At 59.0% G+C, this 54601-nt stretch carries 50 protein-coding genes, 1 tRNA gene and 2 pseudogenes; 24 read left to right on the forward strand and 29 right to left on the reverse strand.

Annotated features, from left to right (window positions below):
- Positions 1-72 precede the first annotated feature (72 nt).
- Positions 73-2703 (reverse strand): MGH1-like glycoside hydrolase domain-containing protein, encoded by a 2631-nt coding sequence (locus AC1DWM_RS26355; RefSeq protein WP_477796533.1) that lies wholly within the window; start codon positions 2701-2703, stop codon positions 73-75.
- Between the two features lie 260 nt (positions 2704-2963).
- Between AC1DWM_RS26355 and AC1DWM_RS26360 the strand changes: the two genes are divergently transcribed.
- The 3 genes from AC1DWM_RS26360 (at position 2964) to AC1DWM_RS26370 (ending at position 6159) form a co-directional block, all read left to right on the forward strand.
- A complete protein-coding gene (locus tag AC1DWM_RS26360) occupies positions 2964-3827 on the forward strand; it encodes a LysR family transcriptional regulator (RefSeq protein ID WP_477796534.1) in 864 nt (287 codons plus the stop codon).
- 98 nt (positions 3828-3925) lie between these two features.
- Positions 3926-5071, forward strand: a complete 1146-nt coding sequence (locus AC1DWM_RS26365) for a sterol desaturase/SRPBCC family protein (RefSeq protein ID WP_477796535.1) — start codon at positions 3926-3928, stop codon at positions 5069-5071.
- Entirely contained in the window at positions 5068-6159 is a 1092-nt protein-coding gene (locus AC1DWM_RS26370; protein WP_223513121.1) for an SMP-30/gluconolactonase/LRE family protein, read from the forward strand. Before AC1DWM_RS26365 ends, AC1DWM_RS26370 begins: the two co-directional genes overlap by 4 nt.
- 279 nt (positions 6160-6438) lie before the next feature.
- Here the strand turns inward: AC1DWM_RS26370 and AC1DWM_RS26375 are convergent, their stop codons facing one another.
- The 4 genes from AC1DWM_RS26375 to AC1DWM_RS26390 form a co-directional block, all read right to left on the reverse strand.
- The gene (locus AC1DWM_RS26375) at positions 6439-6681 is read right to left on the reverse strand and encodes an HP1242/YdcH family protein (RefSeq protein WP_150781221.1); all 243 of its coding nucleotides are present in this window, start codon (positions 6679-6681) and stop codon (positions 6439-6441) included.
- A gap of 96 nt (positions 6682-6777) precedes the next feature.
- On the reverse strand, positions 6778-6951 hold the full coding sequence (locus tag AC1DWM_RS26380; protein WP_223513918.1) for a hypothetical protein: 174 nt from the start codon (positions 6949-6951) through the stop codon (positions 6778-6780).
- A 184-nt stretch (positions 6952-7135) separates the two neighbouring features.
- Positions 7136-9247 (reverse strand): hybrid sensor histidine kinase/response regulator, encoded by a 2112-nt coding sequence (locus AC1DWM_RS26385; RefSeq protein WP_477796536.1) that lies wholly within the window; start codon positions 9245-9247, stop codon positions 7136-7138.
- Positions 9248-9433: 186 nt separating this feature from the next.
- Positions 9434-10123, reverse strand: coding sequence for a GntR family transcriptional regulator (locus AC1DWM_RS26390; RefSeq protein ID WP_477796537.1), 690 nt, complete (start codon positions 10121-10123; stop codon positions 9434-9436).
- A 139-nt stretch (positions 10124-10262) separates the two neighbouring features.
- On the opposite strand from AC1DWM_RS26390, the gene AC1DWM_RS26395 reads away from it, so the two are divergent.
- The 7 genes from AC1DWM_RS26395 (at position 10263) to AC1DWM_RS26425 (ending at position 17598) form a co-directional block, all read left to right on the forward strand.
- Entirely contained in the window at positions 10263-11348 is a 1086-nt protein-coding gene (locus tag AC1DWM_RS26395) for an ABC transporter ATP-binding protein (protein WP_223513113.1), read from the forward strand.
- A gap of 1 nt (position 11349) precedes the next feature.
- A complete protein-coding gene (locus AC1DWM_RS26400; RefSeq protein WP_223513110.1) occupies positions 11350-12267 on the forward strand; it encodes an ABC transporter permease in 918 nt (305 codons plus the stop codon).
- Complete coding sequence (locus AC1DWM_RS26405) at positions 12264-13052, forward strand: ABC transporter permease (protein WP_223513107.1); 789 nt, start codon at positions 12264-12266, stop codon at positions 13050-13052. Before AC1DWM_RS26400 ends, AC1DWM_RS26405 begins: the two co-directional genes overlap by 4 nt.
- A gap of 17 nt (positions 13053-13069) precedes the next feature.
- Complete coding sequence (locus AC1DWM_RS26410; protein WP_223513104.1) at positions 13070-14122, forward strand: extracellular solute-binding protein; 1053 nt, start codon at positions 13070-13072, stop codon at positions 14120-14122.
- Between the two features lie 120 nt (positions 14123-14242).
- Positions 14243-15439, forward strand: coding sequence for an amidohydrolase family protein (locus AC1DWM_RS26415; RefSeq protein ID WP_477796538.1), 1197 nt, complete (start codon positions 14243-14245; stop codon positions 15437-15439).
- A complete protein-coding gene (locus tag AC1DWM_RS26420) occupies positions 15436-16923 on the forward strand; it encodes an amidohydrolase family protein (RefSeq protein WP_477796539.1) in 1488 nt (495 codons plus the stop codon). Before AC1DWM_RS26415 ends, AC1DWM_RS26420 begins: the two co-directional genes overlap by 4 nt.
- A 12-nt stretch (positions 16924-16935) precedes the next feature.
- Positions 16936-17598: a flavin reductase family protein gene (locus AC1DWM_RS26425; RefSeq protein WP_223513095.1), complete on the forward strand. Its 663-nt coding sequence runs from the start codon at positions 16936-16938 to the stop codon at positions 17596-17598.
- A gap of 152 nt (positions 17599-17750) precedes the next feature.
- On the opposite strand, the gene AC1DWM_RS26430 is transcribed toward AC1DWM_RS26425, so the two are convergent.
- The 5 genes from AC1DWM_RS26430 to AC1DWM_RS26450 all read right to left on the reverse strand — a co-directional run bounded on the left by AC1DWM_RS26430 (position 17751) and on the right by AC1DWM_RS26450 (position 24524).
- Positions 17751-20849: an error-prone DNA polymerase gene (locus tag AC1DWM_RS26430; protein WP_477796540.1), complete on the reverse strand. Its 3099-nt coding sequence runs from the start codon at positions 20847-20849 to the stop codon at positions 17751-17753.
- The gene (locus AC1DWM_RS26435) at positions 20825-22240 is read right to left on the reverse strand and encodes a Y-family DNA polymerase (RefSeq protein ID WP_477796541.1); all 1416 of its coding nucleotides are present in this window, start codon (positions 22238-22240) and stop codon (positions 20825-20827) included. Before AC1DWM_RS26435 ends, AC1DWM_RS26430 begins: the two co-directional genes overlap by 25 nt.
- Positions 22241-22247: 7 nt before the next feature.
- Positions 22248-22865: a translesion DNA synthesis-associated protein ImuA gene (gene imuA, locus AC1DWM_RS26440; protein ID WP_477796542.1), complete on the reverse strand. Its 618-nt coding sequence runs from the start codon at positions 22863-22865 to the stop codon at positions 22248-22250.
- Entirely contained in the window at positions 22865-23482 is a 618-nt protein-coding gene (lexA, locus tag AC1DWM_RS26445; RefSeq protein WP_477796543.1) for a transcriptional repressor LexA, read from the reverse strand. Before lexA ends, imuA begins: the two co-directional genes overlap by 1 nt.
- 109 nt (positions 23483-23591) lie before the next feature.
- Positions 23592-24524 (reverse strand): LysR family transcriptional regulator, encoded by a 933-nt coding sequence (locus tag AC1DWM_RS26450; RefSeq protein WP_477796544.1) that lies wholly within the window; start codon positions 24522-24524, stop codon positions 23592-23594.
- Positions 24525-24627: 103 nt separating this feature from the next.
- Here AC1DWM_RS26450 and AC1DWM_RS26455 point away from each other — a divergent pair, with 103 nt between their 5' ends.
- Complete coding sequence (locus tag AC1DWM_RS26455; RefSeq protein ID WP_223513082.1) at positions 24628-26370, forward strand: amidohydrolase; 1743 nt, start codon at positions 24628-24630, stop codon at positions 26368-26370.
- Positions 26371-26477: 107 nt separating this feature from the next.
- Positions 26478-27215 (forward strand): TorF family putative porin, encoded by a 738-nt coding sequence (locus AC1DWM_RS26460; RefSeq protein WP_477796545.1) that lies wholly within the window; start codon positions 26478-26480, stop codon positions 27213-27215.
- A gap of 124 nt (positions 27216-27339) precedes the next feature.
- Here AC1DWM_RS26460 and AC1DWM_RS26465 read toward each other — a convergent pair whose 3' ends face one another.
- The 10 genes from AC1DWM_RS26465 to AC1DWM_RS26510 all read right to left on the reverse strand — a co-directional run bounded on the left by AC1DWM_RS26465 (position 27340) and on the right by AC1DWM_RS26510 (position 36993).
- Positions 27340-27630: a DUF971 domain-containing protein gene (locus tag AC1DWM_RS26465; RefSeq protein ID WP_223513078.1), complete on the reverse strand. Its 291-nt coding sequence runs from the start codon at positions 27628-27630 to the stop codon at positions 27340-27342.
- The gene (locus AC1DWM_RS26470) at positions 27627-28589 is read right to left on the reverse strand and encodes a HEAT repeat domain-containing protein (RefSeq protein WP_223513076.1); all 963 of its coding nucleotides are present in this window, start codon (positions 28587-28589) and stop codon (positions 27627-27629) included. The genes AC1DWM_RS26465 and AC1DWM_RS26470 overlap by 4 nt, the downstream gene beginning before the upstream one ends.
- Positions 28586-29434: an ABC transporter ATP-binding protein gene (locus AC1DWM_RS26475; protein ID WP_223513075.1), complete on the reverse strand. Its 849-nt coding sequence runs from the start codon at positions 29432-29434 to the stop codon at positions 28586-28588. The genes AC1DWM_RS26470 and AC1DWM_RS26475 overlap by 4 nt, the downstream gene beginning before the upstream one ends.
- Positions 29434-30216, reverse strand: a complete 783-nt coding sequence (locus AC1DWM_RS26480; protein WP_477796546.1) for an ABC transporter permease — start codon at positions 30214-30216, stop codon at positions 29434-29436. The genes AC1DWM_RS26475 and AC1DWM_RS26480 overlap by 1 nt, the downstream gene beginning before the upstream one ends.
- A 133-nt stretch (positions 30217-30349) precedes the next feature.
- Positions 30350-31753 carry an ABC transporter substrate-binding protein gene (locus AC1DWM_RS26485; RefSeq protein WP_223513073.1) on the reverse strand — a complete coding sequence of 468 codons (1404 nt, stop codon included), beginning with the start codon at positions 31751-31753 and terminating at the stop codon, positions 30350-30352.
- 322 nt (positions 31754-32075) lie between these two features.
- A complete protein-coding gene (locus AC1DWM_RS26490; protein WP_007946457.1) occupies positions 32076-32321 on the reverse strand; it encodes a 4Fe-4S dicluster domain-containing protein in 246 nt (81 codons plus the stop codon).
- A 25-nt stretch (positions 32322-32346) separates the two neighbouring features.
- The gene (locus AC1DWM_RS26495) at positions 32347-34092 is read right to left on the reverse strand and encodes a fumarate reductase/succinate dehydrogenase flavoprotein subunit (RefSeq protein WP_477796547.1); all 1746 of its coding nucleotides are present in this window, start codon (positions 34090-34092) and stop codon (positions 32347-32349) included.
- Positions 34089-34841: a GntR family transcriptional regulator gene (locus AC1DWM_RS26500; protein ID WP_477796548.1), complete on the reverse strand. Its 753-nt coding sequence runs from the start codon at positions 34839-34841 to the stop codon at positions 34089-34091. Before AC1DWM_RS26500 ends, AC1DWM_RS26495 begins: the two co-directional genes overlap by 4 nt.
- Positions 34842-35120: 279 nt before the next feature.
- Positions 35121-36089 (reverse strand): Gfo/Idh/MocA family protein, encoded by a 969-nt coding sequence (locus tag AC1DWM_RS26505; RefSeq protein ID WP_477796549.1) that lies wholly within the window; start codon positions 36087-36089, stop codon positions 35121-35123.
- Between the two features lie 16 nt (positions 36090-36105).
- Positions 36106-36993 carry a Dyp-type peroxidase gene (locus AC1DWM_RS26510; protein ID WP_223513059.1) on the reverse strand — a complete coding sequence of 296 codons (888 nt, stop codon included), beginning with the start codon at positions 36991-36993 and terminating at the stop codon, positions 36106-36108.
- A 483-nt stretch (positions 36994-37476) separates the two neighbouring features.
- Here AC1DWM_RS26510 and AC1DWM_RS26515 point away from each other — a divergent pair, with 483 nt between their 5' ends.
- A complete protein-coding gene (locus tag AC1DWM_RS26515; protein WP_477796550.1) occupies positions 37477-39102 on the forward strand; it encodes an NADP-dependent glyceraldehyde-3-phosphate dehydrogenase in 1626 nt (541 codons plus the stop codon).
- A gap of 41 nt (positions 39103-39143) precedes the next feature.
- Positions 39144-40187: an FUSC family protein gene (locus AC1DWM_RS26520; RefSeq protein ID WP_223513869.1), complete on the forward strand. Its 1044-nt coding sequence runs from the start codon at positions 39144-39146 to the stop codon at positions 40185-40187.
- Between the two features lie 3 nt (positions 40188-40190).
- On the opposite strand, the gene AC1DWM_RS26525 is transcribed toward AC1DWM_RS26520, so the two are convergent.
- On the reverse strand, positions 40191-41084 hold the full coding sequence (locus AC1DWM_RS26525) for a DMT family transporter (RefSeq protein ID WP_452626874.1): 894 nt from the start codon (positions 41082-41084) through the stop codon (positions 40191-40193).
- A 135-nt stretch (positions 41085-41219) separates the two neighbouring features.
- Between AC1DWM_RS26525 and AC1DWM_RS26530 the strand changes: the two genes are divergently transcribed.
- Together AC1DWM_RS26530 and AC1DWM_RS26535 are read left to right on the forward strand one after the other, a co-directional pair.
- Positions 41220-41657: an Lrp/AsnC family transcriptional regulator gene (locus tag AC1DWM_RS26530; protein WP_477796551.1), complete on the forward strand. Its 438-nt coding sequence runs from the start codon at positions 41220-41222 to the stop codon at positions 41655-41657.
- 58 nt (positions 41658-41715) lie between these two features.
- Positions 41716-42042, forward strand: a complete 327-nt coding sequence (locus tag AC1DWM_RS26535) for a YceK/YidQ family lipoprotein (RefSeq protein ID WP_477796552.1) — start codon at positions 41716-41718, stop codon at positions 42040-42042.
- 62 nt (positions 42043-42104) lie between these two features.
- Here AC1DWM_RS26535 and AC1DWM_RS26540 read toward each other — a convergent pair whose 3' ends face one another.
- Entirely contained in the window at positions 42105-42776 is a 672-nt protein-coding gene (locus tag AC1DWM_RS26540; protein ID WP_223513046.1) for a Bax inhibitor-1/YccA family protein, read from the reverse strand.
- Between the two features lie 123 nt (positions 42777-42899).
- Between AC1DWM_RS26540 and AC1DWM_RS26545 the strand changes: the two genes are divergently transcribed.
- From AC1DWM_RS26545 to AC1DWM_RS26565, 5 genes are all read left to right on the forward strand, one after another.
- Positions 42900-42987 (forward strand) — tRNA-Ser (locus AC1DWM_RS26545).
- 203 nt (positions 42988-43190) lie between these two features.
- On the forward strand, positions 43191-43400 hold the full coding sequence (locus AC1DWM_RS26550) for a hypothetical protein (protein ID WP_477796553.1): 210 nt from the start codon (positions 43191-43193) through the stop codon (positions 43398-43400).
- Between the two features lie 111 nt (positions 43401-43511).
- Complete coding sequence (locus AC1DWM_RS26555) at positions 43512-44723, forward strand: hypothetical protein (RefSeq protein ID WP_477796554.1); 1212 nt, start codon at positions 43512-43514, stop codon at positions 44721-44723.
- Between the two features lie 683 nt (positions 44724-45406).
- A complete protein-coding gene (locus tag AC1DWM_RS26560) occupies positions 45407-45616 on the forward strand; it encodes a hypothetical protein (RefSeq protein ID WP_477796555.1) in 210 nt (69 codons plus the stop codon).
- 206 nt (positions 45617-45822) lie between these two features.
- Positions 45823-46407, forward strand: coding sequence for a hypothetical protein (locus tag AC1DWM_RS26565; RefSeq protein ID WP_477796556.1), 585 nt, complete (start codon positions 45823-45825; stop codon positions 46405-46407).
- Positions 46408-46959: 552 nt separating this feature from the next.
- Here the strand turns inward: AC1DWM_RS26565 and AC1DWM_RS26570 are convergent.
- A complete protein-coding gene (locus tag AC1DWM_RS26570; protein WP_477796557.1) occupies positions 46960-47271 on the reverse strand; it encodes a TM2 domain-containing protein in 312 nt (103 codons plus the stop codon).
- 444 nt (positions 47272-47715) lie between these two features.
- Between AC1DWM_RS26570 and AC1DWM_RS26575 the strand changes: the two are divergent.
- The 3 genes and pseudogenes from AC1DWM_RS26575 to AC1DWM_RS26585 all read left to right on the forward strand — a co-directional run bounded on the left by AC1DWM_RS26575 (position 47716) and on the right by AC1DWM_RS26585 (position 49563).
- Positions 47716-47921: pseudogene (locus AC1DWM_RS26575) on the forward strand (hypothetical protein).
- Between the two features lie 128 nt (positions 47922-48049).
- Entirely contained in the window at positions 48050-49033 is a 984-nt protein-coding gene (locus AC1DWM_RS26580) for a DUF4238 domain-containing protein (protein ID WP_477796558.1), read from the forward strand.
- Positions 49034-49134: 101 nt separating this feature from the next.
- Entirely contained in the window at positions 49135-49563 is a 429-nt protein-coding gene (locus AC1DWM_RS26585) for a HEPN family nuclease (RefSeq protein WP_477796559.1), read from the forward strand.
- 253 nt (positions 49564-49816) lie between these two features.
- Here AC1DWM_RS26585 and AC1DWM_RS26590 read toward each other — a convergent pair whose 3' ends face one another.
- The 6 genes and pseudogenes from AC1DWM_RS26590 to AC1DWM_RS26615 all read right to left on the reverse strand — a co-directional run.
- A complete protein-coding gene (locus AC1DWM_RS26590; protein WP_477796560.1) occupies positions 49817-50863 on the reverse strand; it encodes a hypothetical protein in 1047 nt (348 codons plus the stop codon).
- 96 nt (positions 50864-50959) lie between these two features.
- Complete coding sequence (locus AC1DWM_RS26595; protein ID WP_477796561.1) at positions 50960-51754, reverse strand: DNA adenine methylase; 795 nt, start codon at positions 51752-51754, stop codon at positions 50960-50962.
- 202 nt (positions 51755-51956) lie between these two features.
- The gene (locus AC1DWM_RS26600; RefSeq protein ID WP_477796562.1) at positions 51957-52991 is read right to left on the reverse strand and encodes a phage late control D family protein; all 1035 of its coding nucleotides are present in this window, start codon (positions 52989-52991) and stop codon (positions 51957-51959) included.
- 52 nt (positions 52992-53043) lie between these two features.
- Positions 53044-53250 (reverse strand): tail protein X, encoded by a 207-nt coding sequence (locus AC1DWM_RS26605; protein ID WP_057716592.1) that lies wholly within the window; start codon positions 53248-53250, stop codon positions 53044-53046.
- A complete protein-coding gene (locus AC1DWM_RS26610) occupies positions 53225-54082 on the reverse strand; it encodes a phage tail protein (RefSeq protein ID WP_477796563.1) in 858 nt (285 codons plus the stop codon). The genes AC1DWM_RS26605 and AC1DWM_RS26610 overlap by 26 nt, the downstream gene beginning before the upstream one ends.
- A 9-nt stretch (positions 54083-54091) precedes the next feature.
- A pseudogene (locus AC1DWM_RS26615) lies at positions 54092-54601 on the reverse strand (phage tail tape measure protein); the annotation flags it as partial.

Below are 54601 nucleotides of genomic sequence, written 5' to 3' on the forward strand. Positions count from 1 at the left end.
CATCAATGTTGAGTGACAGGACGCCTTCGCGAGCAGGCTCGCTCCCACAGGGGGCTCGTGCCGGGCAGAAGATCACGGCTGCAACAACAACGCGATCAGCGCACTCCAACCCGTCTGATGGCTGGCCCCCAGTCCGCGTCCGGTTTCCCCGTGAAAATACTCATGGAACAACACCAGATCGCGACTGGCGGGATCCGCCTGTAACTGCGGATACGCCGCCATTGACGGCCGATTGCCCGTTTCATCGCGAAGGACAAGCCTGGTCAATCGTTGACTCAAGCGGTCGGCGACCTCTTCCAGTGACGCCAGAAACCCCGACCCCGTAGGGTATTCCACCGAAAAGTTCTGATCGTAATAACGATGAAACTCGCGCAGGGATTCGATCAGCATGTAGTTGATCGGCATCCACACCGGCCCGCGCCAGTTGGAATTGCCACCGTACAGGCGTGATTCGGATTCTGCCGGCTCGTAATGGGCACAGAGCCGTTCACCATTGATTTGCAGGCCGAAAGGCTGTTCGGCGAAGGCCTTGGACAATGAGCGAATACCGAACCCGGAGAGAAACTCGCTTTCATCGAGCATGCGTTTGAGCAGGTCCTTGGTGCGCTCGCCACGCAACAATGCCAGTAGCATCCGGTTGCCTTCGCCAGGTTCGGTCCAGCGTGAAACCAGGCTGGCGAGATCCGGGCGGTGACGCATAAAACCGAGCAAACGCTCACGCAACCCGGGTAAACCTTCATGCTCGTGCTGCTCCAGCACCTGCACGGCAAACAGCGGCATCAGGCCGACAATCGAGCGCAAACGCAGCGGTTCGTTCACACCACCGGGTCGGTGCAATACGTCATAGAAAAACTGGTCCTGCTCGTCCCACAGCCCTTCGGCGTCGGAGTCGACCCGATTGATTGCCCCGGCGATGTAGAGGAAATGTTCAAAGAACTTCACCGCTATATCGACGTACACGCTGTTGCGCTTGGCCAACTCCAGCGCGATGCGCATCAAGTCCAGCGCATAAGCGGCGACCCACGCCGTACCGTCGGCCTGGTCCAGCTGATATCCGGGCGGCAATAGCGCCGAACGATCGAACAACGCAATATTATCCAGCCCCAGAAAACCGCCCTGAAACAGGTTGCGGCCTTCGGCATCCTTGCGATTGACCCACCAGGAAAAGTTCAGCAGCAGTTTGTGGAAGATTCGCTCGAGGAAATCCATGTCCCCTGTGCCGGTCAGCGCCTTGTCCTGCTGATACACCCGCCAACAAGCCCAGGCATGAACCGGCGGGTTAGCATCGTCGAAACGCCATTCGTAGGCCGGTAACTGGCCGTTGGGGTGCATGAAGCGGTCTTTGACCAGCAGCAATAATTGATGCTTGGCGAATCCAGGATCGATCAGTGCGAAAGCCACAGCCTGAAAACCCAGATCCCACGAGGCGTACCACGGATACTCCCACGTGTCGGGCATGGAGACGATGTCGAAATTCGCCAGATGTCGCCAATGCGTATTGCGGATGTGCGAACGCCCGGAAGGGGGCGAAGGTTGCGCCGGATCGCCGTCGAGCCACTGATTGACGTCGAAGTAATACAACTGTTTCGACCAGAGCAACCCGGCCAGCGCCTGACGCTGAACATTGCGCGCATCCGGATCGCCGATGCCGGCTTGCAGGGCCGCGTAAAAATCATCGGATTCAGCGCGACGCCGCTCGAATAGTGTTGTGGCATTGACCCGAGCCGCGCCGGTCGGGGCGAAACGCAGGTAGACGCATCGGCTTTGGCCCGCCTCGAACGTCAGGGCGAAATGCGCTGCTACCCGGGTTCCAGTGTCATGGCGGATCGCATCGTTGTTGCCAGCGACCAGAAAATCATTGATGCCGTCCTTGAATGGACCACTCGCCGCCACGCCATTCAGTTTGGGGAAGTTGCTCTCGTTGTTGCAGAACAGCCATTGGCAGTCTTCCTCGCCCCAGGCGCTGGCCTGCCGATCGGCGAGTTGCGGGTGCCGGGCCAGGACCTCATCACCGCTAAGAGTTAGGCTCGGTCGCAGCCCGTCGGCCGCCCAACTCCAGGTGTTACGTGCCCAGAGCTGCGGCAACACGTGCAGCCGTGCTGGCTGATCGGATCGGTTGTGCACGGTGACGCGCATAAAGACGTCATCTGCCGCCTGCTTGGCGTATTCCACCGTCACGTCGAAATAACGGTTGTCTTCAAACACGCCGGTGTCGAGGATTTCATACTCGGTATCGGCCAAGCCACGGCGGGCATTTTCGGCCACCAGGTCCGCGTAGGGAAATTCGGCCTGTGGGTACTTGTAGAGCATGCGCATGTAGGCATGACTGGGCACGCCATCGACGTAGAAATACAGCTCTTTGACGTCCTCGCCGTGATTGCCTTCAGCGTTGTTCAAGCCAAATAGACGCTCTTTGAGAATCGGGTCACGCTCATTCCATAAGCCCAGCCCCAGACACCAGTGCTGAGCCTTGTCGCAAAACCCGGCAAGCCCGTCCTCGCCCCACCGATAGGCCCGACTGCGGGCGTGTTCGTGAGGAAAATAGCGCCATGCATCGCCGTCGGCGCTGTAGTCTTCGCGCACCGTGCCCCATTGACGTTCACTCAAGTAAGGCCCCCATTCGCGCCATGCCTCGGCATCAGCGCCAGCCAGACGCTGGCCTTCAGTGGTATCGAGGATGTTTGCTGCGTGCTTTGCCGTCATGGGTGGGGTCGCAGGGCGGGAGACGTTTGCAGTGTAGTGCGTTGGCACGCTCCCAATCTGAACACCCCCTGTAGCAGCTGGCGAAGCCTGCGTTCGGCTGCGCAGCAGTCGCTAAATCAGGCACCGCGGTGTTTCAGACAGACCGAGATAGCCGGATTCACGACTGCTGCGCAGCCGAACGCAGGCTTCGCCAGCTGCTACATACGCCGGTTCCAGCGGTATCCGTTTACAATGGCCGCACCTTTCGCACCGGCTTGCCCATGGACATCGACCTCGCTCGCACCTTTCTTGAAATTGTCCGCCACGGCAGTCTCGCCGCGGCGGCGGAGAAGCTTCATGTCACCCAGACCGCGATCACCGCGCGTGTGCAGAAGCTTGAAAGCCATCTGGGCAGCACGCTGTTCGTGCGCAACCGTGCCGGCGCGCGTCTGACGCCCAATGGCGAGGCCTTTGTGGTGTACGCCAATCAACTGGTCGAGACCTGGGAAGCGGCACGCCGGGATTTGCCGCTGCCTGAGGGTTACCGTGATGTGCTGCACATCGGTGGCGAGGTCAGCCTGTGCAATCCGTTGATGCTCCGTTGGGCCGGCGAACTGCGCGAGAAGATTCCCAGCCACGCCCTGCGCATGGAAATCCGCGACGGTGAAAACCTCTTGCGGCAATTGGAGCTGGGCGTACTGGATGCAGCGCTGGTCTATCAGCCGCAGTACTGGCCACGCCTGCAAGTCGAGCAGGTGCTGGAAGAAAAACTGGTGCTGGTGCGGTTGGCCAGCAAACCCGACCCATACGTATACATCGACTGGGGCCCGGATTTCCGTCGCCAGCACGATGCGGCTCTGCCGGAAAAAGCCAAAGCCGCTTTGAGCTTCAACCTCGGCCCGCTCGGTTTGCAGTACATCCTGGAAAACGGCGGCAGCGGCTACTTCCGCACACGCGTGGTCCAGAGTTATGTGCAAAGCGGTGTACTGGAACCCGTGCCCAAGGCCCCGGAATTCAATTACCCGACCTACCTGGTGTATTCGCGCGATCGCGACTCGGTCACCCTGCAACGGGCGTTCGATTTGCTGCGTGAGGTGATCCAGTCCGATGACGACTGGTCACAGCGCTGGAATCCGCTGAGCTGAACACACCGGATCATGGCGTTTGTGTCCTCTAGTTGCGCAAGCCTTTGCGGGCAGATCAGCTAATCTGCTGGCTATAACAATAACCAGAGGTGAGCGCAGTGAGGCAGACCATCCAGGCATTCCGCAGCCGCTATCGCGCCGACATTCATCCCCTCTACAACCCGTGGCTGCACGGCGCTTTTGTGCTGGTTTTCGGGGTGCTGGCCATCGGCGGATTCTGGAGCACCGTGCATCAGGTCAAGCCGCTGGAATGGCTGGCGGTGCCGGTCACGTTGTTGTTCTTCAACTTCGGCGTGTACGGGGTGCATCGACATCTGGGTCATCACAAAAAGAGCTTTGCGCGGATGTTCTACGCCCGTCATGCCGGCGACCATCACAGCTTTTTCGCACCCGGCCACATGACCTACGACAGCGCCCGGGACTGGCGAGTGATTTTGTTTCCAGCCTGGCTGATCGTGGTGTACACCTGTTTCATTGCCCTGCCCCTGTGGTGGCTGCTTGACCGGTTTGATGCCAACGTCGCCGGCTTGGTGGGCGGCTGTCTGGTCCTGGGTTACCTGACCTATGAAGTGTTTCATGCCTGCGAGCACCTGCCACCCGGCAATCTGGTCACGCGATTGCCGTGGATTCGTCAGATGCGCCGCCTGCATGAACTGCATCACCGCCGCGAGCTGATGCAGGAGCGCAATTTCAACATCGTGTTTCCGCTGATGGATTACCTGTTCGACACCCTCTACTGGGAGCCGGATCATGCCCCCCTGCCCTTGACGAGAACGCCCATGACCCGCATGCAGCACCAGATCGCTATCGCAGGAAGCCCGATTGACGTGCTCGCCTACGCCAGCACCGTCACCCGTTGGCCGGAGTGGCATCCGTCTTCCCTCAAGATTGACGGTCAGGCCGGACCGTTGCACGCAGGCTCACGGTTTGAGGAAGACATCAGGGCCGGCGGCCGCGACGGGCACCTGAGTTGGGAGGTCAACGAGTACCTGCCGGGACGCCGTTGGAGCGCCCAGGCGAGGGGTGATCACGGGTTGTCGCTGGTGGTGACTTACGAATGCGCGGCCGCGGGTTATGGCACGCAATTTATCCGCACCCTGGAATATCAGTTCGCAGGTGTCGGGATGCGCATTGCCAATCAGCTGTTGCTCAAACGGCGCATCGAACGTGAATCCGCCGAATCGATGCTGGCCTTGCGGGAGATGGCGCAAAAACAACTGACACCCGCCGGAGCCAACGTGTGAGAAAAATCATCAAGTTCCGACATCTGCTGGCACTGCTCTTGATTGCCCTTTGCGCCTTCCTGTTGCTGTTCCCGACCAAGGTGCAACCGGTCGCCTGGAATCCGCCACCGGCGCCCTCCCTCACCAGCGGCGTCTACGCCGACAATCAGCGCCTCAAAGGCGTGGAGCGTGTCGGACCGGCTGACATTGAGGGGCCGGAAGCGCTGCTGCTGGATAGCGACACGCTGATCACCGGCCTGCATGACGGCAGGTTGATTCGCACGAGCATCGACGGCAAAGAAACCAAAGTGCTGGCCGATACCGGCGGCAGACCCTTGGGCCTGGCGCGTCACCCCAATGGTTTGCTGGTGATCGCAGACGCCGTTAAAGGGCTGCTTTCACTGGATGCCCAAGGCCAATTGATCCCCTTGGCCACCACAGCTGGAGACGTGCCTTTTGGTTTTACCGATGACGTGGCCATCGACACGTCCGGACATTTCGCCTATTTCAGTGACGCCTCCAGCCGGTGGGGCTATGGCAAGGATGGCGAGGCGATCATCGAACATGGCGGCGATGGCCGTTTATTGCGTTATGACTTCCAGACCGGGAAAACCACCGTTTTGCTGGATAAGCTGGAGTTCGCCAACGGCGTCACGCTGGGGCCGGACGACAGCTTTGTACTGGTCAACGAAACCGGCGCTTACCGGATCAGCCGCTATTGGCTGACCGGACCGAAAGCCGGCACGCATGACCTGTTTATCGACAACTTGCCGGGACTGCCGGACAACCTTTCGTTCAACGGCCACGACCGCTTCTGGGTGGCACTCTACGCGCCGCGTAGCGGGCTGCTCGACCGCACGGCGCCGCACCCTTTCGTGCGCAAAATGATTGCCCGGGCGATGACGGTGCTGCCTAAACCGGTGGAGAAGCGGGCCTTTGCCTTGGGGCTGGACCTGGACGGCAAAGTGATTGCCAATTTGCAGGACGCCAGCACAGGTAATTATTCACCGATCACCACGGTGCGTGAGTATGGGGACTGGCTGTATTTCGGGTCGCTGGAGGCAACGAACATGGCGCGGCTGCCACTCAGCACCGCCCTCCAGAAATAACACAGTTCAAAATGTGGGAGCCGGGCTTGCCCGCGATGGCGGCGGCACTGGCGAAATAAATGTATCAGGCCCGGATGGGTGGTGATCTGGTTCGGGCTCAACCGCTCAGGATGAGTCGGAATCGGGTCATACCCGCCCTGCTCTTCACTCGGAAATCTGGGACCAGACATAAGGCACCTCTCTGGGAGTCATTAATGATGACTCTTCAATTACGAGGTGCCGGTTTTCACCCCGTTCCAAATTTTGCGACACCGGTCGTCGGTGGCTCGAGACGGCGCGTCAGGACGATGCCTGCAATTGTTGGACGATCTTGTCCTTGACCTGCAAGCGCTTCTCCTTGAGCTTCTTCAACACGTCATCACTGGGCGCATCGGATGATGCAGTCTCGGCCTTCACCACTTCAGCGTCCGCCTGGGAGTATTTGTTGATCAGTGAATCCAGTAACGGATCCTTGGTGCGTTTTTGCTGGATCTCTTCCTTTGAAACCTTCAAGTCCTGAAACAGGTCATGGGGCACCGGCATGGAACACCTCCGTTTTGATGATCGGAAGCAAACGCGATGGATTGCGTTCACCAACTATCAGAATGGCCTTGGATTGAGCGTTCTGTCGACCACCTGTCAGACCAGCGGTGCCCGTTCGTCGTCCTGTCGCAAATGCGATAAAACCTTTGCCCAAACCCCGACCTCCAGCGCATAAGGCGCCACGGATTCAAAATCGCGGCGTTGCGCTTCGGCGTAGAGCGTCGAGAACGCCAGGGAAGACTTGCCTGAGCCCGAGACCCCGGTGAACACCACCAGCGCATCGCGCGGAATTCGGATGGACTTAATCAGTTTTTAGAAAGTACACCAAACCCCTGTGGGAGCGAGCCTGCTCGCGAAGGCGGTGTGTCATTAAACATTTATGTCGGCTGACACTATGCCTTCGCGAGCAGGTTCACTCCCACAGTTGGTTTCTGTTGATCTTCCACAGGGGGGATTAGCCATTGAGGACTGTGCGAACCATTCGGGTGAGTGCTTCGGGGTCGTAGGGTTTGCTCAGCAAATGCGTGTCGGGGCTGAGTTGGTGATTGCGCGAGATAATGTCACGGGTATGGCCCGAGGTGAACAACACGGCCACCGGGGGAGTTTGCACCTTGGCCCAGGCCGCCAGGTCAGAGCTTTTGATCAGGCCGGGCATGACCACGTCAGTGAAAATCAGGTCCACTGCCATGCCTTCCAGCAACCTCTGCATCGCCTGATCGCCGTTGGCCGCCGTCAACACCTGATAGCCTTCTTCACGCAGCAATTCCACTGCCGAGGTGCGAACCGCTTCGTTGTCTTCGACCACCAGAATGGTTTCATGACCACCGCGCTGCTGCGCATCTTGCGGTGTTGTTTCACTGGGCGCCAGTCTCAGGCTACGCGGAAAGTACAACTGCACCCGAGTACCGTGTCCCTCGGTGCTGGAGATCTCGATGTGCCCGCCGCTCTGTTTGACGAAACCGAACACCATGCTCAACCCCAGCCCCGTGCCCTGGCCGTCGGCCTTGGTGGTGAAAAACGGTTCGAAGGCCTGCGCAAGCACCTGGGGCGGCATGCCAACACCGCTGTCCGCCACTGCAACGCAGACGTAGTCGCCGGCCACGATGCCCTTGCCGGCGCAAAACTTCTGGTTGAGGGTGATGTGCTCGGCACTCAGACCGATGGTCCCCTCACCTTTCATGGCATCTCGGGCATTGATCGCCAGGTTGAGAATGGCGTTTTCCAGTTGATTGCGGTCAACAAAGATGTGCCAGGGTTCATCCGGGGCATTCACCTTGATCTGGAGGGTTTCACCCAGCGCTCGCTGCAAAATTTCTGCCAGTCCTTCGAAGACCTGCTGTGGATTGCAGACGGCTGGCGACAGTGGCTGGCGACGGGCGAAGGCGAGCAATTGTGAAGACAATTTGGCGCCACGTTCGACGGCGGCAATGGATGCACTGACCCGGCGCTGCACGTTGGCGTTGTCCGGTTCGTGCCGCGCCAGCAAGTGCAGGTTGCCGGCGATCACCTGCAACAGGTTATTGAAGTCGTGGGCCACACCACCGGTGAGGCCGCCGATGGCTTCGAGTTTCTGTGATTGGCGCAGTTGTTCTTCGGCAGCCAGCCGCGCTTCGACTTCATCGGCGACGCGCTGCTCCAGGTTGCGCGTGAACCTGAGCAAGGATTCTTCGGCGGTCTTGCGTTCATGGATGTCGATCAATACGCCGGGAAAGCGGAACGGTTCGCCCTGTTCGTTAAACTCGCAACAGCCACTCGCCTGCACCCACAAATAACTGCCATCCGGGCGCAGCACCCGATACTCCGCATTAAAGGCATCGCCGGTTTCTACCGATTGATTGACCTGTTCCTGCACCCAACTGAGGTCGTCGGGATGGATCCTGGCTTCGGCGACATCCGGGGGCAGGTTGGTCAGATCCTGATCAGCGGGAAAGGAGAAAGTACGGGCGAAGCGCTCGTCGCCGGAGAGCCTGTTGGCCTTGATGTCCCAGACAAACGAGCCGAGCAAGGCCCCGGCATTGAGTGCCAGGCGAACCCGTTCGTTGTCGGCGCGATAGGCGTCTTCCGCGGCCTGACGGCGATGTTCGGAAATGACATGCTCAGTGGTCTCGACCACCATCGCCATGACCCCGGCCGGCTTGCCGTCATCATCAGTCACCGGGCTGTAATAGAGGTCCAGCCAGACGTTTTCGGGGATGCCGTCGCGCAGCAAAACCAGCTCTTTATTACGGTAGGACAAGGTGCCGCCCGCCAGGCAGGTATCGACCACGTTCCGATTGAACTCGGCGACTTCCGGCCAGCCCAGTTCCACCGGGGAACCCAACAAGTAAGGATGACGGCCGCCGGCGAATTTGGAGTAGGCATCGTTGTAGATCATGTACCCGGCGCGGCCCCACAGCATCACCATCGGCAGTGGTGAGGCGAGCATCAATTGCACCGCGCTGCACAGGCTCGCGGGCCAGGTGTCGAGGCTGCCAAGTTCGGTCTGGCACCAGTCGAACGCGCGAATACGCCCGGCCATTTCCCCGGCCCAGCCGGCACACCCGTGGCTTTCCTCTAGAAACTGCATTGACTGGCTCTTAGTCCCTGTAGATGAACTGACACTAGGGATCGCGACTGTGTGAAGACGGCGCGGCCCGTTTGTTTCGAGCATCGCCGACGTCAAATGGTTTCATAGAGGTTAGCTGATTCTTCGGGTCTTCCGCGGCCACCCCGCTCACTCCTACAGGAAAGCAGCGGAGTGTCAGCTACAGGGTCACACCTCAATCAGGTGCTTGAGCGGGTGGTAGCCGGTTTTCAGCGTGGCGGCGACGTCGAGAATGGCCTTCTCGATGCCGTTCAAATGCATGCAGGTCAGTTCAATCGCGGCGCTCTGGTTGCCGGCTTCGATGTACTCGATCAACCGCAAGTGTTCGTCATCGCGGCACGCCTCGTGGCTGTCGTCATCCAGCGCGGCGGCATACAGCGAGGCGCGGGAAATCAGCTTGCGGAACCAGTCCAGCAGCACCGGGTTGTTCAGGCTTTGCGCGAGCTTGATGTGGAACTCGCCGAGCAAATGAATCAGCCGTTCATGGTCGCCGCTGCGATGCGCTTCGTCCTCCAGCAACAGGTGATCGCGCAGGTCCTGGGTCATGGCAGTATCGCGCCTACGACACAGCTCGCTAACGATACCGATCTCGATCAAGCGCCGGGTTTCGAACAGCGAACGGATCTCTTCGTCGCTGGGCAACGACACCGATGCACCTTTATTGGGCTCTGTCGTCACCAACCCATCGGCTTCCAATTGTTTGAGCGCGGCACGAACCGATGTCCGGCTGACATTAAAAAGCTCGGCCAGCGAGGCCTCGCCAAGCTTCATGCCCGGACGCAATGAACGCTTGCTGATCGCCTCGTAAACCCCTTGGTAGACGCGGTCGACTGTGGTCTCGAGTTTCTTCTCGGTCATTTCAACACTCCTTTAGCGCTAAACAACCGGCCCTGGCGATGAACTGCCATTGAAAAAGGGGGTTGCACCAGCAGATTAATCCGGTTATTTGTAGATTGCATCCAGATATTGCATACAATAATTAGAGGATTGCACCATTATGGGTCAACCAATAGCTATCGAAGTGCGTAATGTATCGAAGCGGTATTCCGACGATCCGGGGCTGGCTCCAGCCCTCGACAACGTTTCAGTCGACATTGCCGATAACGAATTCTTCACCCTGCTCGGCCCTTCCGGCTGCGGTAAAACCACCTTGCTGCGCACCATCGCCGGCTTCGAGCATGTCAGCGACGGCGAAATTCGCCTCGCGGGCGAACCGGTCAATCACTTGCCGCCGTTCAAGCGCCGGGTCAACACGGTGTTCCAGAGTTACGCGCTGTTTCCGCATATGAGTGTCGCGCAGAATATCGCCTTCGGCCTCGAGATGCAGGGTCTTGATCGCAAGCAAATTGCCCAGCGCGTCGATGAGATGCTCACCCTGGTGCAAATGCAACACCTGGCCCAGCGCAAACCGGCGCAATTGTCTGGCGGTCAGCAGCAACGAGTGGCACTGGCCCGGGCGCTGGCGCCCAAACCCAAAGTATTGTTGCTGGACGAACCGCTGTCGGCGCTGGACCTCAAACTGCGCAAGGAAATGCAGGTCGAACTCAAGCGCGTACAGAAAGAAGCCGGGATCACCTTCATTTTCGTCACCCACGATCAGGAAGAAGCCCTGACGCTGTCTGACCGGATCGCCGTGATGTCCGCCGGCAAAATCCTGCAAATCGGCACGCCGAACGATATCTACGAGCGCCCGAATCATCAGTTTGTCGCGCAGTTCATTGGCGACATCAACTTCCTCCCCGGCCACCTCAAGCGCGGTCAGCAAAACGAAAAACTCTTTGTGCCGAACGGCATGCCGGTGGAAATCCCCTGCCCGGCCCAGAGTTTTGACGGCGCGGCCGTGCAGTTGGCGTTTCGCCCGGAACGTTCTCAGCTAGTCGACCCGACACAACCACATCACCTGCGCGGCGTGATCGAAGCAGTGTTGTACGTCGGCACAGCGACCCTTTACCAATGCCGCCTGAACAACGACATCAAGGTGATGTTGCGCGAAAACAACGAGGGCCTGAACCGTGGCCGAGTGGTCGGTGATCGCGTCGCGGTCAATCTGCCGCCCCATGCCTGCCTGCTGATGGAGGCCTGAGATGAGCGTCAGCAGCACTTCTCCCGCCCTCAACCGTGCGCTGTTGCTCAGCCCGGTGGTTCTGACCTTGCTGGCGCTGATCGCCATTCCGCTCGGCATCATGGGCTACATCAGCCTGTTGCCGCGCAACGTGTATGGCGGTGTCGACTGGCAGGCCAACTGGCAATTGCACAGCTACGTGCAGCTGTTTTTCCAGGAAGGTTTCGACGGTGAACTGGAACTGAACTGGGTCTACGCCCAGGCGCTGATCCGCTCGGTGTTCCAGGCCGGCGGCACCACGGTGTTGTGTTTCCTGTTCGGTTTTCCTGTGGCGCTGTGGATGTCGAGCCTGACCCCGCGTCGACGCAACCTGATGGTGTTGCTGATCACCATCCCGTTCTGGACCAACCTGCTGATCCGCAATTACGCGTGGCTGATCATCCTGCGCGAGCACGGCTGGGTCGCGCAAAGCCTCAACGCGCTGTTCCCGCAGGCCGGTGGCATCACCCTGCTCTACAACGACTTCGCTGTCAGCGTCGGGCTGGTCTACAGCTTCCTGCCGTTCATGATTTTGCCGATCTATTCGACCCTGGAAAAACTCGACTGGCGCCTGGTGGAAGCCGCCTACGACCTCGGCGCCAATCGCTGGCACGCGCTGAAGCGGATCATCCTGCCGCTGTCGATGCCCGGCGTGATTGCCGGTGCATTGCTGGTGTTCGTGCCGAGCCTCGGTGCCTTCATCACTCCGGCGATTTTGGGTGGTGGCAAGACGCTGATGATCGGCAACCTTATCCAGCAACAGTTCGGCACCGCGCGTAACTGGCCGCTGGGCAGTTCGCTGTCGTTCCTGTTGCTGGGGATTCTGCTGCTGTCGCTGGTGGGTTACGCCCTCTATAGCCGCAGCGCCGCCAAAACACTTCGCCGGGGAGCCACCGCATGATCGCCCTGCATCTGAAAAAACTGCCGCTGACCCGCGAAGTCAGCCTGTTGATCCTGGCCTATTTGTACGTGCCGATCTTCGTGCTGATTGCCTACAGCTTCAACGCCAACCGCTCGGCAACGGTGTGGACCGAGTTCTCGTTCGCCTGGTACGGACGGATCCTCGCCAACCCATCAATTCAAACGGCGGCACTGAACTCAATCATCGTCGCCAGCATCGCCACGATCTGCGCCACGGCCATTGCATTGCTCGCCGCGCTGGCGACTTACCGGCCGTTTTATGGCCAGAAAATGGTCGAGGGCGGGATCAACCTGCCGCTGATCCTGCCGGAAATCGTCACCGCCGTGGCCACGCTGCTGCTGTTCATGGCGCTGGGGATCAAGCTTGGTCTACTGACGGTGATCGTCGCGCACATCGGCTTTTGCATTCCCTTCGCTTACCTGCCGATCCGCGCGCGGTTGAACGACCTGGACAAGAGCTTGCTGGAGGCGGCGAACGATTTGTACGCCAACCCATGGCAAGTGTTTCGCCGGGTGACGCTGCCGCTGCTGTGGCCGGCAGTGTTGTCCGGGTCGGTGCTGGCGTTCGTGGTCAGTCTCGACGATTTCATCATGACCTTCTTTGTGGCCGGCCCGGGTTCGACGACCTTGCCGGTGTACATCTTCTCGGCGATCAAGGCCGGCGTGACGCCGGAGATCAATGCGATCTCGACCCTGATGCTGCTGATTTCCATCGTGCTGGTGGTGCTGGCCTTCTGGCTGGGACAGCGCGGCAAAAACCAATGAGTCTGGAGCGTTCTGTCATGAAATTGAAAAGCATGCGTTACGGCGTCGCCGGTCTGGCCCTCACTTGCTTCACCGTTTTTACCGCACAGGCCGCCGAGCCCAAGGAGCTGTTCTTCTACAACTGGACGGATTACTACCCGGTCGACCTGCTGGCCAAGTTTGAAAAGGAGACCGGGATCAAGGTCACCATGGACGGCTACGACAGCAACGAAACCCTGTTGGCCAAGTTGCAGGCCGGTGGCGCGGCGTATGACGTGATCGTGCCGTCGCAGTCGATCATGCGTACCTTGATCAACCAGGATTTGCTGCTGGAAATCGACGCCTCCGCCCTGCCGAACTTCCAGTACGTGAAACCGGCATTCCGCGACCCGAGCTTCGACCCCGGCCGCAAGTTCTCGGCGCCGTACTTGTGGGGCACCACCGGGTTTTCCTATGACAGTGCGCGGGTGCCCGGCGGCAAGCTGGATGACTCGTGGAAAGAGTTCTTCGAACCGCGCAAGGAACTGCAAGGGCAACTCGCCGCGCTCGACACCTCCAGCAGTGTGATCAACGCCGCCAGCCATTACCTGAACGTCGACGAATGCAGCGAAGACCCACAGGACGCCAAGCGCATCCTTGAGTTGCTGCAGAAACAGAAACCGTTCCTGAAGATGTACAGCTCGGACAACACCGTCGACCGCATGGCCTCCGGTGAAGTGATCATGATGCAAAACTGGAACGGCTCCACCGCCCGGGCCACGTTGCAGAAGAGCACCATCAAATACGTTTATCCGCGTGAAGGCCTGGCGATGTTCCAGGACAACTTCGCCGTACCGAAAAGCGCCCCGCACCCCGGTAACGCGAAGATCTTCATCGACTGGATGATGAAACCGGAAAACGCCGCTGCCGTGTCCAACTCCATTGCCTACGCCAACGGCATCCAGAGCGACAAGCTGCTCGACGCCAAATGGAAAGTCATGGACGCGATCAACATGCCCGACGAATTCGCCTCGCGCTTGCGGCCTGAAAAGGAATGCAGCAACAAGGCGCGGGAGCTGCAGGACCGGGTTTGGTCGAAGCTCAAGGGCTGATCCGAGACCGAGTCGCGGCCTTCGCGAGCAGGCTCGCTCCCACAAGTGACCGCATTCCAATGTGGGAGCGAGCCTGCTCGCGATGAGGCCCTCCCACACAACACAGAATCAGAGGTTTGTATGACCCACCCCCGCTGGCTACGCAACGTGCGCCCCCACGGCGCCCCCGCCGAAGACCTGCTGATTGAAAACGGCCTGTTCAGGGACAGACGGCCGGCCTCCAGCACCCCGCTGACCGCCACCGACATCGACGGTCAACACCAACTGCTCACCGAAACCCTGGTCGAAAGCCACGTCCACCTCGACAAAACCCTCTGGGGCCAACCCTGGCGCCCGAACAGCGCCGGCCCGACACTCAAGGACTACATCGCCAACGAGCGCCGGGTGCTGCGGGAAGTCGAAGCGCCCATCGCCCAGCGTGCCGGCGCCCTGCTGGAAAACTGTATCGCCCGTGGCTCATTGACGATGCGCTGCCACGTCGACATCGACCCGGAATTCGGCCTGCGTCACGTCGAAGCCATGCAACAGCTGCGCGAAACCTACCGCGATTTGATCGACCTGCAACTGGTGGTGTTTCCGCAAACCGGTCTGATCAGCCGTCCCGGCACCGCCGAACTGATGCGCAAAGCGATGGCGTTGGGGGTGGAAAACGTCGGTGGACTCGATCCCTGCGGTATCGACAACGATCCGATTGCTCAACTCGACTTCGTCTTCAAGTTGGCCAGCGAGTTCGACCGTGGTGTCGACATTCACCTGCATGACAAAGGTGAACTGGGCCTGTGGCAGATCGCGTTGATTGCCGACTACACCGAGCGCTTCGGGCGTCAGGGTCGGGTGATGATCAGCCATGCGTATTGCTTGGGAATGCAGCCGTGGAGTCAGGTCAAGCCGGTGGCCGAGCGGCTGGCAGCGCTGGGTATTTCGTTGATGAGTTCTGCGCCGGCCGATTGCGCGGTGCCGCCATTTCTGGCGTTGCGCGAGGCCGGGGTGAATGTGTGCCTGGGCTCGGATGGCATCCGCGATGCGTGGTCGCCAATGGGCAACGGCGACATGCTGGAACGGGCGATGCTGCTGGCGTTCCGATTTGACTTGAACAAGGACGATGAACTGGCGGCGGCGTTTGAGGCCGCGACGGTGAATGGCGCCCGCGCGTTGGGTTGTGAACGTTATGGTCTGGAGATCGGGCAACCGGCGGACTTTTTGCTGATGTCGGTGCAGACCCTGGGTGAAGCGGTGGTTTCGCGGCCGCTGCGGCAGGTGTATCGCGGTGGTGAGTTGATCGCCTCTGGTGGTCGTTTGCTGGAAAGCCGCTTGTGAAACGCATCGGCCTGAAAGCCAGTTGCGTGGTCGGATTCGACGGCACGCAGCATGTGCTGTGGCGCGACGGCGAAGTGGTGTTTGAAGGCTCGCGCATTGTGTTTGTCGGGCGCGAGTTTGTGGGCCCGGTGGATCAGTGGATTGACTATGGCAACGCGCTGATCGGGCCAGGCTTCATCGATCTGGATGCGTTGGGCGATCTCGATTCCACGGTGCTGACCCTAGACAACGGCGATGAGCGCGACATGGGCCGGATGTGGTCCGAAGACTATCTGGCGGCCGGTCCGCGCGAGAGTTACAGCGCCGACGAAGAGGTCTTCAAATACCGTTACGCCTTCACTCAATTGATCCGCAACGGCATCACCACCGCCATGCCGATCACTTCGATGTACTACCGCGAGTGGGCCGAGACCTACGACGAATTTGCTGGCGTGGCGGACGTGGCGGTGGAACTGGGGCTGCGCACGTACCTCGGTCCTTGCTACATGAGCGGCATGAGTTACTGGCGGGCCGATGGCAGCCTCGGGCATCACTGGGATGAAACCCGGGGATTGGCCGGGCTTGAAGCGGCGACGCGTTTTTTCAAGGATTTCGATGGCACGCACGGTGACTTGATTCGTGGCGCGCTGCTGCCTGACCGTATTCAAACCTGCACCCCGGCGCTGCTGCAACGCACCGCTGCACTGAGCCGCGAACTGAACGCACCGATGCGTTTGCATTGCTGTCAGGGATTGGGCGAGGTGGCGATGGTCGAGCAGCTTCGCGGTGCGTCACCGTTGGGCTGGTTGCAGCAATTGGACTTGCTGACCCCACGCAGTCTGCTGCCCCATGGCATCTACACCCGCGGCGACGACGACCTGCAACGGGTGGTGGACGGTGGCGCGAGTCTGGTGCATTGCCCGGTGGTGTTTGCCCGCGACGGTGAAGCGCTGAACTCGTTCGGGCGCTATCGGGCCAAGGGAATCAACTTCGCGCTGGGCACCGACACCTGGCCGGCAGATCTGCTGGAGAACATGCGCCTGGGGTTGAACATCGCCCGCCTGATGGAGGGCGGCAACTCGCTCACCAGCACGCTGGATCTGTACAACGCCGCCACGCTTGGCGGTGCCAAGGCCCTGGGCCGCGATGATCTCGGCCGTCTGGCGCCGGGAGCCAAGGCCGACATCACGGTGTTCAGCCTTCGCGGTCAGCACCTGGGACCGTTGTTCGATCCGCTGAAAAACCTGGTCCTGGCCGGGCGTGGTGATGACTGTATCGCCAGCTACATCGATGGCCGCTGCGTGATGCAGGACCGCCAGGTGCAAGGCATCGACTACCCCGCCCAGCAACGCCAGGCCCAACAACAATTCGAAAAACTGATGCGCAGCCACAGTGACCGGGCCTTTGGCCGACCGGACTGGAAAGGCCTGTTCAAGCCGGCCATCCCGTTCGCCGACGACTACAGCGCACAGGCGCCACTGAGCGCCATTGATCCCCTTATTTAGAGAAATCTGCCTATGCAAAGCTTCGACTTCAGTACCCTGAGTGCACGGGACAAATACAAGATTCTGATCGGCAGCGTGGTGCCACGGCCGATTGCGCTGGTCACCACCATCGATGGCGAAGGCCGGATCAATGCGGCGCCGTTCAGCTTCTTCAATGCCTTGTCGGCTGACCCGCCGATTCTGGCGCTGGGCGTGGAAAACTACGGCGATCAAAGCCCCAAGGACACCACCCGCAACATCCAGCTCAATCAGGAGTTCACCGTCAATATCGTCAGCGATGCGCTGGTCGAAGCCATGAACGTCTGCGCCGTACCTTTTGCTCCCGGTTTTGATGAATTGACGGCGGCGGGCCTGACGGCGATTCCCGGCACCACGGTCAAATGCCCACGGATCGGCGAAGCGCCCGTGGCACTGGAATGTCGGAGGATGATGGCGCTGTCCATCGGGCAATCGCGGGAGATTATCTTTGGCGAGGTGCTGATGGCGCATGTGCGCGACGAACTGATCGACCCGAAAACCCTGTACATCGATCAGTTGGGACTGGATGCGATTGGGCGCATGGGCGGGCATGGTTATGCGCGAACCCGCGACTATTTCGATTTGCCGACCCGCTCGCTGCAAGCATGGACGGAAGCGCCGGGGGGTGGGGAGCGGTTTTGGCCAGAGACCAAATGATCAGCCACCACCCAACCTGTGGGAGCGAGCTTGTCTCCGGGCGGCGTTCCGACGAAGGCGGTCCGTCAGTCGACATCAATGCCAAATGACAGGCCTCTTCGCGAGCAGGCTCGCTCCCACAGGGGGATCTGCGGCAGCAACAAATTTCGCATTCAGCGGAAATCCCGGCTGCGTACGCTGATGCCGTCCAGCAATGAACTCAGGTCGCTCAAGCGTCCGGCAATCAGGTGGCGAACCTCGCCTTCCTTTTCCCAGCGGCCATCGACCTTGAGCAATTGCGAACCGACCAGCACCTGGCGTTGCCTTTCGGCCAAGTCGCGCCAGACCACCACGTTGACGTTGCCGAACTCGTCTTCCAGGGTCACGAAGGTCACGCCACTGGCTGTACCCGGACGTTGCCGCCCCGTCACCAGGCCTGCGACGCTGACCGGGCGCCCGTGTTCGACCGCCATCAGTTCTTGCGAACTGCGACAGCGCCGGGCGTTCAGTTCACCGCGCAGTAACGCCAGCGGATGCGGGCCGAGGGTGGTGCCGACACTGGCGTAATCGGCTTGCAGGTCTTCGCCGACGCTGGGTTTGGGCAATGACACGACGTCCTCTTCCTGACTCGGCAGGCCGACGAACAAACCGAGTTGCTTTTGAACCCCTGCCACCTCCCAGCGCGCCCGATGCCGGTCACCGGCCAACCCCCGCAGTGCACCGGCATCGGCCAGTTGCTCCTGGGCGCGGGCGTCGAGTCGCGCGCGTTCGCCCAGGTCGGCGACGTCGACAAACACCCCGCGTGAGCGCGCCGCTTCGATGCGCCGGGCATCGTCCTCGCGAAAGCCCTTGATCATCCGCAACCCCATGCGAATCGCCGGTTGCGCACCGATTACCGGCTCGAGACTGCAATCCCAGTCACTGGCGCGCACGTCCACCGGGCGAATCTGCAAATGATGCCGGCGCGCGTCCTGAAGAATCTGGTCCGGGCTGTAGAATCCCATCGGCCAGCTGTTGATCAGCGCACAGGCGAAGGCCGCCGGTTCGTGGCATTTCAACCAGCAACTGGCGTAGGTCAGCAAGGCGAAACTGGCGGCGTGGGACTCGGGAAATCCGTAGCTGCCAAAGCCTTTGATCTGTTCGAAGATCTGCGCGGCGAACTCGGCCGTGTAGCCGTTTTTCTTCATCCCTGCAGCCAGCCGATCCTTGTGCGGTTCCAGCCCGCCGTGGCGTTTCCAGGCCGCCATGGAACGCCGCAACTGATCGGCCTCGCCGGGGCTGTAGTCGGCGGCGACGATCGCGATCTGCATCACTTGTTCCTGGAACAGCGGCACGCCGAGGGTGCGCTTGAGCACCTCCCGCAACTCTTCGGAGGGATAACTTTCGAGCTCTTCCTTGTTCCGGCGGCGCAGATACGGGTGGACCATGCCGCCCTGGATGGGGCCGGGGCGAACGATGGCCACCTCGATCACCAAGTCATAGAACTTGCGGGGCTTGAGCCGGGGCAGCATCGACATTTGTGCCCGGGATTCGATCTGGAACACGCCGATGGTATCGGCACGGCCAATCATGTCGTAAGTGGCCGGATCTTCGGACGGGATCGTCGCCAGGCTCAGGTCAAGGTTTCGGTGGCGACGCAGCAGATCGAAACAACGACGGATCGCGCTGAGCATCCCCAGCGCCAGAATATCCACTTTGAGCAACCCGACCGCGTCCAGATCGTCCTTGTCCCACTGAATGATCGTGCGCTCGGCCATGGCAGCGTTTTCCACCGGCACCAGGCTGTCCAGAGGCTGCTCGGAAATCACGAAGCCACCGGGGTGCTGGGACAGGTGCCGGGGGAAACCGATCAGCTGTTGGGTCAGGCTCAAGACCCGGCGCAGCACCGGGCTTTCGGGGTCGAACCCGCCTTCCAGCAGGCGCTCCACGGGCGGCGTGGTATCACTCCAGTGGCCGCAGCAATCGGCCAAGGCGTTGATCTGGTCCGGCGGCAAACCCAATGCCTTGGCCACGTCACGCACCGCGCCGGCCGCGTGGTAGGTGCTGACCACCGCCGTCAACGCCGCGCGCGTGCGGCCATAGCGCTGAAAGATGTACTGCAAGACTTCTTCACGACGTTCGTGCTCGAAGTCCACATCGATATCCGGCGGCTCGTTGCGCTCCTTGGAAAGAAAGCGCTCAAACAGCATGTTCATCCGGTCCGGATCGATCTCGGTGATGCCCAAGGCGAAACACACCGCTGAGTTGGCCGCAGAGCCTCGGCCCTGACAGAGAATTTTCTCGCGCCGGGCGAAGGCGACGATGTCCTGCACGGTCAGGAAGTAGCTTTCGTAGCCCAACTCGGCGATCAGCCCCAGTTCCTTGTTGATCAGCCCGCGCACCTTCTCGCTCGCCCCTTGGGGCCAGCGCTCGCGAATGCCGCGTTCGGTCAATTCGCGCAGCCAGGAATCGGCGCTGTGGCCTTGCGGCACCAACTCCCGTGGATACTGATAACGCAACTGGCCAAGGTCGAAGGTGCAGCGCCGGGCAATGGTCAACGTTTCATCGAGCAAGGCTGGCGGGTAGATCGATTGCAACACCTCCAGGCTGCGCACATGCCGCTCACCATTGGGATGAAGGCGCAGCCCGGCCTCGGCCACCGGCAGGTGATGACGGATCGCAGTCATGGTGTCCTGCAAGGCGCGTCGGCCACGGGTGTGCATGTGCACATCGCCACTGGCCACGGCGGCAATCCGCAACTCCCGCGCCAGACTCAGCAACGCCTCCAGGCGCCGGGTATCGTCCTGGCCGCAATGCAACTGGACGCTCAGCCACAGGCGTTCGGCGAAGATCTGTTGCAACCAGTGGCCCTGTTCAAAGTCATCGACAGTGTCCGGCACCCACAACGCCAACAGCCCCGGCATCGGCTCGCTGAAATCTTCGCGCAGCACCTGATACTGGCCTTTCTGCGTACGGCGTCGTGCCCGGGTAATCAGCCGGCACAGGGTCTGGTATCCCTCAAGGTTCTCCACCAGCAGCACCAGTTTCGGGCCGTTCTCGATGCGGATTTCGCTGCCGATGATCAGCGGCAACTCCACCGACTTCGCCGCTTGCCAGGCGCGGACGATGCCGGCCAGCGTGCACTCATCGGTGATCGCCAGCGCTTGATAGCCGTGCTTTTTTGCCCGTTGAAAGAGTTCGAGGGCACTGGAGGCGCCACGCTGGAAACTGAAGTTCGACAGGCAGTGCAACTCGGCGTAGTCAATGCTCATGCGAACCAGCCTTGCAGCCACAACGGACCGCCCTCACCCACCGCCCGATAAGCCCAGCCCTGCTGGCCGGAACGGGTTTCGATCAGGTAGTAATCGCGGCGCACATCGGCGCCGTCCCACCAGCCGGATTCAATGCGCTCCGGGCCCATGAGGATGCGGGTCGAGCCTTCGTGGATCGCCTGCGGTTCCGTCAGCAACCAGCCCGGACGCTGCACACCCGGCAACCCCGCGCACAGTTGACTGTCGACCCGTGCCTGCCACGCGCATTCCGGCCGGTGATCGGCCTGAAAGCGCAAGCCATGCACCGCCTCATCGCCGAGCCGCGCGCGCAAGCGCTCGCGCAGTTGCTCCCACGGCAAGGATTGCTGCGGGCGGTCATCGAACAGTTCCTGATACTGCGGGACGAAGCTCGGCAAGTCTTCGGCACACAGCCGAAAACCGCGCACCGGGGCTTCGACCTGAACCTGTTCCAGTCGCCCCCGGGCCAGTTCGAAGAGCATCGCCGGATCGCGTTCGGCGCTGAGCAGGCCGACCTTGATCACCGAGTCCGGTAAACCGGCGTGTTCCAGGTGCAGGTCGAAACGCTGCACGCCGCTGTCCCGACCGCAGAGAAAGGCCGACAGGTCGCCGGTCAACCGGCGCAGCGGAAACAGCAGCGCCTGATGCGACTGCACGTCAAAGTTGAGTTCGATGCGTACGTCGAAACGATCCGGCGGCAGGTAGAACGCCAGGGCCAATCGCCGCTCACCGAAGAGCGCGTCCAGATGCTTGAGCACCTGTGCTTCGAAACGCCGGGCCAGGCTCTGTCGTGGCAGCGCCTGCACCTGACTCAAGGTGCGCAACCCCATGCGCGATAACGCCGTGGCCACCACGGGTTCCAACGCGATGCGGTCGACGGGCAATTGCCCGAGATGGTGCTGCAAGGCTTCGTTGTCCGGCACCACCAGCCCGTCATACACGTTGGCCAACACCCGCGCGGCCACCGGGTTGGGCGCAGCGACGATCCGATGGCGAAAACCCAGCTCGCCGAGCTCGGCGCGCAACCGCGCCTCAAACGCTGGCCACGACCCGAACAAGCCCAGGCTGGATTCGATTTCAAACACCACGGCACGCGGGTAATGCACGCTGACCTGAGAGCTGAAACGATAGGCCCACGCTGCCAGAAACTGCTGCCAGTGCTCGATCTCGGCGGCGTCGTATTCGGCCGTGGCAAAGCCTTTGCTCAAGGCCTGAGCGGCGGTCATCGACTGCCCCGGACGCAAGCCCAGCGCCCGCGCCGACGCGTTGACTGCTTGCAACACCCGGCGTTGTGCCGGGCCGGTCAGCAGCGCCAGCGGCTCATCGGGATCGGGGCGCTGACGCAATACCGCGTCCAGCGCCAATTGCGGGAAGAGAATACAAACCCAGCGCATGGCAACCTCAATGCCCCACGGAGAAGGCAATCGGCGCCGAACGCGCTAGCCCGCCCCGACACTTGAGCACGCGTAATTGCGCAGGCTTGGCGTCGATGGCAATGCGCAGGGCGGCGGGCGAAGGGTTGATGGCTTCATGGATCGAGCGGTAGGCGAACGCCAGGGTCGAGCCGGTTTCCGCCGCCACCTGCAAGCGGCGCAACGCCCGGTCATCGGCCTTGTGCGGCCAGCACAACACCGCCCCGCAACTGCCTGAACGCAGGCATTGTTCCGCCGCCCATAAGGCATCCCGTTCGCTGGCCTGAATGATCGACAACTGGCGCAAATCGACCCCGGCGTTCTGCCACGCTTGCGGGTACGGCACGTAGGGCGGCGCCACCAGCACGATGCGTTCACCCGCCGCCGACAACCGCGCCAGCGCCGGCCACACCAGTTGCAGCTCACCGACGCCCTGCCCGGCCAGAAGGATTTCGGTCAGCGCCGCTTCCGGCCAGCCCCCGGTGGGCAACGCCGCATCCAGCGCGGCATGCCCGGTGGGTTGCGGGCTGACGGCCGATGGCGCAGGCCGGCCTTTCCAGACCTGGCCGCCATTGAACAGCGTATCCAGCGCAACGACGGCGCCCATCACCCTTGCCTCACCAGACCGCAGAACACCCCTTCGATAGCGAGGTCCTGATCGGGTTGAACGATGATCGGCTGATACGCCGGGTTGCGCGGCAACAGGCGAACCGTGTCGTCGGTCCGCTCGAAACGTTTGATGGTGACTTCGCCGTCCAGTCGCGCCACCACGATCTGGCCATTGAGCGCTTCCGGGTTGCGCCGCACGCCCACCAGATCGCCGTCGAGAATGCCGTCCTCGATCATCGAATCGCCCTGAACCCGCAGCATGTAATCCGGCACCCGCGAGAAGATCGACGGATCCAGCAGCAACCGGCTGTGCACTTCGGCATCGGCGCCGATTGGCGCACCCGCTGCCACCCGGCCGAGCACCGGAATGTCCAGCAACTCGGGCCGCGCCGGTTGCCCGAGCAAACGAATGCCCCGAGCCTGATGGGGATTGACCTCGATGAAACCGGCTTCGGTCAGCGCCAGCACATGCTTGCGCGCCACGCTGCGGGAGGCGAAACCAAAGGCCTCGCTGATTTCAGCAAGGCTCGGGGACTGACCGTGCTCCGCGATTCGGTCGCGGATAAAGGTCAGGATGGCGGTACGGCGGGGAGTTAGAGTCGTCATAGAGTACATTTGTACTCTTTTGGCATTTTCCTGACAAGGACTTGTAGGATCTGCGCATGAGCCGTGTAGGAGCTATGTAGGAGCTGTCGAGTGAAACGAGGCTGCGAATCTTTTGACTTCATCTGCCGCCGTCATCACTCAAGCCACGAGACGCCAGAAACCCTGCGATGTAATCGATAAACGCCAGCACTTTCGCGGTCGCCCGCCGATGGCTCGGGTACACCGCCAGAATGTGCGGGCCAAAGCTGTCCGGGTCGATGTCGTAGTCGGCCATCACCTGCACCAGCCGGCTATCGGCGATGTACGGCGCGGCGCTCCACAGCGGTGTGTGCAACAAGCCGCGTCCGGCCAGTGCGTTGGCCAGCAGCAGGTCGTAATTGTCGCTGCGCAACCGCGGATTTTGCGGCTGGGGCAGGCTCAGGCGTTGCCCGTCGCGCTCGACCCACCAGAATTCGCGGCTGAGCAACGGATGTCGATACAACAGCCATTCGTGGTCATCGAGGGTGTGCGGGGTGACAGGCAATGTTTTACGCGCCAGATAGGCCGGGCTGCCGCACAACGCCAGACGATTGCTGCCGACGACGCGGGCGATCAACCCCGGCAAGTCGTCATGGCCTTCGCGCAGGGCCAGGTCGTAGCCGCTTTCCAGCAGATTGACGAACTCATCGCACAGGTCCACCTGCAAATTGATCTGCGGGTACTGCTCCAGAAAACCGCCACACACCTGATCGAGAAACGCCTGCCCGTAGGCCAGCGGTGCGGTGATTTTCAGGTTGCCGCGCAGGCCATGCTGCAGCTGCTCGATTTCCTCGCCGGCCTCCTCCAGCCGCTGCAACACCTGGCGTGCGGTTTCCAGATAGAGACGCCCGGATTCGGTCAGCAGAATCCGCCGGGTACTGCGCTCGAACAAACGGGCGCCGAGTTCGGCCTCCAGGTGGTTGACCGCTTTGGTCAGGGCCGACGGGGTCTTGCCCAGTTGCTCGGCGGCGCGGCTGAAACTGCCGAGTTGCGCCGTGACCACGAACATTTTCAATGCACCCAATTTGTCCATACTTTTTCCATTCAGGCAAAAGCGTTTTTCGTGAGGAAGACGTTCTGCTGCGCACCAGCAGCCACTAATCTGGCCATCAGACGCAATAACAAGGAAACATTCAATGAAAAGATTCATCCCGAATCTCTTGATGGCCGCTGTTAGTTTTGCCTCGATGGAAGCCATGGCAGCCACCGATCTGGTGCTGATCAATGGCAAGATTTTCACCGCCGACCGTGCCCAACCGAAGGTGCAAGCGCTGGCGGTACAGGACGGTAAGGTGCTGCAAGTCGGCAGCGATGCACAGATCAAAGCCTTGATCACGCCGCAAACAAAAGTGGTGGATCTGGGTGGTAAAACCCTGATGCCCGGTCTGATCGACACCCATTCCCACGCGATTTTTGGCGGTCTGGAAATGGTCGTGGCCAACATGGAAGACGAGGTGGTCGACCTCGACGAACTGGAAAAACGCCTGCGCGGCTGGCGTGACGACGGCAAGGCCAAACACGGCGATGTGTTGACCGTGGCCGGCATGAGCTCGGTTTACTGGGCCAAGGCCGAAGACTTGGGCAAAAAATTCAACAACGGCGAATGGGCGGACGTGCCCGTGGTGTTCACTGGCAGCGACCACCACACAGCCTGGGCCAACGACTTCATGCTCAAGCGCGCCGGGATTGATGCCGCGTTGCTCAAGTCATTGCCCGCCGCCGAAGTGGACACCATTGGCAAACGTGCCGATGGCACCCCCAACGGCTTCCTGGTGGATGCCGGTTGGGACCGGGTGTCCTCGAAAATGCCCGTGCCGAGCACCGCCGACATGCTCAAGGCCGCCCAATCGGCTGTGCGCTACAACAACAGCTTCGGCATCACGGCGTGGATGGACCCCGCCGCCAATGCCGCCCCCGGCGAACCGCTGTTCGCGCTCAAGCCCACGGAGAAAACCGTCGGCGTGCTACCGGCCTATAAAGCGCTGGCCGAAACCGGTGGCATGAGTGTGCACGTGGCGGCTTTGCTGGTGGCCAACTCAAAAAGCGTACCGGCTGATCTCGATACGCTGGACAAGGTCCGCCAGCAATTTCAGGGCATCCCGAACCTGACCCTGCCTGGCGTCAAGATCTTCGCCGACGGCGTGATCGAATTCCCGGCCCAGAGCGCGGCAATGATCGACCCTTACAACAACTCGCACAAACAGGGCGAATTGCTGATCGATCCAAAGCATTTCGGCGAACTGGTCAGCGCCATCGACCAGCGCGGCTGGCTGGTGCACATCCATGCCATCGGCGACCGCGCGGTGCGGGAGTCGCTGAACGGCATCGCCCAGGCGCGCAAGGATCGCCAAAGCGGCGTGACGCACTCGATCACGCACCTGCAAATCGTCAACCCGAAAGAGTTTGCGCGGTTCAAACCACTGGACGTCATCGCCTCGATGCAATTGCTGTGGGCTTCGGCCGACGACTACACCACGGACATGATCAAGCCTTACGTCAGCGCTCTCGCCTTCCGCTATCAATACCCGGCGCATTCACTGCTCAAACAGGGCGCGACCATCTCGGGGGCGAGTGACTGGCCGGTGTCTTCGCCCAACCCATGGAACGCCATGGCCCAGGCCATCACCCGCGTCGGCCCGCTGGGCGTGCTGAACATCAAAGAAGCCGTGGATCGCGAAACGATGTTCTACGCCTACACCCTTAACGCCGCGCGCACCATCGGCCTGGAGAAGCAAATCGGTTCGCTGACCCCTGGCAAGCAAGCCGACTTCATCGTGCTGGACCGTGACGTATTCACCGTCGACAACAAGGCCCTGAGCGACACCCAAGTGCTGCAAACCTGGTTCGCCGGACGCGAAGTCTACGCACCGACCCTCTAATAAAAATCCGCTCGATCCGCTGCCCGCCCCCCGCGCTCGTCGCCGGGGTTCGGCGCAGCTTTGCCGCAAAAACTGCCCATAACAATCACAATATCGGGACTGTACTCATGAAAGCTTTCACCCTGTTCGCCCTCGGTTCCTTGAGTCTGCTGCCGTTGAGCAGCCAGGCCATCGTCTTGAATGACGACTTTTCCGTCCTGGTGGACCTGACCCTGGCGAGCGATTACCGCTCCCGTGGCATTTCGCAAACACAGAATGATCCCGCCGTGCAGGCCGGCGTGACGCTGGCCCACAGCACGGGTTTGTACGTGGGGGCCTGGAGTTCGAACGTCGACTTCGGCGGCGGCCTGAAAACCCGTCAGGAAATCGACTACTACGCCGGTTGGCTTTGGGAAGCCACCGAGGACGTCAACCTGGACATTGGCTATCTGCGATACACGTACCCGAAAGAAAGTCAGTTCAATCAGAGCGAGGTCTACGGCATTCTCAGTGTCTACGGGGTGAAACTCGGCGCCTATTACTCCGACGATGCGCCGGGCGTCGATAGCAAGCAGAATTCGCTGTACAGCTATGTCGGTTACGAAACCCAATTGCCTTACGACACCGGCCTGAAACTGCGCTATGGCAACATGGACTTCAAGGATCCGTACCTGTACTCGAGCTCGGGCCATGCCGAGGACTCGTACCGCGAGTGGGAAGTCAAACTGACCCACGAACTGGCCGGGGTGCTGCTGGGCTTGAGCTACATCGACACCGACCTGTCGAAAAGCCAATGCGCCAGCAACTGGGGGTTTGACGACGTGTGCAGTGCGACCGTGGTGGCGAGTGTCAGCAAATCCTTCTGACCCACACAGATCCCCTGTAGGAGCGGCGATGCGGCGATCCGACTTGCCCGCGAAGGCGGACTGACATTCAGCATCGATGTCGACTGACCCACCGCTTTCGCGAGCAGGCTCGCTCCCACAAGGGTTATGGAGTGGTTTCGGGAGTGAGTTGTGCCAGGTAGGCCCACGGGTAGATGCCGCGTTCGTGGCCGTCGCTGAAGATCAGTTGCAGGCCGTAGCCCTGTTGGTTGAGTTCAATCACTCGAATGCGCTCATCGACCTTCACTGTCAGACCTTGCAACCGAAACGCCCGACATTGCGAGCACGGGCACTGACGCCTCAGTTCAGCATGACCCAGCAATTGCTCACGCCCATCCGGCCAGTTCAATCGCAGCTGCTGTTTACCTTGGGAATTACCCACTGCCACCGGGTTCATAGCAGTTGACTCAAGGCGATGCGCACGGCTTTGCGCACTTCCGGGTCGCCGTCGTCTTGCGCGGCCTGCAAGGGGGCGATGGCCCCCATGTCGTTCAATTCGCCGAGGGCCAGCGCGGCTTCCTTGCGCAGGTTGCTGATGCGGTGGCCGAGGGTTTCGATCAAGGCTTCAAGGGCCGGGGCGTAACGCAAACGACCGAGGCTGCGAGTGGCGCGCAGGCGGACTTGCCAGTAATCGTCGCTCAAGGCCTCGATCAATGCGGGACCCGCGTCAATGTGGCCGACTTTGCCCAACGTGGTCGCGGCCTCTTCGCGCACTTGCCAGGCTTCGTCTTGCAAGGCCTGGCGCAGCGCTGGCAGCACTTGAGCATCGGAGGCCAGACCGAGGGCGCCGGTGGCGGCGCGGCGGACTTCGGTGTCGGGATCGGTGCTGGCCAATCTCGCCAAAGCCGGCAACGCATCGAGCTGTTTGAGCCAACCGAGCACGCCAACCGCCTCGCGGCGAACGCTGGCGTCTGCATCCTTCAACGCGGCTAAAGCGGCAGCGGCGGCATCGGGGAAACGCAACTCACGCAACGCCCTGAACGCGGCAATGCGCACGCTGGCCTCGGCATGCCCGGTCCACGGCAGAATCACCCGGCCTGCCGCCTCGCTTTTGAGCAGACTGAGACTTTGCGCCGCGGCCGATTGCACGGCCAACGAGGGATCGGTCAGCGCCTGGCACAGCGCTTCGACCACAGGTTCCTCCTCCCAGGCTTCAAGCAAGCGTGCGGCTTCGGCGCGGACTTCTTCGGTCGGATCGTGCGCCAGTCGGTTGACCAGCCATAACAAGCCGTCCGGTTCTTCGAGGTCGGCCAATTCGATCAGAGCAATGCGACGTATGCCCGGATCGTCATCGGTCAGGCGCGGTTGCAGGGCGAGAATGTCGTCGTTATCGGTTACATCGAATAGTGAGGTCATAGGGCAAATCGCGGCAGTTTGTTTTCAGGGGGAAGTCCGAGAGGGTTCAGGCGCGGTAACTGCCGACCGTCTTCGTGACGCAGTAATTCGAGGCAATGGCGTTTCAAGCGGGAAAACTCATGGCTCGTCACCAGTTCGGTGGTGCGTGGCCTTGGGAAGTCGAGGCGCAGGTCTTCGATGATCCGGCCGGGACGCGAACTCATGACCAGCAGGCGATCAGCGAGAAACAATGCTTCGTCGATGTCATGGGTGACGAACACCACGGTGGTGCGAATCCGCGTCCAGATGTCCAGCAGCAGTTCCTGCATGTTCAATCGGGTCAGCGCGTCGAGGGCGCCGAAGGGTTCGTCCATCAGCAATAGACGCGGGCGGTTGATCAGCACCCGGGCGATTTCCACCCGCTGTTGCATGCCGCCGGAGAGCTGATCCGGCCAGCGCTCGGCGAACCCTTCAAGGCCCACTAATGCAAGGATTTCATCGGCGGTTGCGTGGCGTTCGGCTTTACCCATGCCGCGCATTTTCAAGCCGAAAGCGACGTTATCGCGCACGGTTCGCCAAGGGAACAGCGTGTGGTGCTGGAACACCATGCCGCGCTGCGGCGACGGGCCCGAGACCTGCGCGCCATCGACGTTGAGGCTGCCGGATCGCGGTTGCAGGTGCCCGGCCAACGCGCCGAGCAAGGTCGATTTGCCGCAACCGGACGGCCCGAGAATGCACACGAACTGCCCCGCTTCAATCTGGCAATCCAGACCTTGCACGGCTTCGAAGGCCTGCGGCCCATCACCGAGGACGATGGACAACTGGCGAATATCAATCCGCCCTTCCGGGGTTTGCATCACGCTCATCAGGCTTTTCCTCGTGGTCGGTGCCACGGCGTGAACAGCCCGCCGAGACGTTTGATCAGCAGGCTGCTGCCCATCCCGAGTACACCGATCAGCAACATGCCAACGACGATGTCGGCGTAGTTTTGGATGGTGTAGGACTCCCAGGTGTAATAGCCGATGCCGTATTGGCCGGAGATCATTTCCGCCGTCACCAGGCAGAACCATGAAGTGCCCATGCCGATGGCCAGGCCGATGATGATGCTCGGCGCGGCGCCCGGCAAAATCACCTCCAGCAGAATCGCCCGACGCCCTGCCCCAAGGCTTTTGGCCGAGGCGATCAGGCGTGGGTCGACGCCTTCGACGCCGTGCACGGTGTTGAGCAGAATCGGGAACAGCGCGCCGGTGAAGGTGATGAAGACCATCGACAGCTCTGAAGATGGGAACATCAGGATGGCCAGCGGAATCCAGGCGACGGCGGGGATTGGGCGCAGGACTTCCAATGGCGGCAGCAGCAAGTCTTCGGCCCATTTCGAGCGGCCGATGGCCACGCCCAGAGCGATGCCGATGAGCAGCGCGGCGAGGTAGCCGGCGAAGACCCGGCTGAGACTGCTGCTCAGGTGCTGGGCGAGCTTGCCAGAATCGCCGAGGCCCAACGCGGCCTGGATGACGGCCAGTGGGGTCGGGACGTTGGCGAAGGTGACCAGGCCGAGGTTCCAGTGACCGCTGGCGGCGAGTTGCCAGAACAGCAGGCAGAGCAACAATGAAGCGGCTCTTGGAATCCAGCGTGCATAAGATCGGTACACAATTCTTCCTCTCAATTCAAACCTGTAGGAGCCGGCTTGCTGGCGAAGACGGCGGGACAGCCAGCATCAATGTTGAATGTCGGATCGCAATCGCCAGCAAGCCGGCTCCTACAGGGGTTTCGGTGTTCTGGGGTTAGCGGGCGGTGACGGTCTGGGTGGTGGCTTCGGTGAAGTCGAAGACCTTTCCGCCCTGGGCCGTGGCGAATTGTTGGGCCTGACCTTTGAGCAAGAAGGCGCTGAGTTGCCCCTTTGCATCACTGGCAAACCACGCCTGATCCGCCAGCAACTTGATCCCGCTGTCGTTGGCCTGGGTATACACCGCGCGGATGTTTTTGCCTTCCGACTTCAAACCGGCCAACGCGGTGAACGCCGCTTGCGCCGAGGCGTACTGCCGAACCTTCGGCTCTCCGCGCACCCAGATTTCCGCCACATGACTGAAGTCAGTGATCGCTTTACCGCTCGCCGCATCCACTGCCTTCAGAGGCGTCTGCTCGTAGTTGGTCAGTTGCGCGGTGTAATCCAGGTTCGAAGCCTTGAACGCAGCGCGGATGTACTGATCGTCGATAAAGGTATTGAGATCGAGACCGCGATCAGCCTTCTTCAACAACTTGAGCGTATCGATGGCGGTGCCCACCGCCTGACGGTATTCCGGCTTCCAGCTCAGGTCGCGGGTTTGCACGCCGAGCGGGCCATGGAACAGGTAGTTGACCTCGGCATCGACGCCGGTGACTTTGGCGATCAGTTCGCTGTACTTCTCCGGCTCAGCCGCCAGCAACTGATTGGCCTCGAGGCTCGCCCGCAGATAAGCGACGACGATTTCCGGGTACTTCTTCGCGTACGCCTGATCCACCAACGCGCCGTGGAACGTCGGTGCGCCGGCCTGGGCGCCGTCGTAAATCTTGCGAGCAAACCCACGGCTCGGGAACAGTTCGGCAAACGGCACGAAATCGGCGTGAGCGTCGATCTTCCCGGCCTGTAACGCAGAGCCTGCGACTTCTGGCGGTTGGGCGATGATGTTGACGTCTTTGAGCGGGTCCCAACCCTGGGCCGCCACGGCACGCAGCAACATCCCATGGGCCGTCGAGGCGAACGGCACGGAAATGGTTTTGCCCTTCAACTCTGCCAACGACTGCACACCCGAAGCACTCGGCACCACGATGCCGTTGCCGCTGCCCTTGATGCTGCCCGAGAGCACGCTGATGAACAGGCTGTGTTTACCGGCGGTTTCGAACGCCACGCCGTTGAACGAGCCGGGGAAATCGGCCATGGCGCCGAAGTCGAGTTTGCCGGCGACCATTTCGTTGGTCAGCGGTGCGCCACTGGTGAAGTTTTTCCACTCGACCTCGTATTTGGCGTCTTTGTATTGGCCGTCGTGAGGCAGGTATTTATCGAGCAGACCCAGTTCACGAATCAGCAATCCGCCGGCGGCGCAATTGATGGTGGTGTCCTGGGTGCCGATGGCAATGCGGATGGTTTCGGCGGAGGCCGACAGGGTGAATGAGGCCAGTACCAGACCGGCTAATGCTGCACGCAACATAGGTGTATCCCCTCGAATCGTTTATTGAGTGTTCGTCTCCGCCACGATCTGGGCGCGGTGGGAAACGAGGGGTGTTTGACGCTGGCGTCCGGTGTTGCCGGATGGCTTTTTGTTGTCTGGGCTGGCCTCTTCGCGAGCAGGCTCGCTCCCACATTTAGATTGCATTTCCCTGTTGGAATGCATTTTCCTGTTGGAATGCATTTCCCTGTTGGAATGCATTTCCCTGTTGGAATGCATTTCCCTGACTGGAATGCATTTCCCTGTGGGAGCGAGCCTGCTCGCGAAGGCGTCCTGTCATTCAATGGAGATTGAATGCGCTCACTCAGCGCAACAGGTAAGGAATTTCAACTTTCACCGCTCCGGTCGGGCAGTCCTTTTCACAGGGCATGCAGTACCAGCATTCGTCGAACGCCATATAGGCTTTTTGCGTGGCAGGGTTGATCGCCAGCAGGTCCATCGGGCAGACGTCGACGCACACGGTGCAGCCTTTGTGGGCGATGCAAAGATCCTCGTCGACCGTTACCGGCGCGTTGGAGCGAAAGAAGATTTCCTGGGGTTGATAAGCCATTTGGCGGTCTCTCTTTTGGTGATGCTCAGGCCGCAAAGGCGCCGACCCGCAGCCGGTCGTAAGCCTGCATTTCATCGGCGTCCAGCGGAATAATGTAAGGCTCGACGGCTTTCTTGAAACTGGTCATCAGACCGTCCTCACCCTTCTTCAAGTGGCAATGGCAGAACCAGTCGCTGTCGTTGCGTTGCGGGTGATCGACCCGATAGTGGTAAAGCCCCCAGCGGCTTTCGGCGCGGAACAGTGAGGCGCGGGCGGCCATTTCGGCGCAGTCGCGGATCATGCTGACTTCCATGGCGCGCATCAGTTCGTGGGCGTTGTGGGCCTTGATCTGATCGAGGTCGCGCTGGATATCGCTGAAGCGTTGCAGGCCGATCTGCATTTTCTTCGTTACTTTCGGCGGTTGCAGGTAGTCGTTCACAAAACGCCGCAGCTTGTACTCGACTTGCGCAGGTGGCAGGCCGTGTTCGCGGTCCAGCGGTGCGTAAACCCGGGCTTTTTCGGTTTCGATTTGATCCACATCCAGCGATGTAAACTCGCGTCCGGTGACAAAGTCCGCCGCGTTGTTGCCGGCAAACCAGCCATAGGTGAACGCGCCGAGCATGTAGTTGTGCGGCACCGCCGCCATGTCACCGGCCGAATACAAGCCCTTGACCGAAGTTTCCGCTCGCTCGTTGACCCACACACCCGACGCCGAATGCCCACTGCAAAAACCGATCTCGGAGATGTGCATCTCGACCATCTGCGTGCGGTAGTCAGTCCCGCGATTGGCGTGAAACTGGCCGCGACTCGGGCGTTCGTTGCTGTGCAGGATCTCTTCGATGTTCTGGATGGTTTCCTCGGCCAGGTGATCGAGTTTGAGAAACACCGGGCCGTTGCCGCTTTCGAGTTCCTGGTGGAACTCCCACATCATCTGGCCGCTCCAGTAGTCACACTCGATGAAGCGTTCGCCCTTGTTGTTGGCGGTGTAGCCTCCCAAGGGACCGGTGACGTAGGCGCAGGCCGGGCCGTTGTAGTCCTTGATCAGCGGGTTGATCTGGAAGCATTCCAGGTTCGCCAGTTCGGCACCGGCGTGATAGGCCATGGCGTAACCGTCGCCGGCATTGGTCGGGTTTTCGTAGGTGCCCATCAAGTATCCCGAGGATGGCAACCCCAGGCGCCCGGCGGCCCCGCAGCACAGAATCACCGCTTTGGCCTTGATCACATGGAAGTCCGCGGTGCGGCAATCGAAGCCCATCACACCGTTGACCGCGCCCTCTTCATCGGTCAGTAATCGGGTGCAGACCAGGCGATTGGTGATGCTGACCCGTGCCCGTTTCAACTGGCGATACAAAACCTTTTTGATGTCATGCCCTTCCGGCATCGGCAGCACGTAAGCGCCCATGTGGTGGACCTTTTTCACCGCGTAGTCGCCGGTCTCGTCCTTCTCGAATTTCACGCCCCATCGGTCCAGTTGCTCGATGGTTTCAAAGCTGTGAGTCGCGTAGGCGTACACCGCTGCCTGATTGACGATGCCGTCGTTGGCGATGGTGATTTCCTTGGTGTACTGCTCGGGCGTCGAGTGGCCGGGAATGATCGCGTTGTTCAGCCCGTCCATGCCCATGCTGATCGCGCCGCTACGTTTGACGTTGGCCTTGTCGATCAACAACACGCGCAGGTCGCGGTTGCGTTCCTTGGCCTTGATCGCCGCCATCGGCCCCGCAGTGCCGCCACCGATCACGACGATGTCGTATTCCTGCTCCAAAGTGCTTCTGGTTATTGAGCTGTGCGTCATGCCTGCGTCCCTTTTTGCCGGTCGATCCGCAAGCGGTACTGGAAGGCATCGCCACGGTAGTAAAGGTGTTCGAAGTCCACGGGTTGGCCGCTGGCATCGTGGGTGAGCCGCTCAATGCGCATGATCGGCGAGCCCGATTCGACGTTCAGCGCGTGGGTCAGGTCGCTGTCGGCCAAGACCGCATCGATGGCCAGGTCGGCGTGACCGAGGACCAGGCCGCAGTCGTTTTCGAGGATCAGGAAAATATCGCGGGTGACCAGATCAGACTTCTCCAGCCGTTCGCCGAGGGTTTTGGGCAGGTAGGTAATTTCAAGCGAGATCGGCTCGCGGTTGATCAGCCGCAACCGTTTGATCTGTGCCACGATTTCACCTTCAGCGACCTGCAAGCACTCGGCGACAAGTTTGTCGGCGGCGATGAATTTGAAGCTGCGCAGGCGGTTGATCACCTCGTAGCCGCGACCGTTCATGGACTCGGCCAGGCCTTGCAGCGTGCTGACGTTCTGGAAGGTTTTCGGTTTGGCGACGAAGGTGCCTTTGCCGTGAATCTTGAAGATCAGCCCTTCTTTCTGCAGATCTCCCAAGGCCTGGCGCACGGTGATCCGGCTGACTTTGAACAGCGCGCCGAGTTCGCTTTCGGAAGGCATCTGGCTGTCTTGCGGGTATTCACCGTCGAGGATGCGGGCGCGCAGCACGTCACGCAGTTGGGTGTGTAACGGGACGCTACTGAGGGATAGAACGTTATCGGTCATGGCAGATCACTTGTTATAACGAGTTATGACGTGATCTTAGAGAGGCCCGATGAGGGTTGAGAAATACTGTTTGAGCATAAGGTTAGATTCGCCGAACGAGCACAATCCTTTGTAGCAGCTGCGGAGCACCGCGAGGCTGCGTCCGGCGGCGCAGCCGTCGTAAACCCTGCATGCAAGGTTTTCCTGACACACCGCACTCTCTGATTTCACGACGGCTGCGCCGCCGGACGCAGCCTCGCGGTGCTCCTCAGCTGCTACATCGGTGTGGTTCAGTGGGCGCTAGTGGCGCTTGAGGATCTGGTCCATCACCCAATCGGTTTTCAGCGCTTCCCCGGCCACTGCCGGATGCTGCGCTTCGCCGCGAATATGCGCGTTGATGCCCAGCACGTGATGCCACTGGATGTGTTCGTGATGATCGATGTGCAGGCTGATATGTTCATCCGCGTGAAGCTGCACCGGATGCTCATCGAACACCGAAAAACTGATTCGGCCCTGGCTGCCGATCACCTCGACCCGGTCCTCGCGACGATCCGCCACGAAGTTCCAGCAGCCCATACCCGTTGCGCCGGAAGCAAACCGCCAACTGGCGCTGACGGCATCTTCGGCGGTATACAGCCCGGCCTGTCGCGCGGTGAAACCGGCGACGTCGGTGATGTCACCGAGCAGGTACTGGAACAGGTCAAACCCGTGGCTGGCGAGGTCAGCGAAGTAACCGCCACCGGCAATGCCCGGGTCTGTGCGCCAGTTGTGCATGCCGCCCAGATCGATTGGCGACGGGGCTTTGGTCAGCGTCCAGGTCAGGTGCCGGACCTCGCCTATCCGCCCCGCTTCCAGCCACTGACGCACTTGCTGGAAGCGCGGCAGCGAGCGTCGGTAGTAGGAAACGAACAGGTGCAATCCAGCGTTGGCAAAAACCTTTTCCATCTCGCGGCTTTGCCCGGCATTCAGCGACATCGGTTTTTCCACACAGCAATGTTTGCCGGCGGCGGCTACCAACAGGCTGTAGGCGTGATGACTGTCTGGTGGCGTGGCGATGTACACCGCGTCCACCTCGGGATCATTGATCAGCGCTTGCGCGTCGGTGTACACCCGGGCGATGCCATGGCGTGTGGCGTAATCCGTCACCGCGTCGATACGCCGCCCCATCACCGCCACCAACGCCGAGCCGGGCGCCTTGTAAAAGGCCGGCCCGCTCTTGCGCTCGGCGACACTGCCACAACCAATCATGCCCCAACGCACCACGTCCATGTTCATCTCCTGTTCGTTAGCCAATGCGCAAGGCGCGCAGGTCCAGCTGACCGTCCTTGAGCGGTGGGCACCAGTAGTAGCCGCCGGTGATCGGTCGACTGATGCGGTACAAGCCGTCTGTGATGCCGTCTTCCAGACCGCTCATGCGCCGCAGTTGCGCTTCAAAGGCGTCGAGGGAAAAGCCGAACGCAAGGAACATCAGGCCCGCGTGATCACCTTCGATCCATGGCATCGAACGACGGACGATGAATGCCTCGGGCGCGAAGCTTTCCTGGGCGGTGCGTTTGACGTGAGCCGAGACCGGCGCATCGTCGAGCTCTTCGTTGTCGCTCAAACGACGGCCCATAATGTTGTCCTTCTCATGGGACGGCATCGCGTGGAAGCCTTTGAGGTCATGCTGCCACTGCTGGATCGCGGCAAAGCTGCCACCGACCAGGCCTTCCGCGCCTTCGCTCAACAGTGCGGCGGCGACAGCGGCGTCGTCGTGCGGGTTTTCGGTGCCGTCTTCGTAACCGGTCAGGTCATGGCCGGTCATGTGGCGGAAGGTTTCGTTCATCTGCACCAGGCGCAGGGCCGGCGCCAGAGCGGCTTCGATGGCCTGGCTGCGATTGAGCAATTCACCCCGGTCGACGCCGTGCAACCAGCACCAGAGTGCGTGTTGCGTCGACGGGTTATCGACACCAACCCCGGTCAACGCCGGAAAGGCTCGCAGGCCATCGATCTGCGCGTGCAATGCCTTGACCAGCGATGCCCCGAAACCGACGACAGCCGACTTCCAGTCCACCAGTTGCATCAAGTTGTTGAGCGCAACCGGCAATGCTTCGGCGGATTCGAGGGCGAAGAACATATGGCGGGCTTGAGGCGGAACGGGGGTGGCGAGAATGCCCGGCTGGTAATAACTCATATGAACTCCTTGAAAATGAGCACGGAGTTTAACCGGAGCACGAGGGTTTGTGTGCAGCGTCCTGTAGCAGCTGCCGAGCCTGCGAGGCTGCGTTCGGTTCGGGCGGTGGCCGCTCCGCTGTACGTGACCGGGCTTTTCGGCTCTTCGCCACACCCCGCGAGCAACGCCGCGAAGACGCCCCCCCACCAGAGCAAAACTAAGGCTAGGCTTTTCAGTGAATCGGCGTTCCCGCATGGTGGTCCTCTAAGTGCCCCGTCAGTCGGATGCTCTTTTTTTGTTGTGATCAAGGAGAGCTCAACACTAAGGCACCCCGCGTGGGCGGGTTGAGGGCATTGGGGGCCAACAAGGGGGCTTCTGAGGTGCCGGGATATCCACGCGCCATCACGCTGTGCCGCAAATCACCAAGATGAGTCATGACAAGCGATGCCGAGGTCTGCTAAAACGTTTCACCAAGGCATCACCTAATCCAGAGGGGGTAGCGACATGACCACAACCAATATTCTCGACAACCTGTTCCCGAGCCACGCCGACATCCCGGAAAAGTACCGCCTCGACGGCCAGACCGAGCAGCGTGAGTACCTGGTCGATGGCGAACTGAAAACCTGGTCCGGGCCTCTCGCCCAGGTCCGAAGCCCGGTTTATCTGACCGGCGCTAATGGTGACGAGCAAGTGATCCTCGGCAGCACCCCCTTGCTGGATGCCGACACCGCGCTGACCGCCCTGGACGCCGCCGTCCGAGCTTATGACCGTGGCCAGGGCTTGTGGCCGACCATGCGGGTCGCCGAACGCATCCAGCACGTCGAAGCCTTTTTGGGTCGCATGCGCGAGCAGCGTGAGGCGGTGGTCAAGCTGCTGATGTGGGAGATCGGCAAAAACCTCAAGGACTCGGAAAAAGAGTTCGACCGCACCTGCGATTACATCGTCGACACCATCAATGCGTTGAAGGAGCTCGACCGCCGCTCCAGCCGTTTCGAACTGGAACAGGACACCCTCGGCCAGATCCGTCGCGTCCCGCTCGGCGTAGCCCTGTGCATGGGCCCCTACAACTACCCGCTGAACGAAACCTTCACCACGTTGATTCCGGCGCTGATCATGGGCAACACCGTGGTGTTCAAACCGGCCAAACTCGGCGTGCTGTTGATTCGTCCGCTGCTGGAAGCATTCCGCGACAGCTTCCCGGCCGGGGTGATCAACGTGATCTACGGCAGCGGCCGCGAGACCGTCAGCGCGCTGATGGCCAGCGGCAAGATCGACATCTTCGCGTTTATCGGCACCAACAAAGCCGCCAGCGATTTGAAAAAACTTCACCCCAAACCGCACCGTTTGCGTGCGGCGTTGGGCCTTGATGCGAAAAACCCCGGCATCGTCTTGCCGGAGGTCGATCTGGACAACGCGGTAAGTGAAGCGGTGACCGGCTCGTTGTCGTTCAACGGCCAGCGCTGCACCGCGCTGAAAATCCTCTTCGTCCATGAAGACGTGGTCGAAGCCTTCATCGACAAATTCAACGCTAAACTCGCCAGCCTCAAACCCGGCATGCCGTGGGAAAGCGGCGTGGCGCTGACACCGTTGCCGGAGTCGGGCAAGGTCGATTACCTGCATTCGCTGGTGGCGGACGCCGAAAGCAAAGGGGCCAAGGTGGTCAATCCCAACGGCGGTCAGGCCCGCGCCTCGTTCTTCTACCCGGCGGTGCTGTACCCGGTGACCCCGCAAATGCGCGTCTATCAGGAAGAACAGTTCGGCCCGGTCATCCCGATTGTGTCGTACCGCCATCTTGACACGGTGATCGATTACGTCCTGGAATCGGACTTCGGCCAGCAGCTGAGTATTTTCGGCACCAACCCGGTCGCGGTCGGCCGGCTGGTGGACACGTTCGCCAACCAGGTCGGGCGCATCAACCTCAACGCACAATGCCAGCGCGGCCCGGACACCTTCCCGTTCAACGGCCGCAAGAACTCGGCCGAGGGCACGTTGTCAGTGCATGATGCGTTGCGGGTGTTTTCGATCCGGACGTTGGTTGCCACCAAGTTCCAGGAAACCAATAAAGACCTCATCAGCGAGATCATCAGCGGACGCAGTTCAAGCTTCCTGACCACTGATTATATTTTCTGAGGACATAGCGACTGAGCACCTTCAGCCAACGATTGCCACCGCTGCTGCGCCGATTGCTGCGTCCGCTGCTGGACCCGTATCGGCGCTATCGCAACGCCAGACTGATCCACGCGGTGCGGGTCTCGCTCGGATTGCTGGCGACAATCCTGCTGACCACCGGCATCCATTTGCCCCATGGCGAATGGGCGTCGGTGACGATGCTGGTGGTGATCGGTGGCTTACAGCATCACGGCAATATCGGCAAAAAAGCCGCCGAGCGAGCCATTGGCACCTTGATCGGGGCTGGAGTCGGTCTGGTCCTGGTCGCGCAACAGGCCTGGCTCGGGATGCCGTGGCTGACTTATTTCGCCATGTCGGTGGTGTGCGGGTTTTTCTCGTATCACGCCATTGGCAAGGGCGGCTATACGGCGTTGCTGGCGGCGATCACCGTGTTTATTGTCGCGGGGCACGGTGACAACCCCGTCACGGACGGCTTGTGGCGCGGGGTAGACATTCTGATCGGCATCGCGCTGGCGCTGGCGTTTTCCTTCGCGCTACCGCTGTACGCGGTGTTTTCCTGGCGCTACAACCTGGCCGATGCCTTGCGCGATTGCGCGACGATCTATGGGCGCATCATCAATGGTGAGCCGGTCAGCGACGATGAACACCTCAAGCTCATGGGGCGCCTGAACACCGTGATGGTGCAATTGCGCTCGCTGATGCCGTCGGTTTCCAAGGAAGTGAAGATCTCCATGACTGAACTGGATGCCATTCAGCGCAACTTGCGGATGTGCGTCAGCACCCTGGAAATCCTCGGCAACACCCGCCCGGATGCCCGCGACCCCAACGCCATGGCGCAGTTGCAGTCGGCGATGACCGTGGAGCATCGGCAGATCCGCGTGCAACTGATCGGTATGGCGCGGGCGCTGAAAACCGGTGCGTCGCAACGGCTGAGCCGGCCTGTCGACCTGCCGCCAGCCTCAAGTCTTGATACGCCGGTCTACAGCCCGCTAGACGGCTATCGGTTATTGACCCGTCAGTTCGCCGCCAACATCGGCGAGATGCGCCAACGACTGGTCAAGACCGCCCCGCGCTGGAACATCTGACGCTTACTGTGCCGCCAGTTTCCGAGATTTGAAGCCCCAGCCCTGTTGCATCCCCGCGGCAGCCAGCAGAATCGCCGCCACGCCGAGCCATTGCAGCGGTTCCAGGCGATGGCCGAAGGCAAACCAGTCGACAAAAATAGCCGCAATCGGGTAGATAAACGACAACGCCCCGGTCAATGCGGTTGGCAGCTTTTGAATCGCGCCGTACAACAGCACATACATCACACCGGTGTGGACGATGCCCAGTGTCACCAGACTGGCCCAGGCACTCGGCGCTTGCGGCAGGGCGGAAAAGTGCGCGAACGGCGCAAGCATCAGCACCCCGGTGCAGACCTGAATCAATGCGATCAGATGCGGCGGCGTACCGGTCAGGCGCTTGATGATCAGCGCGGCAATCGCGTAAAGGAAGGCCGCGCCCAGCGCCAGGCCGATCCCCATCAGGTAATCATTGCCGCTCTCGCCCTGCCCGCCATGAGCACTGACAATCGCCAGCATCCCGAGAAACGAAATGCCCAGCCAGAACAGTTTCTGCAAGGTGATTTTTTCGTTGAGGAACAACGCGGCCAGGCCGACCAACATGAACGGCTGAACGTTGTACACCGCCGTACCAATGGCAATCGAGGCGCGCGAATACGACGCAAACAACAGCACCCAGTTGCCGACAATTGCCACGCCACTGAACACTGCCAGCAGGAACGTAGTACGGGTCAGAATGTCAGGACGCAAAAAGCCGAAGGCCGCACAAATCAGCAGCAAGGTGCCCGCCCCGAACAGGCAGCGCCAGAACACCACGTCCAGCACCGGTTGCCCGGACACCAGCACGAACCAGCCAATGGTCCCGGAGATCAGCATGGCGGCGGTCATCTCAAATGAACCGCGACGTATTGATTTGTCCATCTTCAGACTCCTGTGTTTGAGCGCAAAGTATGCCAATCTACTCGGGAGCTTCTCCAGCGCAAAAAGCAGGCTAAACTCGATTTCTGCCTTTTTTATCAAGGCGGTTTCACCTAATCGCCTTACAGGGGTTTCGCCATGACCGACGACATCGACCAAGTGCTGATCAGCGCCTTGATGGAAGACTCCAGGCGCTCGCTCAAGGCGCTGGCGCACCTCAGCGGCTTGTCCTCGCCCAGTGTCGCCGAGCGTTTGCGCCGCCTCGAAGAACGCGGCGTGCTCAAGGGCTACACCGTGGAGATCGACCCGAAATGCTTTGGCTATCAACTCCAGGCCATCGTGCGGATTCGCCCGCTGCCGGGCCAGTTGCAGGAAGTGGAGAGACAGATTCAGGCCATCCCCGAATTCACCGAGTGCGACAAAGTCACGGGCGACGATTGCTTCATCGCGCGCCTGCACGTGCGCTCCATGGAACAACTGGACACCCTCCTCGACCGCCTGAATAGCCACGCCGAAACCAACACGGCGATCGTCAAGAAAACCCCGGTCAAACGCCGGTTGCCGCYGATGGCATGAGTGCTGTTTGTTGGGTAATAGCGTAGATTGAGGTTTTCCGGCGAAGGATTGGCGGTCTATGAAAACTCAGGCAATGCTACTGGCGGCGCTGCTGCTGGCGGGCTGCGGGACGATTCAAACTGTGGTGCGCGGTGACGAAGTGGCTGCGACAAGTCTCAAGGAACAGAAGAGCTATTGTGGTGCAGTTCCGCGAATCTACAGCGGTGTGAGCTATGATTTTTGCAGTTTGAATGCGCCGCTGAAAAAAGGCCTGGATGCACAAGACCACACCGATGCTCCAGCCGTCGTGCTGATCGACGTGGTCATGTCCGGCGCGCTCGACACCTTGTTGCTGCCCTACACCATCTACCGCCAGCAGGCCGATGGCAGCATTGTCATTGACTGAATGACCTGAATGTCAGGCAATAAAAAACCCGCCTGAGCGGGTTTTTTACTTAAAGCCTTCGATTAATCATCGCGGCTCATGATGCCGAACAGCTGCAACAAGCTGATGAACAGGTTGTAGATCGATACATACAGGCTGATGGTCGCCATGATGTAGTTGCGCTCGCCGCCATGAATGATGGCGCTGGTCTGGTACAAAATGCAGACCGAGGAGAACAGCACGAAACCTGCGCTGATCGCCAGTTGCAGGCCGCTGATCTGGAAGAAGAAGCTCGCCAGTGTCGCACCCAGCAGCACGAAGAAGCCTGCAGTGATGAAACCGCCCAGGAAGCTCATGTCCTTGCGGGTAATCAGCACGTAAGCCGACAGACCACCGAACACCAGCGCCGTCATCGCGAACGCCGAACTGACCACTTCAGCGCCGCCCTGCATTCCCAGGTAACGGTTGAGGATCGGGCCGAGCAGGAAACCCATGAAACCGGTCAGGGCAAAAGCAGAAACCAGGCCCCAGGCAGAATCACGGAGTTTGTTGGTGAGGAAGAAAAGGCCGTAGAAGCCGATCAGCACCACGAACACGTTCGGGTAACCGACGCGCATCTGCTGAGCGACAAACGCCATCACGCCGCTGAATGCGAGGGTGAGAGCGAGTAAGCCGTAAGTGTTGCGCAGGACGCGGCTAACCTCTAGCTGCTCAGCCTGCACGCTGTTATTAACTGCGTAATCCTGTTCGCGCATGGCGACACTCCTGTTGGTTTGAAACGTTCAGTCGCAAAGATCATAACAGACGCTCAGTAACAAGCTATGCAGAGAGTTTGACAGTGTGTTTCATTCAGGTATTATGGCGCCCGCAACACAAACGGAGGTGTGGCCGAGTGGTTTAAGGCAACGGTCTTGAAAACCGTCGACTGTAACAGGTCCATGAGTTCGAATCCCATCGCCTCCGCCATCTTTATACGACAAAGCCCTGATTTTTCAGGGCTTTGTCGTTTCTGGGGTTTGATCTATGAACCTCGGCACTAAAAGTGTTCCATAACTATTATGGAAGTGTTCCAGAACCAAGCCGCATTTTCTCTCCTTCGGCGCCCTGCCGAGCGCTAAAAACCTTCATGAAACTCGGTGCTACGCTGACCTGATAACCAAGGATTCGCGATGCCCAATTCAGATCTGCTCCCTTCCCTGCTCTACAAAATCAACGAAAATCAACTCGCCTTGGAAGCCGCCATCATGGAGCTCTCGAACTGGGTCGAGCAGCGCGGATCGGCCGACGTCGCCGACAATGTGCGCGGCGCCCTCGAAGCTATCGATAAGAACGAAGAATTCATCAAGATGACGCTCGCGGTGATGATGACACCCGAGTGACAGCAATCGATTGGTGCCGTTGCAGGTCCGGAGCGTGGACAGACTGCTGGCAAAATAGTAGCGTCACCGCTAGTCATCCACATCCATTCTTCGCAACTCACAAGAGTCAATATGTTCGAGGCAATTACCTACAGGAATGCAATCGGTCCAGGCCCATCAATCGATATCGGAGCATTGGCAGAAGGGCTTCTCTTCTATGGGCGTGTCGCGATTGTTGCTAATAGTGCAACGCTCAAAGATCTCCTAACTCGTATCCCTCCATTCATCCTCTTGCCCCTTTTGCATGATGGCAGACTGGAGATCCATTACTTAGAAGACCAGGCAGGCGTTTCAACGAACACCATGAGTAATGGGCGCTCGCTGCATAGCCTGATCAGCTTCTCCTCTCCAAATCACGCAATTGAGAAGGTCGGCCCCAAAGTGTTTATGGACGCCGCGGGTAACACAAGCCAAGCGAAGATCGGCGCTCGTAAGTTTACGAAGCTTCTTCGTCCGCTAAACCACTCGGGGTTCGACCAAGGATCGTTGCTTCAAACCCTTTCAGATAGCGATGCAATTGAGGAAACAGTTAGATCCCTAATTCACGAGGCAGTACCAAATTTCGACGCAACGAGAGGCCTTCGCTTCAAAATCGAACGCGAGAGTAACGGCTTTTACGTGGATACAAATATCGATTTTTCTGGGCTAAACAGTCTCTACCATCGAGTCGTCCCGGCAAGCCACTCATCTCTGACAGAAGGGTACATATTGGCGTTGATCCAGAGAGCGTACGAAGCGACATTCTTCGCCGCCTCCCTCAACACAGAGATGGCAGTCCATCCGATTGAAAGGGCGGTTCAGGCCGCTTCGGTTCAAGCTGTGGTTAAACGCTACTCAAACAACCAGTCTCAGATTGAGAGCTTCTCCAATCTGACTCTTGCTGATAGCCACGCAATTCGAGAGGCAGTCAATACAGGTGCAGTGCCATTTTCATCAGTTCTGAAGCTTCTAGATTCAGCTGAAAAATTTCGTCATTGGCTACACAAGCAACCGGCAGACGCGGACCTTGTCAGAGCCTATTATCAGGAGGTGATAAAGGACTCTTGGGTCGAAAAGCTGCCTGGAAAGAGCATGCGCTGGGGCATGTTTACTGGCATTGGTCTCGGAATTGATGCATGTGGAGCTGGCGGGCTAGGAACCGCTGCAGGTATGGCAATCGGCGCAATCGACTCGTTTCTCGTAGACAAGCTTATCAATGGTTGGAAACCCCACCAGTTCGTGGAAAAAGATCTCAAGTCTCTGTTTGCCCCTTCCATAACACACCGGGCCAATCGAAAAGTATGACACCTGACTTCTCTCCAGCTAAGCCGCCCGCAAGCAGAAGCCACCTATCCCTCCCCCCATTCCTCTGCCTGGCAGCTAAAATTTAGCCAGGCACGAAACGTCCACATTGGAAACGTGGTGGGTCGCTCCCACCAGTTTTCATCATGCGCCGATGATGCAGCAGTACTATTGGGAATGACCTACAGGCCTTGCGTTTCAACGGCATGCATTGTCGACTGTCTAAAACTCTAACCCGACATAGGCGCCTTTCGGGCCAATGAAACCGAGCAAGGTCGAGGTAGTTTTAGACGGCATTTCCCCCCTTCACGGCGTTTCCGCTGATCGAACACAATCCCCCTATCGCAGTAGTGAATCACCGATTTAACGCTGGTAATCTCGCCGCCACGTTTGCCAGGCATTAAGGGATGCAGGCGAAAATAGAAGCCCCGGGGCCGCGAACCTTCGGGGCTTTGCATTTTTGCACTGGAGCAGAATTACACCGCGATTCTAAAGGGGTAAGGCAAAGTACTCAGGGCCAATGAAACCGGGCACTTCCTTACCTTGGAATACTCGGTTTTAACCTGCTTTACACGGTCAGTGGTACAAAAATCGGTACAAGCTTCATTCTCTCCCTAGGCGTCCTGCCTACCGTTCGTCACTTCCTAATACTGCTGCTACGCTGAAGCCTCCATGGAGGAATCGCGATGCCAAACTCAGACCTGCTCCCTTCCCTGCTGTTCAAAATCAACGAAAACCAGCTCGCCCTGGAGGCTGCCATCATGGAGCTCACTCTTTGGATTGAGCAGCGCGGAGCGACCGAGGTCGGCGGCAACGTTCGCAGCGCCCTGCAAACGATCGACAAAAATGAAGAGTTCATCAAGATGACGCTCGCCGTACTCATGACACCAGACTGATCACTCACAGGCAGAAATCGGCCAGAAGTAGACATTGAAATCTCAAGCAACTTTGGCGGTAGCTCAACGCAGCTACCGAGAGAACCTTCCCGATGACTCGAAGTAGGGAATTGGGCGTAGGATCGTTTCGTGAGCCAGAAACGCGCCTTTATCTATATAAATGGTCCATACAGCTGATCCGGATCGCGGTTTCATAAGGCGGTGAGATGAACAACGATGAAATTCTCAAAGTGATGGCTGCAAGCCGTTCAGGCGCAACGGTCCATTGCGTCGATTTTGCGTTTCGCTCCTTGAGAGCCGCTGAAATTCAGGCGCGAAGAATTTGGAACAGGGAACCAGCGCCAAGCCAGCATGATGTTGAAGCTACGAAAAGGTTCTACCAAGACATCTTTATTGACATCCACTTTTATTTAATCGCGTTGAGGAACGTGTATAGGTATTTGGCTAAGGCAGTAAGAGATCCTGCGTTTGATGCATTTCGCCCGGAGCTGGCAGAGCTAAATGAACGCTGGTTTTTGCACTATGCCAAAGGGCGTGAAGTATTTGAACACATTGATCAGCGCTTGCCTGGTGAGATACATGAATCCCGAATTGTGGAAATCGTTGATGACAGTGGAGGCCGAAGAAAAATTCATTTCGGTTTTAAGCCAAAAAAGGGTGTGTTCACTCATTCCGATGAAGAGTGGGATATCACTACAAACACATTTGATCGGATCAGCGCCGATGTGAAATCACTGTTGTCCAGGATGGTAGATAGCTGCTCTTCCACGGACCTACCTCACCCCTCGTGATCGATTTTATTGAGGTTGAAAGAGAGGTAGGTCCTTTGCCCCTGAACGTCGGCTTTGGGTCGATTCTGTTGAAAAAGTCGATTTTCTCAAACGGCCAGGAGACTGACAGGTGAAAGCGCCGTTTTTGCGCGCTTCTACGCGAAATCTGAGTCCGAATACCTCTGCGACGATTCAAGATTTCAATTTCAGGCGAGTACTTTTTGGCCATGGAAACTAAGGCCGCCTTTTTCAACAGAATCGGTCGAATGCAGCCGCTGAATTACCTTTGCGAAGCCCACATAGGGATGGCGAATCGAACGCCTTTTCGCGTCCACGAGGGTCTTTAAGTCCTTCGACAAAGCGAGGAATTAAAAGGCTCCGACTGGTGTTCGCGTTCCGCAATTTTTGCTTTTCTGCTTCCATACGAGCCTTTGTTTTCAAGACCCTTTTAATAATTGCGGAACGAAAAAACCCGGCATTCAGAGTCGAACTACGCATATGTGTATTGGATCATTATGCCTTATCGGCATACCTCAGTATGTGCTAGACGGAAGAGCAAACGACGCCATTGACCTAGACTTGCTGGATCAACGCCACTTCACGACGAGCCCTGTACCGCACTTCTTCAGTGTGCTCTCGGACAATCGACGGAATCAAAAAGGCGTCTATGAGTAGCCAAATCCCGCTGATGATGAGTGGAAACAGAGTAAAACAACCTATGATGGTGATCACCAGTTGAACAATTGCCGTTCCGGTTTTACCCAAATAGAAACGATGGCCGCCAACGCCACCTAGAAAAAACCAAAGCAAATAGGCAACACCAGTTGATTTTTTGCTATTAGCTACTTTTTGTTCGACGAGCATTTCGGCTTGCAGGGAAGACATCGAGATCACCTTGATCGGTTGCATCCGTGAGCAATAGACCCACAGGGGACCGCCGAAAGATAGCATTTTGCAATCAAAATTACATAGAACGAGCAGACGCTCGTTCCCCATTTTGACTCGCAGCATCGACCCCAAATGGCAGAAATTCACCTGTCTGATTGCTCTCAACGAGACTGCCGGAGTGAGCATCTCGCACTCCAATCTCCTAAGCATTCGCCCTAGCACCCTATGCAAGCGGAGACCGCTGGAACCCGCCAAACACAAGGCTTCGCGCTTGGCGCTCGCTGCAACGATGCCCAACAGAGCGYAACCGTGTTTTACAAAGTCACTCGAAAAGTCACTGAACCTTTGCGGCTCATCCCCCGGCGTCCTGCCGGCCGAACACAATCCCTTCGTGCACCATTTTTCCAGATGCTACGCTCACACCTCCATGGAGGAATCGCGATGCCAAACTCAGACCTGCTCCCTTCCCTGCTATTCAAGATCAACGAAAACCAACTCGCCCTTGAAGCCGCCATCCTGGAGCTTTCGAACTGGCTCGAACGCGGTCAGCCGACGTCGCCGACAACGTCCGCGGCGCCTTGGACACGATCGACCGCAATGAGGAGTTCATCAAGATGACACTCGCGATGCTGATGACACCGGAGTGACCACTATCGGCTGTGGATTCAACCGGTCGACGCAACACAATGGATTGACTTACTACACACCTATTCTGCTGCATTGCCAGTGTTAGGATAGGTCCAGCATAAAGGCGAAGGACAGGAAATCAGCGAACATGGGAAAGAAGCAACAGAATGATAAAAAGCGGCATCACTTCGTGCCCAAAGCCTACCTAAAGGCCTTCTGTAACGAGAACGGCCGTGTGTGGGTTTACCGCAAGGACAACCCTCAGCAACCTCGCCCTGAGAGTCCAGACTCCACCCAGTTCAGGAACTATTACTACTCACAGCCGAGGCCCGATGGTGGCCAAGACAACAACGCACTTGAGGACTTCTTTTGCACAATCGAGAGTGGTTGGCCAGAAACGGTTGCGAAACTTCGCGCCAACAAGGATATAAATGATCAGCTATCCAACCTTTTCGAGTTCATGTCACTTCAACGGGCGCGTGTACCAGCCGCAAGAGACCTCACCGAGGGTATCGATGCGCAGTTCGTCAAAAGTCAGTTGATATCGATGCAAGCCAGAGGGGAACTCCCTACGCCTCCTCCAGGCTTTGAAGATCTACCAAACACGGTGGAAGTCGCCATTGACCCGCATCGTAGTATCCACGCGATGGTCGACATGTTCCAAGGTATGGGTGCTCTGTATGATGTGATCGGACTTTCCGTAGTACACAACAAAACCAGCCGGCCCTTCCTTACCAGCGATAACCCTGTCATCTGGTTCGACCCGTCCATCACCTTCGAACAACAGTTGCCCTACACTGTGAATCTACCCCAAGGTCCAGTAGCCTTGATCTTCCCCATCAGCCCTCACCTAGCAATCGTCGGCGACACCGCATTCGCACAGAGCTACGCTAAGGAGGGATTGTTGATAGCCGAGATCGACGACGAAGAGCTGATTAAAGCAATAAACGAGCAAATCTGCCGTTTCGCCTACGAGTCCATTCTGGCTTCAGCGCAGGGCCAAGAAGATCTGATTCTCAAACACGCTGAGTGTTCTCCTGTCCTGGAATCTAAGGAAATCCGCGGGTGGAACGGTTCAATAACAGTCCATCAGCAGGTGTTCGGAAAGAGACACACGAAGCCTAAGTGGTAGAAATCGCGTTCGGCGCTCTTTATCCGATACCCACCACGGAGCAGCCGAGATGGTGCATAAAAATTCACCGCAAATGTGCGAACTACATGGAGGAAGGCTGCATGAGTTACTTCAACAATTTTGAAAGACTTTTCATGCAAAGAAGCTTAGAGCTTGTTGATACATACGAGGGAGAGTATGAAACCACACAATTGCTGAACACTCTCATCGGACTTCTGTTTTTTCCGAACGAGAGAATGCAGGATCTAATCCCTGACAAGTCTCTTTTAGATCTAGAAGCCAGGGGTTTCAGACCAGACTGCATTGTCAATGCAGGAGCACACAAAATCCCACAAGAAATAAACCTGCGAGAATTAGTAAAGCGACTTAGAAACGCCGTTGCTCATTGCAAAGTCTCACCTTTCCCAAATGATCACCGGCCATGTGAAGGTTTTTTCTTCTTAGATAGAAATGACTTTGAGGCAAAGATCCCAGCAGATCAACTTAAAAACCTTTTGAGAGGACTTCTTGCCAACTTACTCAACCAATAACACATTAAGTTTGGCCAAAGTTTTTCAGCCCACTCAAAACTTAACAATGTAACCCTGAGATGGCCAGAATGGGAAATACCATCATTGGCGTGGCGAGAGAGAGCATAACAAAGCGATACATGTCGCTAGACACGTTTGAGAGCCGACAGAAACATTCGAGTGGTTCAAAGTGGATAAAGCTATCGGCAACGTAATAAATCAAGGGGTCGAATTAATCGTCCCCATCATTTCAGACGACTCGCGAAATATCCCCTCATGTTGCCTCTGAATTTACAGGATGGTTTTCATCATAACGAGCCCGCCCGTCAAGAACCATTGCAGCAATTTCTAACTCATGTAGACGTTCGATTTTTAATTCCCCAGCTAAAAGCCTCTGTCCTCCTAGAAATACTATCTCTTGACCTTCAGGTATTTCCATTCGGGGGACCCCGGAAAAATCGCACAAATTATCGTAAAAACTTCTTGCAAACCTGATAGCAGCAAGCACTTCGACCGTTGTCGTTCCGATCGTCAAAAAATCATACACACCTTCATCACATGAAGCGCTCCTAATCAGCACACCTTTAGATGCAAGATTGTTTGTAATCTCACGAATATGTAGTGATCGCGCAGCCAAGTAAATATGATTACAACCCTGCAAATAGCAGTCCAAATCACTAACACCTCTATCTTCGCGAGCTTCCAACACGTCTATTAAATATTTTGCCCCCTGAAGTATTCCTCTCTCAACACTTTTAAATTTTTCTTGATTGGCCACAGGCCAGCCTTTCTCGGGCGTACCGTTAAAAAATCGCACGTGCAGTACAGGATGCAGATCATATTTAAATTCGAGCACTCCCAAATACTCAACAGGATTCATAGCAGAAAAGTATGATATAAGCTCCTTTCTATGAGTATAAAACGCATCAAGATTATTTTTAAAGCTGACAACCTCGATCTGCTTTGCAGTCTGCTGCGTCGAGTGAAACTTTGAAATCAAGCCTGCCAAAGGAAGAGCAAGAGACATTACAGCCAAAGGCAAAATACTAATTTCTATAAATTTTTTATATCCATCCGATGACATTTCAAATTCATAGCTTGGCCACTCCCACAAACCTAAAGAAATTGCTACAGCTAGAGGCACGATAACCACCAACCAGAGCCAACCCTGATGAACCAGCCCCTTACTAGTGTCCAGACGAAATACGGAGCTCAGTCTCCCACTACCCCATTCCCCTTCACCAGCGAACGAAGCAACAATCAATACCGACACAGTAACTGGAATCAAGATTGTTAAAAAAAGCCAAATACCACCCGTCATACACCCCCCACTAAACAAACAAAAACCTAACTACCCAGAAAAGTGTATTTTCTTACCACCCTTCCTAACTATAATACTCAACTAACAGCCGATATGTTAGAACAATCCTCCCAACGCTGCCGGCTCCCAGTTCATGATCACCAACTCTCCGCTCACCTCAGCCTTACCTTGCCGTTGGTTAGTATTAGAGTAGCGAATGTCCAGGATTTCAAAGTGAAAACCTTCGAACACCCGACGGATGTCCGGGTGGTCGTTGATGCTGACCATCACCCGGCCCTTGCAGCGGCGCATGAAGTCGGCCATCCGTTCGTAATTTTCAAATGGAAAGTCCACCCCATACCCTGCGGTCTGCCAGTACGGCGGGTCCATGTAGTGGAAGGTATGGGCACGGTCGTAGCGTTCGGCACATTCCAACCAGGGCAAGTTTTCCACGTAGGTGCCGGACAGACGCTGCCAGGCGGCCGAGAGGTTTTCTTCGATGCGCAGCAGGTTAATGGCCGGACCTGTGGTCGCGGTACCAAAGGTCTGTCCGGAGACCTTGCCGGCAAAGGCATGATGCTGCAGGTAGAAAAATCGGGCGGCGCGCTGAATGTCGGTGAGGGTTTCGACGCGGGTCATCTTCTGCCACTCGAACACCTGCCGTGAGCTGAGCGCCCATTTGAATTGGCGCACAAACTCTTCGAGGTGGTTTTGCACCACACGGTACAGCGTCACTAGATCGCCGTTGATGTCGTTGAGCACTTCGACGGGCGCCGCCTGGGGTCGCATGAAGTACAGTGCGGCGCCGCCGGCAAAGACTTCGACGTAGCATTCATGAGGTGGGAAAAGCGGAATGAGACGATCGGCCAGACGGCGTTTGCCGCCCATCCAAGGGATGATAGGTGAAGACATAGATAGCAAGACCTTTACTGTATAAATAAACAGGTGTTAGGCTCGCTCCGCTTTGTGCACAGAGCAGGAGCCTTGGCGGGACTTGCAGGGACAATCTGCGGGGACAGTGGCCAGGCGGGATGTTGACGCATCCAGTCTGGCCGCTCCTTTTACTTCGGGGCTGAAACCTCTTCGACTTACGGCTGATCACCCTCCCGGGTTATCAACCGGGCACTTCAAGCACGACTTTCTCAGGCTTCCCTGATGCCCTGGCCTTGCCCTCCTTGCCACCATTGCACTCCACCGACACCGTCCACCCGGACGGGGTGAAGGTGTGATCGACCGACTCCACCAGGTAATCGCCATCGAGCCCGCGCTTGAAGCCTTGCGCCTCGATCATGCATTCGGCAAACAGGTCGGTCCGGCCCGGCAGGTCGAGGCGCACCGAGGCGGTGGATCGATTGAACGCCGCCAGACGGGCCTTCGCCGCCTCGTCGGCCGCGGTTTTGTCCGGGTAGAGATGGCGATCGGTGTGCACTGGCGGCAGCCCTTCCGGCACATTAGGGTTGTCCAGGTGCGAGACCTGCAATTCCCCGCTGGCCGGGTCCTGGTACTGGGTGCTGACACCTTGATGGGTGCTGCGGTCGCTCAAGCGAAACTGCCAGCGGGTGACGTCGCTGCGCGACAGGGTGATGACAGCCAAGGCCTGGCCACTGGCGCTCTGCCCGCCCTGACGCGGCAAAACCAACAACTTGCCGTCGGCCACCTTGGCCGTGCAGTCGTGTTTTTTCGCCACGCGGGTGATGAAGTTGAAGTCGGATTCATTGAGCTGGTCCATGCGCGGCACCCGGGTGTCGACCGGGCACGACGGCTGCCAGCCGTTGCGTACGGCCACGTCGCCAACGATCTGCGCCAGGCTGACGTCCTCCCAACTGCCGCTGCGCGTGGTCTTGCCACTGCCGCGCATGTCGCTGGCCTTGCCGCTGATCACCAGTGTGTCCGGTGGGCCGGAGACGGCCACTTCGTCCACGGTGTAGCGGCCCATGCGCGTCAGGTCGGCGCCGGCGTAGCCCAGGTAGACCTCGATGCTCGCGCCACGCACGGGCAGCGACACAGCGCCATCGCGGTCATCGATGCGCAGTTCAAACGAATCGGAGGCCATCCCGGGCCGGTCGGACAGCTGCAGCGAAACCAGCCGGTCATTGATCAGGGCGCTGATGTCGGCGCCGTCGGCGACGATACGAAAAAGCGGTTGCATAGTGGTATCCCAGACAAGAAAAAGCCCGCACTGGGCGGGCCGGGTAACGGGATCAATCCCACAACGATATGACGCTGTCCGTCTCCACCACCAGGTCTGGCAATGTGATCAGCACGCCGGCCCGGAACGGTTGCGGCTCATCGGCCAAGCCCTGATTGGCCGCCAGCACCGCCTCGACGCTGCGGTTCAGGTGGCCGTAATAGTGGTGGCACAGGGTGTCGAGCAGATCCCCGTCAGCTGTTCTGCAAGTCATCGCCATAACGGACAAACTCCAATGAAAAGCCTTGCTTGCGCGGAATCGCCCCAGGCAGCAAGGCGCTTTGTTCCTCGTCGATAGTGGTCAGGCACCAGTTACCCAGCACCTCGCCGTAACCGGTGGTCAGGTTCAGCGGCAGCAACTTGGCGCCGATGCTGCGCAGCGTATCCAGTTGCTTCAAGCCGCCTTTGTAGCTCGGGTAGATCGCGCCCTTGATGGTGATTTTCTCCTCGCCCAGACTCACCGCCTGTTGCGCCGGCCGGCGGGTCAGACGTTCCTGCGCGGCCCAACGAAACGTGGTCTGCCGTCGCAGTTCATCGAAGGCGGCGGTGTCCAGGTTGAAGTAATACGGCCGCTCGTTGGCCTTGAGCGGGTAAATGATCAGCAGGTGCGGGAACGGCTTCACCGCGTCCGGGATCGGCGTCATGTCGCCAGCAAACCATTCCGTGGGGAAGATGTTGCCCAGCGCGGCATTGGCCTTGCCGGCCACCTTGTTGAACGCCGCGCCAAAGCGGCCAATCTGTTCGGTCAGCGCGGAAAAGTGCTCCTCAAACTGGGCCAGCGCGCGCTGGGTCTGGTTGTAGAAGCTGGCCACCTTGCCGATCTTGGCCTGCGCCGAGTTGATTGCACTTTGCAGACGCCGGGTCTTGTCGCTCAGGTCCTCGCTGAGAAAGGGCAAGCCTTCCAGCGCATCGGCCGCCCCGCTGATTTCATTGAGCGCGCCATTCATGGGCCCGGTCATCGACTCGAGGTCAGTGCGGCCGGCTTCACCGGCGTCGACCATGTACTTCAGCCCGCCCTGCAAGTGTTGCAGGTAGGTTTTTTCATCCGACATAACATTTCCTCAACCCACATGGGGCGCATCAAACAACTGGCGGGCGCGCGCCTCCCGGGCGAAGTCCTCAAACTGGCGCTGCAAGTGCGGCATCAACGCTTGGGCCAACTGCGCCGGGTCTTTCACATCGCCCTGCACGGTAATGACCGGGGCCGGGGCGAAGGTGAATTGCTGATCGACCTTCGGCCATTCGGGTGTCTTGGCCGCCGTAGTCGACATCAATGCCGCCGCCGTGACCGGCGCGACGGGGGCGTTGTCCATCGAGCGTACGACCGCGCCAACGCCCTGGCCGGCGGCCATGGGCAAGATGCCGATCGGCGCTTTGGCCGGCGTGTCCGGCCCGCCAAATAACGCCTTGCCCATGGTCGCGCCCAGCTCACCGCCGCCCCACGCGCCGAGCATGCCGCCGATCACTCCGCCAATCGCGGTTCCAATCAGCGGGATGACCGAACCGATGGCCGCACCGGCTGCTGCACCGGCCAAACCACCGGCAAGYCCGCCCGCCGCCTCGCCGTAGCC

It is taken from the genome of Pseudomonas sp. P4_C8 (assembly GCF_056401975.1).

Excerpts from the sequence above, each read along its gene's own strand:
- AC1DWM_RS26355 (WP_477796533.1), bottom strand. The coding sequence starts at position 2,703 with ATGACGGCAAAGCACGCAGCAAACATCCTCGATACCACTGAAGGCCAG.
- AC1DWM_RS26360 (WP_477796534.1), top strand. The coding sequence starts at position 2,964 with ATGGACATCGACCTCGCTCGCACCTTTCTTGAAATTGTCCGCCACGGC.
- AC1DWM_RS26375 (WP_150781221.1), bottom strand. The coding sequence starts at position 6,681 with ATGCCGGTGCCCCATGACCTGTTTCAGGACTTGAAGGTTTCAAAGGAA.
- AC1DWM_RS26385 (WP_477796536.1), bottom strand. The coding sequence starts at position 9,247 with ATGCAGTTTCTAGAGGAAAGCCACGGGTGTGCCGGCTGGGCCGGGGAA.
- AC1DWM_RS26390 (WP_477796537.1), bottom strand. The coding sequence starts at position 10,123 with ATGACCGAGAAGAAACTCGAGACCACAGTCGACCGCGTCTACCAAGGG.
- AC1DWM_RS26395 (WP_223513113.1), top strand. The coding sequence starts at position 10,263 with ATGGGTCAACCAATAGCTATCGAAGTGCGTAATGTATCGAAGCGGTAT.
- AC1DWM_RS26400 (WP_223513110.1), top strand. The coding sequence starts at position 11,350 with ATGAGCGTCAGCAGCACTTCTCCCGCCCTCAACCGTGCGCTGTTGCTC.
- AC1DWM_RS26405 (WP_223513107.1), top strand. The coding sequence starts at position 12,264 with ATGATCGCCCTGCATCTGAAAAAACTGCCGCTGACCCGCGAAGTCAGC.
- AC1DWM_RS26410 (WP_223513104.1), top strand. The coding sequence starts at position 13,070 with ATGAAATTGAAAAGCATGCGTTACGGCGTCGCCGGTCTGGCCCTCACT.
- AC1DWM_RS26415 (WP_477796538.1), top strand. The coding sequence starts at position 14,243 with ATGACCCACCCCCGCTGGCTACGCAACGTGCGCCCCCACGGCGCCCCC.
- AC1DWM_RS26425 (WP_223513095.1), top strand. The coding sequence starts at position 16,936 with ATGCAAAGCTTCGACTTCAGTACCCTGAGTGCACGGGACAAATACAAG.
- AC1DWM_RS26435 (WP_477796541.1), bottom strand. The coding sequence starts at position 22,240 with ATGCGCTGGGTTTGTATTCTCTTCCCGCAATTGGCGCTGGACGCGGTA.
- imuA (WP_477796542.1), bottom strand. The coding sequence starts at position 22,865 with ATGGGCGCCGTCGTTGCGCTGGATACGCTGTTCAATGGCGGCCAGGTC.
- lexA (WP_477796543.1), bottom strand. The coding sequence starts at position 23,482 with ATGTACTCTATGACGACTCTAACTCCCCGCCGTACCGCCATCCTGACC.
- AC1DWM_RS26450 (WP_477796544.1), bottom strand. The coding sequence starts at position 24,524 with ATGGACAAATTGGGTGCATTGAAAATGTTCGTGGTCACGGCGCAACTC.
- AC1DWM_RS26455 (WP_223513082.1), top strand. The coding sequence starts at position 24,628 with ATGAAAAGATTCATCCCGAATCTCTTGATGGCCGCTGTTAGTTTTGCC.
- AC1DWM_RS26460 (WP_477796545.1), top strand. The coding sequence starts at position 26,478 with ATGAAAGCTTTCACCCTGTTCGCCCTCGGTTCCTTGAGTCTGCTGCCG.
- AC1DWM_RS26465 (WP_223513078.1), bottom strand. The coding sequence starts at position 27,630 with ATGAACCCGGTGGCAGTGGGTAATTCCCAAGGTAAACAGCAGCTGCGA.
- AC1DWM_RS26470 (WP_223513076.1), bottom strand. The coding sequence starts at position 28,589 with ATGACCTCACTATTCGATGTAACCGATAACGACGACATTCTCGCCCTG.
- AC1DWM_RS26475 (WP_223513075.1), bottom strand. The coding sequence starts at position 29,434 with ATGAGCGTGATGCAAACCCCGGAAGGGCGGATTGATATTCGCCAGTTG.
- AC1DWM_RS26485 (WP_223513073.1), bottom strand. The coding sequence starts at position 31,753 with ATGTTGCGTGCAGCATTAGCCGGTCTGGTACTGGCCTCATTCACCCTG.
- AC1DWM_RS26490 (WP_007946457.1), bottom strand. The coding sequence starts at position 32,321 with ATGGCTTATCAACCCCAGGAAATCTTCTTTCGCTCCAACGCGCCGGTA.
- AC1DWM_RS26495 (WP_477796547.1), bottom strand. The coding sequence starts at position 34,092 with ATGACGCACAGCTCAATAACCAGAAGCACTTTGGAGCAGGAATACGAC.
- AC1DWM_RS26500 (WP_477796548.1), bottom strand. The coding sequence starts at position 34,841 with ATGACCGATAACGTTCTATCCCTCAGTAGCGTCCCGTTACACACCCAA.
- AC1DWM_RS26505 (WP_477796549.1), bottom strand. The coding sequence starts at position 36,089 with ATGGACGTGGTGCGTTGGGGCATGATTGGTTGTGGCAGTGTCGCCGAG.
- AC1DWM_RS26510 (WP_223513059.1), bottom strand. The coding sequence starts at position 36,993 with ATGAGTTATTACCAGCCGGGCATTCTCGCCACCCCCGTTCCGCCTCAA.
- AC1DWM_RS26515 (WP_477796550.1), top strand. The coding sequence starts at position 37,477 with ATGACCACAACCAATATTCTCGACAACCTGTTCCCGAGCCACGCCGAC.
- AC1DWM_RS26525 (WP_452626874.1), bottom strand. The coding sequence starts at position 41,084 with ATGGACAAATCAATACGTCGCGGTTCATTTGAGATGACCGCCGCCATG.
- AC1DWM_RS26535 (WP_477796552.1), top strand. The coding sequence starts at position 41,716 with ATGAAAACTCAGGCAATGCTACTGGCGGCGCTGCTGCTGGCGGGCTGC.
- AC1DWM_RS26540 (WP_223513046.1), bottom strand. The coding sequence starts at position 42,776 with ATGCGCGAACAGGATTACGCAGTTAATAACAGCGTGCAGGCTGAGCAG.
- AC1DWM_RS26550 (WP_477796553.1), top strand. The coding sequence starts at position 43,191 with ATGCCCAATTCAGATCTGCTCCCTTCCCTGCTCTACAAAATCAACGAA.
- AC1DWM_RS26555 (WP_477796554.1), top strand. The coding sequence starts at position 43,512 with ATGTTCGAGGCAATTACCTACAGGAATGCAATCGGTCCAGGCCCATCA.
- AC1DWM_RS26560 (WP_477796555.1), top strand. The coding sequence starts at position 45,407 with ATGCCAAACTCAGACCTGCTCCCTTCCCTGCTGTTCAAAATCAACGAA.
- AC1DWM_RS26565 (WP_477796556.1), top strand. The coding sequence starts at position 45,823 with ATGAACAACGATGAAATTCTCAAAGTGATGGCTGCAAGCCGTTCAGGC.
- AC1DWM_RS26570 (WP_477796557.1), bottom strand. The coding sequence starts at position 47,271 with ATGTCTTCCCTGCAAGCCGAAATGCTCGTCGAACAAAAAGTAGCTAAT.
- AC1DWM_RS26580 (WP_477796558.1), top strand. The coding sequence starts at position 48,050 with ATGGGAAAGAAGCAACAGAATGATAAAAAGCGGCATCACTTCGTGCCC.
- AC1DWM_RS26585 (WP_477796559.1), top strand. The coding sequence starts at position 49,135 with ATGAGTTACTTCAACAATTTTGAAAGACTTTTCATGCAAAGAAGCTTA.
- AC1DWM_RS26590 (WP_477796560.1), bottom strand. The coding sequence starts at position 50,863 with ATGACGGGTGGTATTTGGCTTTTTTTAACAATCTTGATTCCAGTTACT.
- AC1DWM_RS26595 (WP_477796561.1), bottom strand. The coding sequence starts at position 51,754 with ATGTCTTCACCTATCATCCCTTGGATGGGCGGCAAACGCCGTCTGGCC.
- AC1DWM_RS26600 (WP_477796562.1), bottom strand. The coding sequence starts at position 52,991 with ATGCAACCGCTTTTTCGTATCGTCGCCGACGGCGCCGACATCAGCGCC.
- AC1DWM_RS26605 (WP_057716592.1), bottom strand. The coding sequence starts at position 53,250 with ATGGCGATGACTTGCAGAACAGCTGACGGGGATCTGCTCGACACCCTG.
- AC1DWM_RS26610 (WP_477796563.1), bottom strand. The coding sequence starts at position 54,082 with ATGTCGGATGAAAAAACCTACCTGCAACACTTGCAGGGCGGGCTGAAG.